This is a genomic window from Alteromonas sp. IB21 (assembly GCF_016405965.1).
Taxonomy (GTDB): domain Bacteria; phylum Pseudomonadota; class Gammaproteobacteria; order Enterobacterales; family Alteromonadaceae; genus Alteromonas.
In genome coordinates this window covers 1-57,671 of the sequence record NZ_JAEFCD010000029.1, presented here as the reverse complement: position 1 = coordinate 57,671, position 57,671 = coordinate 1, and the positions used below count along the sequence as shown (strand labels likewise).

Here is a 57,671-nt window from a genome sequence, read left to right as displayed (position 1 = left end):
TTGGTCAGCAAGCCATTGATGCGTTTAATGAAGCACCACTAGAACAAAATCATACCTTATCTAAAATCTATAATGTTGCAGAGCTGGGAGATATGGCTGCTGAGGCTGAAACGCGTGTGCAGGTTGCAACCGTACAAGCCATGGTAAAGCGCATATTTATGAGCGACAACCCGCCACCGTTAGACCAGTTTGATTGTATTATTATTGATGAAGCCCACAGAGGGTATACGCTCGACCAGGAAATGACCGAAGGCGAAATCGCTACGCGGGGTGCGAGTCAGTATCTTTCCAGTTACCGCCGGGTGCTCGACTATTTTGATGCCGTCAAAATTGGCTTAACTGCGACGCCAGCGAAACACACCAGTGAAATCTTTGGCAAACCTGTTTATACCTATTCATACCGGGAAGCGGTAGCGGATGACTGGCTAATAGATCACGAACCGCCAATTCGATACGAAACCTTACTCACGCAAAACGGGATTAAATTTGCCAAAGGCGATGAAGTTAGTGCCATTAATACCCAAACTGGTGAAGTACAAAGCGCAGAGCTAGACGATGAACTTAATTTTGAAGTGGAAGCTTTTAATCGCAAAGTAATTAATGAAAACTTCAACAAAGTGATTTGTCAGCAACTGGTTCAAGAACTCGATCCGTTCGGGGATGAAAAAACTCTGATTTTCTGCGCAACCGATTTGCATGCCGATATGGTAAAGCGACTTTTAGACGAAGCGTTTAAAGACCTTTATAACGGTGAATATAACCAAGCGGCAGTCGTTAAAATCACCGGGCAAAGCGACAAAGTGGAACAGCTCATTCGACAGTATAAAAACGAACGCTATCCAAATATTGCCATTACTGTAGACCTACTGACCACCGGTATCGATGTTCCCAAAATTTGTAACCTCGTTTTTATGCGGCGGGTTAAATCACGGATTTTGTATGAGCAAATGATTGGCCGTGCTACCCGCCGCTGTGATGACATTGGTAAAACGGTATTTCGAATTTATGACCCGGTGGATATTTATGCCGCACTGGCCGATGTTAATACCATGAAGCCACTGGTTAAAGATCCCAAGATTACGTTGGAGCAATTGGTACACGAAATCACTAATCCGGAACAATTGGAACGCGCATTGAATGCGCCTGGTGATGCGCCAGAGCAGAGCCATGCCGATGTAGTGCTAAGTCAACTTAGCCAAAAAGTGATGCGCGTAATGCGAAAAGCCGGTAAAAAAGCTGAAAGCAAACCCGCACTTAAGCAAAAACTGGATGAATTACAAGGTTTATGGGGCGTTGAGCCCAAAAGCTTGCATAAACATTTACATGAGCTTGGCCCTAAGCAGGCCTCGGCCTTCATAACAAAACATAGCGGTCTGATAAACCAGTTAGCAGAAGTGAATGAGCTACTGGGCAGTGAACGCCAGCCTATAATTTCTGAGCATCATGATGAAATAAGAGAACGCACCCAAAGCTACGGTGTACATCAAAAGCCAGAAGATTACTTGGACAGCTTTAACCAGTTTATAAAAGAGCAGCTTAACCAAAGTGCAGCCCTTGCTGTAGTGGTGAATAAACCCCGAGATCTGACTCGCGATCAACTAAAAGAAATTAAGCTATTGCTTGATGGTGCTGGATACTCAGAAGCTAAACTACAAAGTGCGGTGCGTAACCAAACTAACCAAGATATTGCAGCAAGCATCATTGGCCATATTCGCCGCGCAGCATTCGGCGAGCCATTGTTACCCTTTGAGCAACGTGTTGCACAGGCTATGTTGCGAATATATGAAAGTCATAACTGGTTACCCGCACAGCGCAAATGGCTTGAGCGCCTGGCAAAACAACTGGTTCACGAAGTAATCATAGATAGAGAATTCGTAAACAGCCGATTTGCAGAGCAGGGCGGAGCAAAGCAGCTGGATAAGGTACTGGGTAATCAACTGGATGTGGTACTGGATGAACTGGGTGATGCAATGTGGCCTCCCCAAAGTGCATAAACCTTATATGTATAAATAAGCAGAAAAACTATACATGTTATACAGTACATGTATAATTTTTTGCGAAATCTATACATATGCAGAGCTACATGTATAAAGAAGGACATAATATTAATCATGCCAGCATCTATCCCATTGTTACCACTTGATAATATAGAGCAGTGGGAAACCCGCGCAGTACTCAAAAAGGTGGCTGAAGCTCACCGCTATCTGGCCGAATTAAAGGGTGTTGCCGCCAGCATTCCCAATGAAGCAATTCTAATCAATACGCTTGCCTTACAGGAAGCAAAAGACAGCTCGGAAGTGGAAAACATCGTAACCACGCATGATGAGCTTTACAAAGCCAACCTATTTGAAGAAGCCATTACCAGCCCTGCAACCAAAGAAGTGCAGGATTACGCGGTAGCATTAAAGCAGGGCTTTCAAACAGCACGGCAAAGCAAGCTCATTCGCTTAAGTGACATTCTCGCCATCCAGCAAAACCTGGAACACAACAACGCAGGTTTACGCAAATTACCTGGCACGGATTTGAAAAATGCCCGTACGGGCGAGGTGGTGTATACACCACCACAACATGCAGACGATATAACAGCGCTAATGGATAACCTGGTGCAGTTCATTAATAACGATGAGTTATGTGATGCAGATCCGCTGGTAAAAATGGCCATCATCCATCATCAGTTTGAAAGCATTCACCCATTCTACGACGGCAATGGCCGCACAGGGCGGATCCTGAATATTTTGTACCTGGTGATTAAAGACTTGCTTAACCTGCCGGTACTGTATTTAAGCCGTTTTATTATTCAGCACAAAGCAGATTACTATAATAATTTGCAGGCTGTGCGTGATACTGGTAACTGGGAACCTTGGATAGCCTTTATGCTTGATGGGGTTATCGACACAGCACAAAACACTATCTCACTCATTACCGAGATGAAAAGCCTGATGACCGATGTAAAACACGGTATTCGTGAACAACTACCCAAAATTTATAGCCAGGATTTACTCAATAACCTGTTTCATCACCCCTATACCAAAATCGATTTTATTATTGATGAGCTAGGGGTAACGCGAATAACCGCCACTAAATATTTAGAGCAGCTAGTAGAACACGGCTTTTTAACCAAACAAAAAATTGGCCGCGCCAACTACTACATTAATGAGCCATTGTGCAAAGTACTAATAGCACACAGCTAAGAACCAAATAATTTATAAAGAGACAAATATGACCAATAACGACATCGTTCAAAAACTCTGGAACCTCTGCGACGTACTTCGCGACGACGGCATTAATTATTCAGATTACGTAACCGAGTTGGTACTTCTGTTATTCATAAAAATGGTGCATGAGAACACTGAAGCGGGCGTATTAAAACGCCATCCACTACCAGAGGGGTGCCGCTGGACAGACATCAACGAAAAGTCGGGTATTAACCTGCTAAACGACTACAAACGCATTCTATTAAGCCTATCAACAGGTAAAGATTCAGACGGTAATATTGTGCATGAAGACCCACTTATCAGTGCAATCTACGCCGATGCACAAACTCGACTGCGTGAACCACGCCATCTAGAACAAATGATCAAAACCCTCGACCATATTGATTGGTTTAGCGCCCAAAAAGACGGGTTAGGTGATTTGTATGAAGGGCTTTTAGAAAAGAACGCATCGGAAACGAAATCCGGGGCAGGGCAGTACTTCACACCTCGCGCGCTAATCAACTGTATGGTGCGCTGCATTAAGCCGCAAGTTGGCGAGGTGATACAAGACCCAGCGGTAGGCACAGCAGGATTCTTAGTTGCTGCCGACCAGTATATGCGTGAACAAACCGATGATTACTTAGAACTTTCTGCTAAAGAAGCTGATTTCCAGAAAAACAAAGCGTTTGTTGGCGTGGAATTAGTACCCAATACAAGGCGCCTAGCGTTAATGAATTGCTTGCTGCACGGTATGGAAGGCGATGAAGAGGGCGTAGTGCATCTTGGAAATGCATTGGGCGATGCTGGGAAGGATTTAAAGCAAGCTGATATTATTCTGGCTAATCCGCCTTTCGGTACCAGTAAAGGTGGCGAAGCATCGAATACCAGAGACGATCTCACATACAAAACCACTAACAAACAACTAGCGTTTTTACAGCATATTTATCGCAATTTAAAACCTGGTGGCCGGGCGGCCGTAGTGCTGCCGGATAACGTACTGTTCGAAGCCGGTGTAGGCACCGATGTTCGCCGTGACTTAATGAATAAATGCAACCTGCACACGATTTTACGTCTACCTACCGGCATTTTTTATGCCCAGGGCGTAAAAACAAATGTCCTGTTTTTTACTAAAGGTTCTGCAAAAGACAAACTCCAGGAAGAAAACTGTACGGAAAATGTGTGGGTGTATGACCTGCGAACCAATATGCCTGGCTTTGGTAAACGCACCCCGTTTGGTAAGTCGGATCTTGGATTTGCGAAAGAAGAATTTGGTACAGATCCACATTTGGGCGCTTTCGAAAAAGTATATGGCGACTTATCTGATGGCACAAGCCAACGCAAAGAAGGTGAGTACAGCTTTGGTGCACAAGAGATTGACGTCGACAAAGAAGTGGTGAAAGAAAACCGGGGGGTTGATGACCGCCTGGCGCACTCCCGCTGGCGCTGCTTTAGCCGTGAGTGGATACGCGAAACAAAAGGCGATTCTTTAGATATTTCTTGGCTGAAAGATAAAGACAGTGTGGATGCTGCAGACTTGCCTGAACCAGATTTATTGGCTCTAGAGGCTAAAAATGAGTTGGAATCTGCATTACGTGAGCTCGATACGTTACTTGAATCGCTCAAGGGGTAACTGGATATGAGCGACAAACAATTACCCTACGGATGGGTTGAGGCTACAATCTCAGAAATCGCTGATATCAACCCCAAGAAAATTGATGCTGCACCTGAAACAGTTGCAGGGTTTGTTCCAATGTCACATGCTCCAACCAACTATTCAGACAATTTAAAATTTGAAGAGAAGTATTGGAGCGAGATTAAAAAGTCTTATACAAATTTTAGAGAACACGACGTTTTAGTGGCTAAAGTCACACCATGTTTTGAAAATGGTAAAGCTGCGATTGTAAAGGGGTTGCCAAATAAAATTGGCGCAGGCAGTTCAGAGTTTTATGTAATACGTCCTGCTATACAAGAAATATCTTCTCGATTTCTTTTTTCTATTGTTAAGTCATATAAGTTTCTTAGCGAAGGAGCTGCAAATATGACGGGAGCTGTTGGCTTGCGACGTGTTCCTCGTTCTTTTGTGGAGACCTTTCCGGTTCTAGTGCCACCACTAGCAGAACAAAAAGCCATTGCTGATAAAATCGATACACTGCTGGCTCAGGTGGAAACCACCAAAGCCCGTCTCGAACGCATCCCCGAAATTCTAAAAAGCTACCGCCAATCAGTCCTAACCGCCGCTATGAGTGGGAAATTAACAGACAAATGGCGAAAAGGAAAAAGGTTAGATGCTAGAGCAGATTTGGCGAGTGAATTGCGATTCACAGATTGTAAGAAGAGAAAAACCGAACCTACGTCATTTCATGATCTAGTAGAAGATATGATTTCTAGTTCTTGGGCTTTATCTAAATTTGACGATCTATACCGCTTCATAGATTACCGAGGAAAGACACCTAGAAAATCTCAATCGGGCAAAAGGTTGTACACAGCTAAAAATATCAAGATGGGATATCTGTCAGACGAGCCAGTAGAGTACATTAGTGAGCAAGATTATGATTCTTGGATGACTCGTGGAAAGTCTAAATTAAACGATATTTTTTTCGTTACAGAAGGCCACACAATGGGTTGTGTGGCTTTGAACGGTATTGGTTCTGATATTGCGTTGGCACAAAGAACTTTGACTTTGCAGCCTTACGGACAATTGATTTCTAAATTCCACTATTATTTTATGTTGACCGAACAATTTCAAAAGGTTGTTGACTTAAACGCAACAGGAACTGCTGCCAAAGGAATAAAGGCAGCAAAGTTCAGAGGCTTACCAGTTCCTTTTCCTGCATATGACGAACAAATAGAAATTGTAAGTAGAGTAGACGTTCTTTTCGGCTTTGCTGATAGCATTGAGCAAAAAGCTAATGCGGCCTTAGAACGTGTTGACAAACTTACCCAATCAATTTTGGCTCAGGCTTTCAAAGGCGAACTCACTGCCACTTGGCGTGAAGCTAACCCTGATTTGCTCTGTGGAGAAAATAGTGCCGAGGCTTTGCTAGAAAAAATTAAAGCAGAACGTGAAGCGTTGAAGCCGGTTAGAAAAAGTAGTGTAAGGAAAAAATCCTGATGCGTTTGCTGTCGCTAACTTTGGAAGGGCAGTACAAAGGATTGAAAGATCAGACCTTTAATTTTGAGGATGCCGATGACAATGTCATCGCATTTATTGGTTTAAATGGCTCTGGCAAATCCCAACTATTGGAGTTAATTGCAGAGTGTTTTGCCTATCTAGAACGTTTGCAGCGAACTGATTTTAAAAACAAAGGGCATTTAGGGTTCGACTTTTCGCTGGTTTATAGCATGAGCGGTTATGTAAATGCAGCACCTTCTGCTCATGCGGAAGTATTCGGTGAAAAACTCCGAGTTGCTGATGGTTTTACCGATCCCAAATTTTCGGTATCAGTCAATGGTGGTGACGTACAGCCAATCGATGTTGAGCAAGCCGACCAATCAATAAAAATAGGCTTAGAACAATTACCCTTACCGCATATTGTGGGATATTCCTCCGGCCTGAATGAAAACTTACAACGTCCGTTTTTAAAAAATGCAAACCAGCTGTTTAAGGCACTGAAAGCTAGAGCACGTTACCATAAAGAAAAACGTGCATTAGACCTGGCATATGAGAATGATCTAAATAATTCGGAATCTGCTTTTAATCAGTTTAGAAAGAACAAAATAGATCTTCTAAAAAGGTATCAACGAAATCATTCATATTTGTTTGATTTTGACTCGGCAAGTTATGTTGAAGATGAGATTGAATTACCAGAAACGGTTACTCAGCCCTCTAACTTGATATACCTCGACTACGATAGTGCACAGCTCGTTGTAGCTTTTATTGATTTTGAATACCAGTCTTTTTATGCCCAAGATTTAGCGAAAAAAAATAAGTTGTACAAGCTTTCTTACTCAAAACCAACGTTGCTGTTACTCGAATTTGATTTTACTCAGCCATATATAGCCGACGAAGTAGTAGAAAATGTTAGGTCCTTTATTAGATTAGCAGGAGCTGGAAATGTTGAGTATCAGGGCAGAAAAACAACCTCAGAAGAATTTGAGTACTACGAATTAGATGCATTGAAGGGTACCATTAGCTTAGATCTCAGCCGGCTAGCTCACGATAGCAGACTATCAACCAATGGCGTACTTAACCCATTTAGGCTTTTCGAGCGCTTGTATAAGACTCAGCAGTTGAGCCTAAAAAATATTAGCGCGCATGACCGATATCAACTGGATAGAAATTATTTTTTTGGGACAGTTAAAAAGCCCCTTAGAGTAAAGTTAGCATTAGCAGCTAAGCGTTTGATGCTAGAAGGGGATAATTTAACTTCAGTTGCTTTTGAAGAGTTATCAGATGGTGAGTCGCAGTTACTGCAGATATTAGCGATATTAAAATTGTATTCGCAGGAAAATACTCTATTTTTACTCGACGAACCAGAGACGCATTTAAATCCAGCCTGGCGAACTTCTTTTCATAAATACGTTTCTGATGCGTTGAATGCCGGTAACAAAGCAACAAAATCACAGGTTTTTCTCTCGACACATTCTCCATTTATGGTCTCTTCTCTCAAGCGCCAAAATGTTTATCAATTCCGGCGAGACGACAACGGACTTATACAGATGAACATGGCGCAAAACGAGACTTACGGTGCATCATTTGATGTGCTAATAAAAGAACTATTTGGACTACGCTCGTTGATCTCTCAAAGCGTGATTGAAGAAATTCGTAAGCAACTAGAGCAAGGTGAACAACAAGCGAAAGTTTGGATCGAAAATAATCTCGGATTGTCTGCGGAAAGAGCATATATGATAAGGAAGCTAACAAAGTAATGTTATTTCGTTTAGTAGATGGAACTCCTTGTTTCGAAGTATTTCGCTTACTCAACTTAGAACTATTGCATTTTCTCGAAGCGGCAGTAAATAAAGACGATTTTGACCGCCAATTATTCACTGTGGGTGCTATCGGCGATGCTTGCTGGGCGAACGGAAACACCCTGGATAAGTTTCAAAAACTATTCGAAGATCTTGGTAATGCTGATGGCGATACCAAACAGCAGCTTTTTCTGGCAATGCAGAATAATCAGGACTTAGAGGTATTCTTTGGCAATCCACAGAGAGGACTTTTAGATTTCTTGAATGGTGACTGTCGAAATTCACTTAAAGAGTTGAGCTCACACCTATACAGCGCGACAAAAGATTTAGTTCCTATTGTTGCTGCCGCTGGAGGGGTTAACATAAATTCTCATTTTTCTGAGTATAGATCTTCAGCCATTAACGGAAACGTTTGCAAAGCTTGTGGTATGGAAAAACTGGCAGTGATTAGAGCTGGTATTCCAGAACAAAGACAATGGCGTTCAGACTACGATCATCAACTTTGTAAATCTAAGTATCCGATTTTTGCGGTTAATCCTTACAATCTTATTCCCTTATGTAGTGTTTGTAATCAGTACGCAAAAAAAGCAAAGGATCTCTTCAAAAGTAGCGATGGGAATTCCCGCTTAGCTTTTTATCCATACACCGAAGAAGCGAGGGGCTTTGTTAATATTGAAATTAGTAATTTATCCGACCCTGAGCCAGCTACCAAAGTTATCTGGTCCACTCAAGATGCAATAGCACTGGAAAAGTTAGAGACATGGGATGAGGTCTACGAGATCAGAAGTCGCGTAGAGGCGGAATTGTGTTCGATTGAGAATATTATTATAGATGAAATTGACCCGATTGATGAAGCTCACCTTCTTAGCAGAATACAAGATGAAGCAAGACCTATTGCTGAAAAGACTTTTAAACGGAAGGAGTGGGTGTTTTGGTATCAGAAATTATTTGCAGCGCTAGAGCTGGTTGAACTCGCACCTTTCGCCGCTAAATTAGGTTTTATGCAAGAGCAGGGCGCTGATGGTGGTGATTTTATTTTAAGCGGCGGTTGATTGACTTCTTTTTTCATTATTTTTTAAACAAGGATGAAGATAGCTTGAGAGTTTATATAGCCAACTTTGGCGAAGAAAATTACGAGTGGCCAGTCTGTAAAGCAAAAGGCACTGTCGCAACTATGAACGATATCAAAGCACAGCCACTATGGGAGCAAGGTAAAAAGGAAGAGTACATCGTTTCCCGAATGAAAAATGATAAGTCAGCCAGGGGACAAGCGCCAACCAGACAAACTGCATCACGTTGGTATAACCTCATGACGATCATCTCTGAGACAGCTGATGATCTCTGGATTCATAGAGATGGCGAGAAGCTATACTGGACTATTTCAAAAAATGCCCCTCATTTCTTTGAAAACAAGAAAGAGCCTGTTGGCCGAAAAAGAGACGTTGTTGTCTGTCATAAACCATGTAAGCAATGGTCAGACCGCAGTAGGTCAGGGCAACAGCTTCTATGGCGTGGTCTTCATCCAAAAGCGAAAGATTTCTTATCAACCGAAGCTACACTCCAGCAATTAAAGCCTGAAAATGCTGAATATGCTATCGCTTTAATAAATGGCGAAGATCTATCGCCTTGGCATGAGCAGGAACTGTGGAAAAAGAAAAATGCCAATGCTTCAAAAGAATATAATCCTGTAACCTATGCGAACAGCGCCAGAAAAGCAGCTATGCGAATGGCAAGAATGGCATTTACTACAGCGAAACAATCTAATGGGCAAACAGTAGAAAGGGTGGTTAAAAATAAAGATGTGAAGTTCCGCAATGAAATTGAGCTTGAGGACTACATAACCGCTTTGATTGAAGCCCAGGAAGGCATGTGCGCATTAACAGAACTGCCACTGGAAATGGACGAGAAGGATGGCGATAAAGAGCTTATTTGCTCCTTGGACAGAATCGATAGCAACGGTCACTACGAGAGAGATAATCTTCAAGTTGTTTGCCGATTTATCAACCGCTGGAAAAGTGATTCGGATAATGAAGAGTTTAGGAGATTGCTAAAAATTTTGGGAATTAGCTGTATGACTCAAGATAATTAAGTAGTTTTTTATTCATAGCGTCGAATTGATAACACCAACTACAAAATGCGGGTAAAAGTTGCAGGGGAAAAATGCTTGCTTAGAGTCAAACACTAAAAATGTTCCCAGCTGTCGAAATACATGGAGGTAATAGAAAATGACCAAAAAGTGCAGTTACAACCATGGAAATGGCGAAACCTGTAAGCATCCAGCAGAAGAAAAAGCGCTTAATGAGGCAGAGCTGTGCCTATTCCATCAAACTATAAGGCAGGGTGATGCTCAAAAGCGTTTTTGGTGGAGATTGAAACGACTGGATTTAAAGGGAGACGGTGATTGGAGAGGCTTTAACTTCCCAATAACTAAAGAGCTAGAAAATGTGGTGTGTAAAACATCATTGAGATTACGAAATGCGAGCCTTTATGGAGTCAAAATAAAACAGGGCGTGTTTGAAGGCAATGTAGATATGACTGGTTGTGAAATTAGCAGCTTGGAACTACAAACCTGCAAATTCAAAGGCTCAGTTGATCTTAGCGGACTAGAGTTTAGCTTTTTTAAAGCTGCGTCTATTGAAGTAGAAGAAAGTTTTATCGCAAAAGAAGTAAAGTTTGATGGTGAATTCTTTATTTCGGGAGCTTTAAAACAGTTAGCTAACTTCAACCGTTGTCACTTCTCTAGTAAGGCAACATTTATACAAACCAAAACCGTTTCACTATCCGCGAGCTCCGCAGTTAGTTTTACTGTAGCCGGCCCATCTGTAGTAGTAACTCAGAAACCTGGACCTGAAGTTAATACTTGGACAAAGATTAAATACCAGTATAGAAACTATAAGTCATTTCTCAAAAGCCGCATTCGCCACTATATTCGAACTTTCGTGGGATTTGTGAAAAAGTTTCTACGAAAGATAAGAACAAGTCTTCTAAGAGCGTTTAACCGTTATCGCGTTAGATTTCCGCACAGACGAGAACACGTAGTTCTGTATGTTCTTTTCAATAGCAGAGCCATGCTTGAAGAAATAAACTTTGCGGATCCTAAAAGGGTTACTTTCAATGGAGTAAGACTTTCTGAAGCGAGTTTTCGAAATACTGACCTTCGCGGCGTTAATTTTATAGGGAATGATTGGCGGCAGAAAAAGATTAGGCGCAATGGATTGTTTGATGAACTAAGTTTTCACCAACAATATGATTATTACAGCAGGCGCGAGATGCTGCCAGGGATCGAGAATACCTATCGAAATATAAGGTACTCACTTGAAGAGAATAAGGACTTTGGATTAGCGAATGATTTTTTCGTAGGGGAGATGGAAGCTAAGCGAAGGCAGCTAAAATGGTGGCGGCGTTGGTTACTGAGTGTGCCTGCTGCATATAAAATTTTTAGCAACTATGGGACCAGCCCTTTAAGAGTGTTTTTATGGTTGTCACTACTCACTTTTCTAAATGCTTATCACCTATGGGATTATTCAATTTACGCTAATGAGTCACTAATTGAGGTGAATACTTCAGAAGTGGATATAAGCTCATCGTTGAACGGTTTTGAAACACTAATGAATTCTATCAAGATTAACCTTGAAGGAATTAGAGGTGTACTAACATACTCGATACAGACTTTAACACTTCAAAAAGATAAGCTTGAAATTTTTGATAATCTACCGAAAAACTCCCCCGTTTATTTAATAAATACGCTATACGCAGTTATAGGCCCCATTATTATTGCCCTGTTTGCCGTATCAATCCGTACGCGGATAAAACGCAACTAATAGCAATATTTACAGCATGTAGATTGCGTGAAATATGGAAGTTTTTAACTAGGGATAGTGCACCCATTTGTACACTAGCAGCACATTTCGGCACCCGAAACGTAATGCTACGTATCACTATATAGTGTCGCTCTGACGGGAGTACCACTATATATTGCTATGTAACGTGATCAGACTATTTTCAAATCCTCTCACACCGACCAACTTCTCTCTTCGAAGCGACACCCAAGCATTCAATTTCCAATAAATTCAAAAACCGATTCCAACACCATCTCAGCACTTTCGATCTGCGGATAATGCCCAATATCAGCAAGCTCAACTACGTCAGCATTCGGAATAAGCGCTCTGTATCGTGCCACCATGTGTGCACCCGAAATTGGATCTGCCATGCCGGCGGTGAGTCGCACAGGAACGTTGGCATTTTGTAAGGCACCTACCCAACGATCTCGGTACTGCTTCCTCTGTTTCATATAGTCTAAGAGCAAATGCATATATTTGTGCCCATTGTTTTCAGTAATAAGCGCCCAAAAGTCATCGATGCCTCTATCTGAAGGTGGTGTGTTTTGGCCAAAAATATTGTGCATGCTTTTTCTAATTGCGTTTTTGTTTAAAAAGCGAATGAGTAGGCCACCAATAGGGGATAGCAGTAGTTTTTGGATAGGTAAGGCGCGATGTGTTTCAGGAAATAGGCCGCCGTTAAGTAGGTGCAGTGAATCAATGCTAAACGAAAGGCTTTTTCCCAGGTGTTGCGCCAAAAGCTCTTGCGCTACGGTATCACCGTAATCGTGGGATAGAACGTGGGCATGGGGAATTTTTAAATGCTCCATTAAAGCACTTATGACAGCGGCTTGTTCTTTTATGAGGTATTTTTTAGGTCCTTTAGAGCTAAAACCAAACCCCAGCATATCGAGTGTTACACAACGAAACGTCTTTGTGAGTGTTGGCCATAACTTTATATAGTCGAAGCTGGCGGTGGGGTAGCCGTGAATGAGCAAAAGCACTGGGCCCTTACCCTCAGTTTGATAGAAAACGCGCTGATGATTAATATCTAAAAACTGACCGCTTTCACGCCACTGATTAAGCTGCATCTTTACTCACTCATATTCCTTAAATATGCCCAGCTTGGCCTGCTGGTGGATAAAAAACTGTCGCAAAGACGACAGTTCTAGAATCAACCGAAATATTTGAGAGTGTCGGTGAAAGCTCAGTCCTCAGCGGGGATACATACGGTTACTGTAGTACCGTCTCCAGGCGTTGATAAAAGGCCAATATCACCATTAAACTTTTGCCTAACTAGATTATATAAAATATGGAGGCCCAGTCCCGTGCCGCCCTTATCTCTGGCGGTAGTATAGAAAGGTTCAAATACTTTTCGGTGAAACTCTTCGGCAATACCTTTGCCGTTGTCCCTTACGCTTATAACAATATGGTTGTCTTGTTTACTGCAAGACACGGCGATTTTGTTGCCACTGTTATTTACTGACGGTCCAAAGGCGTGACGTTGTGCATTTGAAATCAGGTTCGTTAATATTTGTGCGTTAACCCCAGGACAGGTGGTAATCACAAAATTGGGTGTTGTATCAATTGAAAGTTCCACTTGCTCTTTGCGAAGCATAGGCTTAAGCGGGCTGCATACGCGCGGAATGTACTCGTCCAGCGCTATCTTTTCAATTTCTAACGAGGTTTGGTCGGCAGAGGTTCGTTTGAAATCCTGCACCAAATTTGCTGCGCGCATAATGCTGTTTTCGGTGTCAGAGAGTGACTGTCTAAGCTTCACACTAAGGAATAGACGGCAATGTCAGAGAGTGACTGTCTAACCTTCATTATTCAGGAACAGTTAGGGCATGCTGATATCTCAACCACGCAAGTCTACACTCATGTCACTAATAAACAGCTGGTAGAGACCTATCAGCGCACCCACCCCGCCGCGCTTAACGGGAAATAGCGCCGCCGGGTGCTATTGTGTTATCGAGTAAGGGTTTAAAAACTGCCGCTGCCAAAACAACCGCTTATCGATTTCAGTCAGTTCAGCTTCGGCACAGACGGCATCAAAGTTCGCTTTAATTATCTGAATTTGATGTTCAAAAATAGCCTTGGCTTCTTCCTGCGATAGCAGAAAGTTGTGCGCGGCTTGAAGGCAAGTCGCGAGTTGGCTCATTTTATTGCTACCTGCAATCAGCATGGCCTGAGACGCTTCGTTTCCGGTACGCCCCTGAGGGCATATATCATAGGCCGGTGTTAACGCTAGTGTATGGCCATTCCAAAACGCTGCATGGTTGCGAGCATGATCGTCTGTATTGCCGCAAAGAACATTAAAGGTCAGGCGGCTAAATAGTTCCCGAAGTGTCTCTTTCGGTTTAGTAAATCTGTGTCGAATAATTTCTGCTAGTGTCTCATAGCTGGCATACCGCGCCATCATGTCATCCAGTGCAAACAGGGTAAGTGCTGACACAATAGATTTTCTTTCCCAGCCTTGCTCTGAAGCTACACGATCAAACCTTTCTACCAGCAGTACATTTTTATTCGCGGCCTTGGTTAGTTTGACCGGCGCCACATCAAGTCCAGCCAGTTTGGCTAATCGCATGGCGATGTATTCAGCCTTAACGACACTGTAGATATCATTACTGGCAGAAAATTTTGCGATGTATTTTGTTCCGTCCTCTTCAATCAGGGCTTTAGGGCGTGCGCCACCAATCGAACTTCCATGAAATAGGGCTTGATCTAGCTCGGGTGTTAGCGGTATGCCTTTTTCAACGCGTTCTGCCGATTCTAATAATTCCTCTATGGTGACATTCTTCGCAGAGCGCGGCACGTATTCGGTAGGAGAGAGCTGAAAATCTAATGCACCAATGCGGTCAGACCCCGACTCCATAAGATAGGTCAGTTCATCTAGCTGGGCCGTATCGATATCATCACCGTTATACCCGAGGCGTCGGTTGATAATAACGCGTCTGCCCCATGCATCTGGCGCACTGTCACGGATACAGCCGGGCACACTGAGCCCGTCTAATAACGGAAGTGCACCGGGACGCAGGGGGAGTTCAGGTTCATAGATAGGCACTGCATCCTTCACTCTCTCTAAGTAACTTTTACCGTAGTTGAAGATCAAGTTATCACCATCAGGAGCGAGACGACCTGCCACGACAGGCTGGGTTTCTTCGGGCAACCAAATCCAGACGAATGCTTCTTTATAATCCTGTTTAGAAGTCATCTATCACTTCCTTCTTCGTTTTTCGGGCACTTTTAGGCAGCAGTGACAGCTTTTCTTCAATTTGCCTGACCTGCATGGTAAGTCGGCTAGGCTCTGCCTCAAACAATGTTACACCGACGATTCTGGCTACCTCAAAAGTTGCTCCTATTTCGCATTTAGGATCTGCCTTTTCTATGCGGGAAAGCATCCCTCTGGAAATACCTGCGCGGTCTGCAACCTCTTGCGCACTCATCTTTTTCTCGAGTCTTGAGGCACGAATGAGCTTTGCCAATAATGTTAGCGCTTCTTCGGTGTAACTGGAGTAACTTCTGACTGTGGATTTTGGCATTTGCGTCACATATGAAACATTTAACCGATTAATGTTCTATGTAGTGCATTTAAATATATTAGTCAAACTCCATGATGTTTTCTTTGTGCTATATATAAAGCATATGTGTTCTTTATGCTCTATATGTAACTCAATAGGCGGTTTTCTTAAGAGAGCAAATTATTCAACGAATACAGGCAGAAGCTACCAATACGTTACCAGTAATCACAAGCTAGCAATCGTTAACGTATTGACTGGGGGAGGTGAGCTATTTGGTTATGACAACAAGGGAAATCTAAGGAAGATGCGAATAAGTCCCAGATGTGAGATCACAGCAGTATAGTAAATCGCAACGACCCATACCGATGAACCAAAAGCATACCTTTCGCGCCACTGATGAAGCTGGATTTCTACTTGCCCATATTATTAATTGCGCTTAGATTGACGTGCTAACAGCCAGAAGTCTGTCGTAAAGGCGACACTCGTCAATCAACACCGACTATCAGTAAAACCGAAATCTAACCAAAAAAAGGTGAATATACAGGCAGTAGTATCAACAAAAGCTTAGCTGTCAGAAGGTATACGCACGGTTACTGTAGTACCGTCTCCAGGCGTTGATAAAAGGCTAATATCACCATTAAACTTTTGCCGAACTAGATTATATAAAATATGGAGGCCCAGTCCTGTGCCGCCCTTATCTCTGGCGGTAGTATAGAAAGGTTCAAATACTTTTCGGTGAAACTCTTCGGCAATACCTTTGCCGTTGTCCCTTACGCTTATAACAATATGGTTGTCTTTTTTACTGCAAGATACGGCGACTTTGTTGCCACCGTTATTTACTGACGGTCCAAAGGCGTGACGTTGTGCATTTGAAATCAGGTTCGTTAGTATTTGTGCGATAACCCCAGGGCAGGTGGTAATAACCAAATTGGGCGTAACATCAATTGAAAGTTCCACTTGCTCTTTGCGAAGCATAGGTTTCAGCGGGTTGCATACGCGCGGAATGTACTCGTCTAGCGCTATTTCTTCAATTTCTAACGAGGTTTGGTCGGCTGAGGTTCGTTTGAAATCTTGCACCAAATTTGCTGCGCGCATAAGGCTATTTTCGGCAAGTGTAAGGCCTTCAGAACAGACTTCCTCAAAGTCTTTAAAGCCCTGTTCTGTCAGTTCACCCTGTTCAAAATCGCGAAATATCGCTTTAAGCTCTTCTTTACAGTTGCTAACAGACGTTAATGCTATTCCCAGCGGCGTATTAACCTCATGAGCAATACCTGCCACTAAATTGCCCAATGCCGCCATTTTTTCGGATTCAATCAGTTTTTCTTGCGCAGCTTCTAATGCTGCCGTGCGGTCTTTGACGTTTTGTTCTAGCGTCTGGTTAGCTTGTATAAGCTTCGCTTCATATAGAGCGCGCTCATTCGCACTTACTGCCCGTCCGTAAAGGTCAGCGAGCGTCGCAGCAAATACGATTTCGTCATCTTCCCATGTGCGCGGCTCACCTTGATGCTCACAACAAATTATGCCAATCATTTTGCCGCGATGGCGAATTGGCACATCTAACATCGAGGAAATGCCCAGCGGCTTCAAATACACATCGGCAAATTCAAAAGTTGCAACGTCTGTAATTGCGTCGTGCGCTGCAATAGTTCTTTCGCTGTCTAGCGCCTCGAAATAGTGGGGAAAGTCTTTTCGCGTCAAGACCAAGCTTTCGTGCTCAAGATTATTGCTTTTATCAATCAGCAACGCACACTCAACGAGGGTTTGTTCAGCATCGTAGAGCCAGATGCCAGCGCGGGTGATGTGCAGGCCTTCACAGACAGAATTGATGATGAGCCTTAAGGCAGGCCCTAGGTCTCCCTTATCAATATCAGCGCTTCGACTAACACGCAGCAATATAAGCTCTAACGACTCTTTCATTACTCTTCATCCGGTTCTAATGCACGAATTTCTTGGATTTTGTCAAAATGTTCTAACATGATGTGCGTGATAAGCGGGTCGAATTGCTTACCTGCATTTTCACGCAAATAAGCTTTTACCTCTTCTTCACTCCAAGCTGGCTTGTAACAACGCTTAGATAAAAGGGCATCAACCACATCTACAATCGCCATTATGCGACCTTCAAGAGGAATGTTGTCTTTTGACAGACCATCAGGATAACCCTTCCCATCCCAGCGTTCGTGGTGTGTTTTGGCTATGATTGCTCCCATTTTTGCGACGATACGGTCAGAGCCCGCCAGAAGGTCGTAGCCTCGTTGCGCATGGGTTTTCATTATTTCCCACTCATCTGGGTCAAGCTTACCTGGCTTATGTAAAATGGTCTCTGGAATACTTATTTTACCCACGTCATGAAGAGCTGCAGCATAGCGAATGGTTTCAATAAATTCTTTACTTAAGTGCAGTTTTTCTGACAAGAACTCTGTCATGAGAATAACGCGCTTTACGTGGCCACCGGTTTCTTTGCTACGCATTTCAATTGCATCGCTCAGCACCATAATCAGCTCTTTTTGCGTTTGTTGAATGTCCTCTTTTTGCGTGAGGTTTTGAAAAATTATCGCAACGTTAGAAGCAAACATTTCGAGGGTTTTACGCTGTAGGGCATCGAGTGGACTGTTGAGTTTAACGTATAAAATATTGTGTGTGCTCTCTCCGGTAGGGTAATAGCCGATGAAGAGGTCTTCAGATTGATAATGGGTTTTGTTTGCAAGTACCTCTTTGACTTTTTCCTCGATAGACTCTGGAATTTTCTTAGAAATACCGGGTTCGCATAACCCAACCAGATCGCCACTTGCGCCTAAAACCGTCATCGTGGTGTCGCCATAAAGATCGGTGTGTTGTGTCGACAAATAAAGCACTGAGTTATCTAGATTTAAAAGCGTGAGCGTTTGCTTTAATACAGCGCTGCCAAACTGAGACAACGACTGACTTGCCAGCACGGATGAGGACGATCGAAGCACATCCTCCATACCGCGCTTACCCTTTTCAATGGTTTGAATGTCGCGATAAGACCGTATTGCGGTATACACGCAAGACTTTAGCTTTAATGAAGACAGTTCCGTCTTAGCTTTGTAGTCGTTAATGTCGTATCTTCGTATAACTTCTTCTTCAGGTGCTTGGCCGGGTTGCCCTGTTCGTAATATAAGGCGTGATGTGTGGTTATCTAAATCGTTTCTTATGGCGTCAACAAGCTTTAAGCCTGCGTCGTCGGTTTCCATCACTACATCTACAAACGCCAGCGCAATATCCGGGTGAGCTTCAAATAATGCAAGGCCTTGTTCACCACTGTATGCAGACAAAAACTCAACGCCACGATCTTCGAAATTAAATTTTCGCAGCGTAAGTTTTGTGACGTCGTGAACGCCTTCTTCATCGTCTATAATGGCAATCTTCCAGGGCGCTTTACGAACAGGAGCAGACTCAGTTATTGATTTTTTAAATAGCGACATAGGTTTTAAAACAAGACTAGATATGGTTTAAAAGTACTTCACAATTTCTATTGTCGCAATTAAAGCAAAATTAAATTGTTCTAAAGTTCAATGCGTTTGAGTGTTTACAGTAAATAGGTTTGCCACAATTTATAGCAAGTAATAAGGGAAACAGGATAATAGAGTAAAGGGGTTATAGGGTTTATGCCCTTGTCGCTTAAATGCAAAGCGACAAGGGAGTATTAACTTAATCAGTAGTTTAACTAATTAACTGTCTTCAATAGGCGTATTTTCGGTAATAGGCACGGTGTTGACATCCGTATCCAAACTTTCTACCGCATTCCTCACGCCCGCAGCATAATCGGGATGAACCTTCTCCAATACCGTATACCAACGCTCTTTTACACTATCAGAGCATGGGCCCATTGCGGCAGCGTAGTTCTTATACAGACGTTCTTTTTGGTCGTCTGAGAACATTTCATAGAGCTTACGAGGCTGCACGTAATCAACGTCACATTCATCCTGATGATATCGGTCGGCATCTCCGTCTATGCGAAGCGGAGGCTCTTTTACCGAAAAGTCTGCAACTGGCCCATCATATTGATTGGGTTCATAGTATGCATCAGGATTGCCAAAGTCGTTGGTAAAAAAGCGCATAGCACCATCTTTATGATAGTGATTCACTTTACTATTTTTGGGCGCATTAGCCGGAAGCGCTTCGTAGTGCGTGCCTAGGCGATATCTGTGTGCATCGGCATAGGCAAAAACACGAGCTTGAAGCATTTTGTCTGGGCTGAAGCCTATACCCGGCACTACGTTCGATGGGCTGAACGCGGCATTTTCAACCATTTGAAAATAGTTGTCCGGGTTCTTGTTCATTTCCAACTCGCCCACCTCTATCAGAGGATATTCGTCGTGAGGCCATACTTTAGTTAAATCAAAAGGATTATAGCTTTGCTTACCGGCTTCCTCTTCAGGCATAGCCTGAATATACATCTTCCATTTTGGGAATTTACCTTCCTCAATGGCGTTGTATAACTCTTCCTGATATTTCTCGCGGGTACTACCTATGATCTTTTCAGAAGTTTCATTGGTGTAGTTTTTAATACCTTGCTGCGTTTTGAAGTGAAATTTCACCCAGTGACGTTTGCCGTCTTTGTTCCACATGCTAAACGTATGACTTCCGTAGCCATTCATATGCATAGGGGAAACGGGAATACCGCGATCTGACATTAAAATAGTCACCTGGTGAACACTTTCTGGTTGTCCGGCCCAAAAGTCGAACATAGCTTCCGGAGATCGAAGATTGGTTTTCGGATGGCGCTTTTGCGTACGAATGAAGTCTGGGAACTTATAGCCGTCCCGAATAAAGAAAACGGGGGTGTTGTTGCCCACCATGTCCCAGTTTCCTTGCTGAGTATAGAATTTAAGGCTAAATCCTCGCACATCCCGTTCGGTATCGGCAGCACCTGATTCTCCCGCTACCGTAGACCAACGGCTGAGTACTTCGGTTTGTTTACCTATTTCAGAAAACATGTCCGCACAGGTATAACCGGTAATGTCGTGCGTAACGGTAAATGTGCCTTGCGCTCCCCAGCCTTTAGCATGAACAACTCGCTCAGGAATCCGTTCACGATTTTGGTGGGCTAACTTTTCAATGAGCTGGTAATCTTGCAAGAGTGCAGGGCCGCGCTCTCCCGCGGTTTTTGTGGTTTCATTACTTACTACAGGGGCACCAGCAGAGGTGGTTAACTGCGGTTTTTTAGTCATTGGTAAACTCCTTTGATTGCTTTTTTGCAAAGCCAAACTTCCATAAACACCATGCGTGTCTGACTCATGACTTGTAGTAGCTACGGGTTGCTGACTGAAAGAGTTTACATACTTCTATATATATCTATAAAAACAAACAATCCTAATTTGTTAATAAGTCGATTGAAGCTAGCACTACTCCTGTTTACTATATTTTTACATTTCGACAGCTATTCAATACGTTAGGGAAGTTCATGAATTTTGCAGAGTTTGCAGCATCAAGAAAAAGCGTCCGCGGGTTTACAAAGCAACCGGTTACCAAAGAAACGGTAGATAAAATAATTAATGCGGCCAAGTGGGCGCCTTCTTCATACAATACGCAAACATGGAAAATACACGCAGTAACAGGAAGTGTGTTAGACAAGATTCGCGAGGGCAATACTAAAAACACATTAGAAGGTAAGCCCCACGTTCGAGACTTTCCCTACAAAGAAGATTATGAGGGGAGCCACCGTCAACGCCAGATTGATGTTGCCATACAATTGTTCGACGTAATGGGTATATCCCGTGAAGACAAAGAAAAGCGGATGGATTGGATGATGCGCGGTTTTCGTCAGTTTGATGCGCCCGTATCTCTGGTTTTAACCTATGATAAATCTCTAGAGCCAGCCGGGATAACCCAGTTTGGTTTAGGTTCTTTGGCCTACGGTATTGTTCTAGCTGCATGGGATTTAGGGCTCGGCTGCGTCATAAATGGGCAGGGCATTATGCAGTCAGACGTAGTACATAAATACGCTAACATCCCTGATGATGAAGCCATCATGATTTGTATCGCTTTAGGCTATCCAGATCCTAATTTTCCCGCTAACGAGGTACGCTCAACCAGAGCTGATAACGAAGAGTTTGTTACATATCACGGTTTTTAGTTCGTGAGGTTGCCCAATTAGGTGGTTTTTATTAGGGGTAACATGTAATTTTAAGCACTAAGAGCGCAGTGATTAAAAATCAGTGTCTAACGAGGTGCGATAAATAGCCTACGAAGCGGCAGATTGCGTTGCGAGAAGCGTTTCAATCTGTTTTTCGGGAACAGGTTTACTCCAATAGAAACCTTGTCCAATGTCACATCCCATCTCCGTTAACTTTCGAAGCGCGGCCTCATGTTCAATGCCCTCTGCGACAGTGACCATTCCTAAACTTTCAGCGATGTTAATGATTGCTGAGACCAGGGGAACATCGTTTTCTTCGAGGCCCAATGTGTTTATAAAAATACGGTCAATCTTAAGTTTGTGCGCATTGAAACTTCGAAGGTAATTTAAATTGGAGTAACCTGTGCCAAAATCATCAATGGCGAATTGGACACCTAGCGCTTTTATTTTTTCAAGCTGCTCGGGAATATTTCCGTTTTCATCAGCAAGAATTGACTCAGTGAGTTCAAGTTCTAAAAACTTTGGGTTGAGCTGCTTTAATTCTAGTGCCCGCTTTACAATGTTGGGAAGGGTGCCATCTTTAAATTGTGCAAATGATAAATTCACGGCAACTGACAATTCACTGTGGCCATTTCGATGCAGTTTGGTGCAGAAAAAGCACGCTTGATTTAATACCCATTCACCTAATGGGTTAATTAGCCCGCTACTTTCCGCCAATGGAATAAATTTATCAGGGAACACCAATGAGCCATCCTCTTGTGGCCAGCGCACTAATGCCTCAAGCGAACATATCCTGCCAGTCTTCAAATCAATAAGAGGTTGATAATACACCTCAAATTGGTTAGCTAGCACAGCAGGTCGTAGCCGCTGAATCAACGAAAACTTCTCGTCGCTTTCTTCGTCAAACTTTATATTGTAAAACTCAAAGCGGTTTCTACCATTTCGCTTTGCTTCGTACATAGCGACGTCTGCTTTTCTACACAGCTGTTTGAACGTTGTTCCGTCTTGAGGAGCCATTGCTACGCCAATCGACGCTGAAACCACGATGTTGGTTTGAAATATTTCAAACTCAGAAGAGCACCACTCAATTAAACGCTCACACAAGGTCTCTATGTGCTTGCGGTCAGTAATATTCGCGGCGAGCACAATAAACTCGTCACCACCGAATCGAATAAGACATTCATCCGCAGAAAGCTTCTCATTTATTAATTGCGAAATATGCTGTAAGAAACGGTCTCCAGCGGAGTGACCTAGCGCATCATTTACAGGTTTGAAATTATCTAAGTCAATAAAAGCTAGCGCCAATTGCAATCCATTAGCTTCGCTTTGCGCTAGTTTTTCGTTAAATAAGCGTTCTCCCAAGAGCCTATTGGGTAAGTTTGTAAGTGGGTCATGATGGGCTAAATACTGGATATGCTCTCTATTTTTCTTAACCTTTGTGTATTCAAGTTGCAGTGATGTCATAAGCCGACGAATATCCTGCACGAGTATAAATACACAGAATCCAGTGATCACAAAAATGATCATAATAAAAGTTAAATGAGACCACGTTAATCTAGGCGTGTTGGGCGTAATGACGCCTTTCATAACGAGCCATGTAAGGATAATACATTGAACTAATACGAGAGATAACACCGTGCCAAAGAGCCCAATGCCACCGAGTAGAGCCGCAAAAATAATAATGGCTGGATAGCCAAGCATAGCGATATCGAAAGTGCCTGCACCTGTGGCTGATAGGGCAAACAGCATAGATGACAGTGCGACTAAAAGCAGGTAACTGCTGGCGACAACAAAATGTTTGTACGCAAGTATTGCGGCAGTGAACATTGCTGCTAACGCTACGAGCATTATATCGAAGGTGGTATCTCTAGCGGCGAATAATGAGATAAACAGACCAAAGCATGTCACTGTACTTATTTGAGCAACGCGATGCCTTCTAATTGTTATCAGGTCATCAGTGTCTGCAGATGGGGAAAATATTTTGCCAGCCTTCATTCGCTAAATTTTTGAAGTAAGTGAATGTCAACTTTAAACTTACCCTTATAAAAAGCAAGTGTATATAAGTCTATGTATTACGCAGTGGGTATCATTGAAGAATGCATGGAGTTAAAGAAAGACAGTAAAACGTTCTGTTTTACTGCCTGAATTAAGTGCTATCTCTCGTCAGACGGCGCGTAGCGCTCTAACCAGTGTGCGTAAGGCGCAGGCATTACCCAAGACGGTTTCTCAACGCCAAGCTGTTTTGCTGCAAAGTAGGTCCAATGTGGGTTTGTAAGGTGCATTCTGCCTATCATTACTACATCGAGCTGTTCATTTTTAACCGTGTCGTTTGCAAGTTCCGGTGTATCTACACCCCAAGCGGTAGCTACGGGAATTCCTGCTTCATCACGAACGCGTTTAGCAATAGGTGCTAAGAAAGCTGGCCCCCATGGGATGTTCGCATAGGGTGTGTTGAAACCTACGCTAACGCTCACAAAATCAGCGCCAATTTCTTTGAACTGCTTTATAAGCTCAATAGACTCATTAAGCGTCTCTTCGTCGTTACCATCATACTCAATAACGCCAAAGCGAATGGTAAGCGGGAGGTTTTCAGGCCACACTGCTCGCACTGCACTGAGTGTTTCTAACAAGAAGCGGCCGCGGCCTTGGGCGTCACCACCGTATTCGTCGGTGCGCTTGTTGGCGTGTTTCGAGAAAAAACTTTGAGCTAGATAACCGTGAGCAAAGTGAAGTTCAAGCCATTCATAGCCAGCTTCAAGGGCTCGCTCTGCGCCTTTTACAAAGTCATTCTTTACACGTTCGATATCGGCTTTAGACATTTCCGTTGGGGTAACAGGTAAATGTGCACCAAATGCTTCGGCAGACGGGCCAATAGGTTGCCAACCTTTTTCTTCGGTAGGCTGGATATGATCATCGCCTTCCCAGGGGCGGTTAGCACTGGCTTTGCGACCGGCATGAGCTATTTGAATACCTGCTACAGCGCCCTGGCTTTTTATACGTTCGGCAATGTTTTTCAAGCCGTTAACGTGTTCGTCTTTCCAAATACCCAGGCAGTTTGGCGTAATTCGACCTTCTGGTGAAACGGCAGTGGCTTCAACAATGACAAGTCCTGCACCGCCTCGTGCAAATGATTGGTAGTTAGCTTCATGCCACTGATTAGTAAAGCCGTCTTCTGCGGAGTACTGACACATAGGGGGCACTGCAACACGATTGCGAAGGGTCACGTCTTTCAATGAAAATTGTTCAAATAAAGCGGTCATATTTTTCTCTTTCAGTAATGAGAATAGCTAGCACCCAACCTAAGATTGGGTGCTATTATTTTTAGGTATGTGCGCTTGTAGTCACATGTGGGATAGGGTTTACGCCGCTAACGTCAGAATCTCGCGCGCTTTAGCAAGGTCGATGTCGCCATGCTCACCCAATGCGGTAAGGCCATTTCTCTCTAGGTTGGCGATAAGACCGTCAATCTCAGACTTTTCAATACCATGATCAGATAGGCGAGTTTTCACCTGCATTGTTTCAAAAAAGTCCTGCACGGCTTTAATGGTCAAGTCGATAGCCTTTTCTTTGTCATCTTCGTTAATACCGAAAACGCGCTCGCCTAGTTGAAGGATTTTTTCCTGCTTCTTGTCGCGCTGCACAAACATGAGTGATGGCAATACAATTGCCAGAGTTACGGCGTGATCTAAACCGTGCAACGCAGTAAGTTCATGACCAATCATGTGTGTACCCCAATCCTGTGGTACACCTTTACCGATTAGCCCGTTGAGCGCCATAGTTGCCGACCACATTACGTTTGCTCGTACGTCATAATCTTCAGGGGTTGCTAATGCTTTTGGGCCTTCTTCTACGAGGGTTCGTAAAATACCCTCAGCAAAACGGTCTTGAAGCGGCGCATTTACCGGGTAGGTAAGATACTGTTCAATTACGTGAACAAAGGCATCAACTACACCGTTCGACACCTGACGCGGTGGCAGTGAATAGGTGAACTCAGGGTCAAGCACAGCAAAAACAGGCTGTACGGTTTCAGAGGAAAACGCTCGTTTCTGTGAGGTTTCTTTTCTGTTTACCACCGAGTTGCCGTTACTTTCAGAACCGGTCGCAGGTAATGTAAGTACTGCGCCAACGGGTAAAGGATTATCAAACGCAGCGCCTTTAACTAAGATATCCCACGGGTCGCCTTCAAAGTTGACTGCAGCAGCAACAAATTTCGCCCCGTCGATGACACTTCCGCCGCCCACAGCAAGGATAAAATTTACGTCATTTTCACGGGCCACATCCACTGCTTTCATGAGTGTTTGAAACTCTGGATTTGGTTCCACGCCCTGAAATTCAATAACGTTAGCGCCCTCAAGCGCGGTGGTTACCTTGTCGTAAATACCGTTTTTCTTAATTGAGCCACCACCGTATAAAAATAGGACTTTAGCTTCTTCCGGCAAACGTGAAGACACTTCACTTAGTTGACCTTTGCCGAATAGGATTTCGGTTTGATTTTTAAATGTAAAATTAAGCATTATGTTGGCTGTCCTTAATTAGATTGTGAATTTAGCTGCTGTAAAAGCTTTTCAGCCAGCAGTTCATTAGAAAATGGGAGACTTGTTATAACTTCACTGAGTGAAAGTACATTCATCTTAAAGCGCTGGGTTTGAATGCAGAAGTCAGATAAATTATTATGAGCCATCAAAAATCTGATGGGTAGCAAGTCGTGTCTTATTTAACTCAGCTCAAAACGTTCGTCGAGGTTTATCGCAGCGGCAATATAACGCGGGCAGCTTCCCGTTTGCACATGTCTCAACCTGCGGTAACAAGCCATATTCAAGCGATGGAAAATATTGTGGGTAAGGAGCTTTTTATTAGAAAAGCCCGCGGCGTTGAGCCAACACCAATAGCGGATGATTTAGCACTTCAAGTGGCTAGTCATATTGATATATTGGAGCAGAAGGTTGCTTCAATTCGAAGCCGAGCGTCTACCGATCATGGAACGCTGCACCTTGCCGGCCCCGCTGAATACTTGAGTTCAGTGGCAGGACCTGCCCTTGCAAATTTACTTCAGGCAGATAAGGTCAACTTAGTCATTCATACTGGAAATAAAAATAATACCTACGAGTTGCTGGAGAAGGACATTGCAGAGCTTGCTATCACAGCTTCAGAACCCGGTGATGCCATGTACGAATACCAAAAGTTAGATAAAGAGCGTTTGATTTTGGTAATGAACCGAGTACAGGGAAGGCTGCTTAAAGATAAAGAAATCACAGCATCGCTGTTAAATCAGCACAAAATTGTTACCTATGATGAGCAATTACCCCTCATTCGCCGTTATTTTTCAGAAGTGTTTAACGCCCCGTGTGAATCGCCAGTGGCAGCCGTATGTCCGGATATTCGAGCAATCAGTAATATTGTCAAAGCCGGGATCGGCTATTCCGTCCTGCCCGATTATTTATGTAAAGAAAGTATCGCGAAAGGCGAATTGATACCGCTAGGCAGAAAGGGGCCTGAAAATGAGATTTATCTTGTATGGAAGAAGGGGGCGCTTCGAAATCCTAGGGTCGACTTTGCTAAAGATGTGATCATGGCGTTTGCCAATATCAATCACCTTGCGAGCTAACCTGATCAACGGGAAAAGCACTAAGCGACGCGGTATTTAGCGTCGCTTTTTAATCAGCATTTTTTAACCGGAAACGCTTAAAACGTACCAATTACTTTTACGTCACCACTTACCTTGCTTTCGTCAACAAATCCGATGGTATTCGGGTTAGTGGCAACAAGTTGAAGCATTTCCTCTTCTGTCGCTATCATTTCAGGAGGGGTGCCCCTTCCTGTAAATACAAGCTTTGACCAAAACGCAGAGTATTGAGACTCTGATTTTCCCAATACGCCATTATTGAATGCGTTTCGTGTGTCGTTGCCTTGTTCAAATGTGAGCGGAATAGCTCGACTGCCATCTGGAAATGCCTTCATCTTTCCAAGATATATTTTTTTCACCGTATCGAAATCTACTCCAGAGTTGTTGTTCGCGTTAACGATAACGGCGGTGCCAGCATAAAGAGGCGCTGACAATAAAAAGCAAAGGGCTACAACTACTTTCATTGATGTTACCTTAATTCGCTACTCGACAACGGGTGTTGTGCGAAGGCGTCGTTGATAGACTAGGGCAGTATGCCAGTGGTAATTATAACCAAAATTCTCCACTTGTCGCATTCAGACAAAAGATTAAATCAAATAAGGTCTATTTAACAAACTATGGCAAAACCCAGCGCAAAAGGTCCGGTGAAAACCGTTCAAATTTATTGTGAAAAGTGCAAGTTTCAGTTGTTGAAGTATCGAAAAGGCGGGAAAGGAGCGTTGGTAAAGTGTTTTAAAACCCGCATTGTTGAAAATTTCACTATTGATGAAGGGGTCTGCCCTTCTTGCGAAAGTCAGTTTGCCAGAAGCACACTCATCCGAGGTACGCCGGCACTAAAAATAGTGGGCGGAAAAGTAAACGTGAAGTAACCGTGAGTTTTCAGCGTTTTGTAATTACTGGTCTCATTTTAACTTTATACATTTTAATAATTTGCGCTAGTGTCAAAATGTTCTAGATTAAGAGTATGTGCAATAGCGATATTTGCTATCACGCGTGTAAAGTAAGTCTAAAGATAACGGGAACGTGAGTTTTCAATGGAGTGAGGGGCTGAATTAGTAAATTAGATGAGAAATTAGATGTCTATTCAAAGAAAGTTTCTGTTCTCCATTGCAGCGGTTATCGGTTTGTTTGCCGTTATCGTGTCTATTGTGACGGTGTTAACAACATCCGCGTCCATTTCCAACCAAGTTCAAGATCAAAAAGACAGCACCGCTGATAGGCTTGTAAACATACTTACCGTCACTGACGCCATCATGCTTGAACGTGTCAAAAGCAGTATGGCGCTTCTCAAACAGCGAGGAGAGTTGTTAGGTGTGCCAAACCAAACAGATTATGTCACGGTGAAAGATACTCAGGCGCGTCAAATTAGGCTAGGTACAACGGCACAGGCTAATTCTTTTGATTTGGTCGATGGGTTGACCAACGTTATGGGCGGAACCGCCACCATATTTAGTAAAACTGGCGATGACTATATACGGGTGAGCACCAATGTAATAAAAAATGGTGAACGTGCAATCGGAACTAAGTTGGCGCCCCAAGGCAAAGCCATAAAGAAAATCAATCGGCAGGAAGCATACTATGGCGCTGTTGATATACTGGGAAGCCCCTACTTAACCGGTTATGAGCCTATGTTCAATGGGGCCGGGGACGTCATTGGTATCTGGTATGTAGGCTATTCCGCTGACTTAAACGTGCTTGAGCAAGCGATCAAAAAAAGCCATGTTCTGGAAGATGGTTTCGTAGCACTCCGTGATGCTAAAGGAAACATCCGAATGCAATCATCTCATGTGAATGACTCGCAGGTGGCGAGTGCGTTATCTAACAATAGTGACTGGATTGTTACAGAAGTTCCGTTCTCGCCATGGGGATACGACATTATACTCGCCGCATCCGCCGCTGAGAAAAGTGCAATGGTAAGAAGCGCGGTGATGGGTGTTGTTTTGAAAATAGCCGTCGCTAGTGCATTTATTCTTATTACAATCTGGCTGTTGGTGAAATATATCGTCGGTAAGCCATTGGATGAGTTCATTGGGGTGGTAAATAATTTATCTTCGGGAGACGGTGATCTCACCTTCCGTTTCCAAGCGTCTAGTAGCGATGAATTTGGCACAATGGCAAGGGCATTTAATGCGCTTTTGAGTCAGCTTCAGGACACCTTGCAAAATGTTGATGAAGCAACCGATCAAATGTTGGCTAAATCACAAACACTTAATGAAACTGCCATGCAATCTCAAAAAACAGTTTCACAGCTAGGAAGAGAAACAGAGTCAATTGATAACGCAATATCGCAAATGCAACAGAATACAGTGAAGGTATCTTCTACCATTCAAAGTTCAAGCGAAGCTGCACACGCGGCAGATCAAGACACTAGAAACAGTGTGAACGTTTTAGCGCAAACCATCAGTGACATTCAGTCTCAAGCGAATGATGTAGATGCATCCGTACAAGTTATTACCGAACTCGCCCAAGCTAGTGAGGAAATCAGTGGTGTAATGGAAGTCATAAGAAATATTGCGGAACAAACCAACTTACTTGCATTAAACGCAGCGATCGAAGCAGCAAGAGCCGGTGAACAGGGCAGGGGCTTTGCAGTAGTGGCCGACGAGGTACGCTCACTAGCCAGCCGGACCCAGTCATCCACTGAAGAAATTCGCATCATGATTGAAAGGTTACAGCAAGGGAGTCGCGTGGCTTCTGAGAAAATGCAGCAAAACAAAGAAACGGCATTTAAAACCGTAGAGTCAACAAAACATGCTGGTGACTCTTTAAAGCAGGCGTTAGATGCGGTGGCACGAATCACTACCCTTAACCACGAAGCAGCGAGTATGGCTGAAGGTCAAACTACTGTGGCCGATGAGGTCAACAAAGGTGTTATCAGTATTCAACAGGTCGGACATGCGAATAGTGATTACGCTCAACAGGTGGTTGAGAATTGCGAAGCGTTAGTCGAAAGGATTAAGCAAATGCAAACGCAGTTGCGTCGCTATCAATTCTAAACGTTAACCTACGCCTGGAATTGTACGACGAGTGCCACAATTTATGCGGCTGACACTAATGGTAACAATTTCACGTTGCGCCAAAAGGCCTTTCGATTGATAAGGCCTTTTATCATCATTATCCTTATCTGTGTACAAATATAGGGACTTTCCCTTAACACGGATAAAACATAATGAAACGATTTACAAAACTGGCTGTGGCTGTAGCCTGTGCGTTTGCTTCTCTATCTGCGCCAACGGTCACAGCGCAAGAAACTTCGGTTTCTTCCGCTGTAGCGCCATTGAAAAAGACGCTAGCGGATGTTGAATATCGCTTACCTTCGCAAGTGGCGCCGACGTTCCAACGAATCCATCTTAACATCGACCCTGACAACCCTGCCTATACAGGGACCACAACAATTGATGTCACCGTAAAAAAAACAACGAATAAAATTGGTTTCTATCAGCAGGATCTCACTGTAAATTCGGCGCGCTTAGTGTCAGGTGAAACCATTATCCCGCTCTCTGTGTCTATTGGCGATTACGATATAAATTGGGGAGAAGCGCAGAGCGAGGTTGCGCCGGGTAACTATCAGTTAGAGATAAGCTTTGAGGGTAAGGTAAACACGTCTTCTGACGGAATGTATTTGTCACGCTTTGAAGATACCAACTATATTTTCACGCAGTTTGAAGACATGCACGCTCGTAAAGCTTTTCCAAGCTTTGACGAACCGAACTTCAAAATTCCCTATCAGATGACGATTAGTTCGCCCGCCCATCAGGAGATAGTAGGGAACACACCTGTTGAAGAAATCACGGTTGAAAACGGCATAAAAACTGTAGTGTTCGAAAGAACAAAGCCTATGCCCACCTACCTGATAGCTTATACAGTAGGCCCGTTTGATAGCTCGGAGATGACAGGGCTATCGGTACCTGGAAAAATTTATGTGCCTAAAGGCTATGCTGACAAGACAAAATTTGTTGTTAAGCATACGCCTGAAATCCTAGCCTCGCTGGAAGACTTCTTTGGCATAAAGTATCCGTACAAAAAAATGGACTTTGTGGCTGTTCCTAACTTTACCCATGGCGCAATGGAAAATGTGGGGCTAATCACGTACAGAGACAGCTTACTGCTGCTTGAGGATAACCCAAGTGTGACGGAGCGTTCACGGCCATTAAATGTGATCGCCCATGAGCTTGCTCACCAATGGTTTGGCAACTTGGTTACCATGGCATGGTGGGATGATTTATGGTTGAACGAAGCATTCGCTTCGTGGGCGGCGAGCCATACGATGAAAACCCTTTATCCAGAACTGAACTACGCCGATCGCATCGTTCAAGAGGGGGCATTTACAGCGGATGCTAGCCCTACGGTTAAACCTGTAAAAAAGGTCGTGAAAAGTCAGCCTGATGTAATGGATGGGCTTGGCCTTAACTACTCTAAGGGCGAGTCAATTTTGCAGATGATAGAATCGCTGATTGGTACAGAGAAATTCCGTGAAGGGGTTCAGAATTACATGAACACTCATGCCTGGGGCAACACGGTGGCCGATGACTTGTGGAAAGCGCTTGATAGCGTATCAGACTTTAACTTAAGTGCCATGATGAAAGCGTACTTAGAGCAGCCTGGTTACCCACTCATTCACATATCAAAAGAGGGTAAAATAACCCAATCTCGTTTTCATTTAGCTGGCGCAACGGTGGAAGACCAAACGTGGGCTATTCCACTTAAACTCACTTATCAGTTGAAGGGGAAAATGCTTAACGAAGTTGTCTTTATTGATAAAGAGACCACCATGTTGCCTAAGATAGCTGAAGCTGACTGGGTATTTCCTAATGATAATGCCACCGGGTATTTCCGTTGGTCGATAGAGCCCAGTCAACTTAGCGCCTTGCTTGATAACACTGATGTCCTCAATAAGCGTGAGAAGAAAAACCTGCTTTATAACTATCAAGCGCTATTAAATGCTAATGAAATCGGCGTGGATAGCGTCATGAAAGTGCTGAATACTTTGGCCAAAGACGACGACCCAGCGGTAATTCGCGCGGCGGTTGGCGTATTGAAAGATTTTGATTACTTAGTCAATGACCGCAATCAAGAGGCTTACACTGCGCTTTTAAACAAAAGTTATATGCCGCTATTAAATGCGCTTACGCTTACGCAAAGTGAGCAAGACAGCGCTGATATAATTCGCCTGCGCAATGAACTCTATGACTTGCTCGGTACACATGCTAATAGCCAAGCACTGGTAGAGCAGAGCGTTGATTTAGCCAACCAGTATCTTAACGACACCACAAGCGTACCCTCAGGTATTGCAGGTACTGCAATCGAAATAGCGACAAAAAACACTAAAGACGGTGAGCAGAGTAAATGGTTTAACGCGATTGTTGACGCGTTTAAAAAAGCTCAGCTGCCTAACGTGAAGAGCACCTTGATCTATTCCATGCACTTTAAAGATAAAACCAGTGTTTTTAAAATGTTAGATTTAGCGCTAACCGAAGATATTACGCCTGCGAATACCATGTACATGGTCGTTAGTGTAGCCCGTAACCTAGACGACCATTCATTATTGTACGAATGGCTGGATAGGAATCATGAAGCGCTTATTAAGAAAATGCCTGACTATCACGTAAGCCGCATGCCAGAGTTTGTTTCAACAACTTGTTCTAGTGAGAACCTAGAATTGGCGAACAACTTCTACGGTAAAATAAGCAATAAATATCAAGGAATGTCGCGAGGTGTTGAGATCATGCAAGATGAATCTAAGCAATGCATGAGACTGAAAACGGCGTTTCAAGATGATTTTGACCGCTTCCTAAATAGTCAGTAAAGCGAGTAACGAGCGCGATATGTCTTCGCGTTATTCACTTCTACGTGACGGTGAAGGGCGCTATTAAGCGCTCTTTTTTTGTGCATAAAACTAAAGCCTGCACCGTTAAGCGTCATCAAAGTGTGTCATAACGGTAACAATTCAGGTTTGTGACAAATCAGCTTTCCCTGTCCTGAAGTTCAGTAGAGTTAACCAATAAATAAACTTATTTTAAGCCTGTAAGTTGCTGATTCTATTGGTGTGTGACGTTTCTATTATTATTTTCATTAAGTGCTTGCTGCGTATACCCATGTATAAGAATTTATACCTTCCTTATACAAAAAAGCGGAAAGCAAAAATGATTAATGAGGGTAACACACAAAAGTATAAGCTGAGGACATCGGCGAAGTTAGTTAACGCACTACTATCAGGTGCGCTGTCATTAGGAGCGGTTTCATTTAATGCAACAGCAGACACATTATGGCTAGAAGACTTCGAAGCCAGTGAACTGCAGGGCAAGGGCGCGACGGGCCCCATCGAAATTGGAACTAACGTCACTATTGAAGGGGTAAGTCGCTGGTCAATCGATGTTTCCACTGGTGAATTAACTGCAACGTCAGATTGGTTTCGCGTCGCAAATGGCGCGATGCAAGCCCGTGATGTAGATGGCGACGTGGTTTGGTTGAGTGAGTCTATAGACATAACCGGTCAGAGTGATATTACTATCGACGCTTTGTTATCTAAAAGCGGTACCATGGAGGAGGCTGACTATATTGACGTTTTCTATTCCATCGACGGTGGGGCGTTTGAACTTATTGCGCCTATCGCTGGTAGTGACCACACAGTAGAAGACGATTTTGAGAACGGCAACGTTTCGGCTGCTATTGGCAGCGGGAACAGCCTTGTTCTTAAAGTTGCTATGGCAAACAACGCAGGAACCGAGTATCTCAACCTTGAAAGCATTTCAGTTAGCTCGTCTGGGGCGACAGACGGCGGCGATACACCTGACGAGGGCGGAGAACCTTCTGGTGAACTTCTTTTCTTAAGCGGAACCTGTTTTAACTGTCCAGATCTTGAAGCCATCAACTTAGCGAGCGACTTTGTTGCTTCAGACTATTACGCCACGCTCGATACGAACATTGCCAATGGTGAAAGCGCGCAAACATTAAAAGAAACAACGCACGCAATCATTGAGAACGGACATCGTACGTTGTCATACTCTGAAGTATGGACAGCGTTAACTTATACCGATGAAGACCCTGCCAATACCGATAACGTCATCCTGTTTTACAAGGGCGTATCACAAGATAAATTTACCAACGGTAGCGGTAGTCAAAGTACGAACCAAGACAACTGGAACCGCGAGCACGTATGGGCGAAAAGTCATGGCTTCTCAAGCACAAGTTTAACGGCTTATAGCGACATCCTGCACTTACGTCCTACTGACATTTCAGTTAACAGCTCACGCGGGAATCTAGATTTTGACTTCAGCGATAACGAACTTAATGAAGCGCCAGCAAACCGCGTAGACAGTGACTCGTTTGAACCACGTGACGCGGTAAAAGGTGACGTTGCGCGCTCTATGCTTTACATGGATGTGCGTTATGACGGCAATACCGCTGGCGACACTGAAGAAGATCTAGTCTTGCTGAATCGCTTAACCACTACTGACGAAGCTGCCTTCGGCAAACTTTGTGTGTTGCTTCAGTGGCATGAAAGCGACCCAGTAGATGAATTCGAACGTCGCCGTAATGAACGTGTTTATGAATTCCAAGGTAATCGAAATCCGTTTATTGACAAGCCTGAACTGGCCTCGCTTATCTTCAACGAAAGCTGCGATGGCACAGGCGGAGACTCGGGTGGTGACACTGGTGGCGATACTGGCGGTGATACCGGAGGAGATGCTGGCGGAGATACCGGAGGAGACACTGGTGGTGATGCTGGGTCGTCAACCAATAGCGTTTACATATCAGAGTATATTGAGGGTGGCGGCTTTAACAAAGCGATAGAACTTTTCAATAGCTCGACTCAACCTGTGAGCTTGTCTGGTTATGAGTTAGTTTTACTTTCAAACGGTGATACTGCCGATGCCGACCGCAAAGTGCTAGCACTTGAAGGTGAAATTCCTGCCGGCGGCGTAGCAACGTTCGCACACGCACAAGCTGATGCATTGCTTACAGCTGGTTCTACAATCAGCAGTTTCGTAATGAACTTTAACGGCGACGATTACGTTGAGCTGGTATACAACGGGCAAGTTGTAGATGCATTGGGTACTTATGGGGTTGATACTGACTGGGGTAAAGACGTTACGCTAGTGCGTAAGAGTTCAGTGACAGGCGGAAATCCTAATCGTAACCCTGCTTTCACCACTGATGAATGGGATAGCTTTCCAAAAGATACACTTAGTAACTTTGGTGGCCATAACGGTTCAGTAAGCGGACCAACGGATCCGACTGACCCGACAGAACCCACCGACCCGACCGACCCTATTGCTGAAGTTGTGCTTATCAGTGCGATCCAAGGCGACGGTGAGGAATCAGCGCTGGCCGGCACGGATGTGATTGTTGAAGCAGTAGTAACTAAAGTTGTGCCTGCCATGAGCGGTTTCTTCGTTCAGGAAGAAGCGAGTGATTCAGACGGTAATACGGCAACATCTGAAGGTGTGTTTGTTTACGCAGGTTCATTTAGCCTACCAGTAGCGGGCGATGCGGTGCGTTTACAAGTTACTGTAGGTGAGCGCTTTGGTGTAACTCAACTAGCTTTGTCTGCGGATGTAGAGGTGACTGGCGCAGCTGAGAGTGTGCTCTACACGTCGATTACTATGCCATTCTCTTCAGATACCAATTTAGAAGCGTTTGAGGGCATGCAAATAAGCTTTGAGCAAACCCTTAAAGTGTCTGATATCTATAATCTTGGGCGCTATGGTCAGTTCAACGTGTCTTCAGAACGCTTAATGATCCCTACAAACCAATTTGTAGCGGGTTCAGAAGAAGCGTTGGCGTTAGCGGAAACTAACGCGCGAAACACTTTATTGGTTGAGGACGGAGCAACATCACAGAATTTGGATGGTATCCCTTTCCCTGTTGGTGGCCTATCGCATAACAACCCGCTGCGTTTGGGTGACAGTGTAGAAGCTCTTGAAGGTGTATTACATTACGCATTTGGTGCTTACAACCTTATCCCTGTTGGTGATATCCAAACTGTGCGCACTAACCCTCGGATTGCTGCACCACAGCTAAACGCTATTGGTGATGTAAAAGTGGCTAGCTTCAACGTGCTTAACTACTTCAATGGTCCAGACTTCCCGACCTCGCGCGGCGCAGATTCAGTTGCTGAGTTCGAACGTCAGAAAGCAAAAACCATTGCTGCTATCGTAGCAATGAACGCGGATGTACTTGGCCTTGTTGAAATTGAAAACGATGGCTATAGCAGCGATTCTGCAATTGCGACATTAGTTGACAGCGTTAACGCTGAACTAGGCAGCGATGAGTACAGCTATGTTGCTTTAGAGTCGCAACTAGGTGGTGATGAAATTGCCGTGGGTATTATCTACAAGCCAGCGGTAGTTTCACTTCAGGGTAACCCTGTTACTTCGTCTGAAGCACCCTTTGACTATGGTAACCGTCAGCCGCTGTTACAAAGCTTTAGTGTAAACAGCAATGGTGAAGCCTTTACGTTAGCGATAAACCACTTTAAGTCAAAAAGCTGTGGTGATGCTACAGGCAATGATGCCGATTTAGGTGACGGCCAGGGCTGCTGGAATGAACTGCGTACTCAAGCAGCACAAGGTCTAATTTCACTTGTTGAGCAAAACGGCGACGTCTTGTCTGACCGCGTTATCGTTATGGGTGACTTGAATGCTTATGCAAAAGAAGAACCTATCCTTGCGCTTGAAGAGGCTGGCTACAGCAACTTGGTTAACTTCTTTGATGGCGATAATGCTTATTCGTATAGCTTCGGTGGCGAAATGGGTTATCTCGACCACGCTTTATCAAGCCCATCGTTAACTGAATATGTGGTCGATGCAACGGTATGGCACATCAATGCCGACGAACCTCGTGTATTCGACTATAACGTTGAATTTAAATCAGAAACTCAGCTTTCTAGCTATTATGGCGCTGATGCATATCGTTCATCAGATCATGACCCAGTTGTGGTAGTACTCAACTTCCCAGAAGAAGTCACAGTTGGAGATTTTGATGGTGATAACGATGTAGATTACAACGATATCATGGCCTTTTATCAACTGTTTTTGCAAGGGCAAGCGACGGGTGAAACCTACGATTTTAACGGCGACGGCCAAATTAATTTCTTTGATATTCAAGCATTAATGGCGATGTGTACACGCGCTAATTGTGCAATTTAATTTTAGGAAAATAACAATGAAAAAATTCTTTTTACTATTAATAGCTGCCGCTACTTTCAATGCAAATGCAGCACTAATTTCGATTACCACAGATAAAGACACTTATAACGTTGGTGAAACGATTACTGCAACGGTGAGTGCTTCAAGGTTGTCATTAAATGGCGTGCAGACTTACTTCAATGGCTATAGTGCACTTTTCAACTTCGATAGCTTACTTTTAAGCCTTGATGTTTCGTCTATTTTGGATTTAGGAGCATTAGGTGTGCAGTCGGCGGTAAGCACTAATGGAAGTAACGAAAGTACTTTAAATATTGTTTCGATTGAGTCATTTTTTGCCGCGTTTGATCCTTCTTTTGAAGGTGCAGTTTTTACGCAAAATGGTAAAAGTTCTGTCGAACTGTTTTCGTTTAATTTACTGGCGCTCAATGCTGGCTCGGTTAACTTATCACCCGTTAATGCGGAGTTGGCGCAAGGTGGAAGCCCGCTAGATGGCATTATTGTTGAGAGCACAAACTTCACCATCGCTCAAGTACCTGCACCAGGTACTTTTGCGCTATCGCTTCTGGCTTTAGGCGGTATGTTTTTCGCTCGTAAACGTGCGAAATAATAAACCTTAAATGCTAAACGTTTAAGCCCAGCCAAGTGCTGGGCTTTTTTATCTCTTTTGCTATTTACATGCGGCTTTAAATGAACCACACTGAATAAAAATACAATAAGTGCGCACCATGTTAGAAACCATTTCTTTTTCTCAACGCCAACGGCTGGCGTATATCGACTTCTGCCTATTGTTTAAAGGGGCTATACATCGACAGGACTTAATAAATCGTTTCGAAGTAGGGCTATCGGCAGGCTCACGCGACTTTACGCTATACAAAGAGCTTGCGCCTAATAACTTAATTTACGATCCAAGAGAAAAACGTTACTTTCAAACAGATAGCTTTGTTCCGGTTTTCGAGCACGATGCAAAGCGCACCTTGGTAAAGCTTGCCAATGACATCTCAGACGGGTTTGATGCTATTGGCGATGTGAATTTCCCTGTAGAAAGTGCGTCTTCGCTAAACGTGCCTGATATCTTTGTGGTGGCTAAAGTAGTGCAGGCTATTGTTAACAACAAAGCGATTAGCGTTATTTATACGTCATTATCTAGCGGTAGCGGCGCGCGAGAACTGGTACCGCATAGTATTGTCGATAATGGTCAGCGGTGGCATGTTAGAGCGTTCGACAGAAAATCACAGAGCTTTAGAGACTTTGTCTTAACCCGCTTCAGCAAGGTGACAGTGAAAGCTGAACCAGAAGCACATGAATGTATCGAAAACGACAAAGAGTGGGGAAGACTTATCTCGCTCGAAATTGTGCCCCATCCTAAAAATATAAAATACCCTACCGCAATAGAGCTTGATTACGCGATGGAGGAAGGAGTGCTTACCTTAGAGGTACGTGCGGCCATGGCAGGGTACTTGTTAAGGCGTTGGAATGTTGACTGTACTAAGCACGCGAGTTTACGTACTGGTGAATATCAACTTTGGCTTAGAAACCAGCAAAGCCTTGCCAATACTGACAATCTGGCTATCGCACCGGGTTACGTTGTAGAAGAAGAGCTTTACACAGTCTAATAAAAAATTTACGTTCGCTATGAAACCTGTGAATTAGCTATATGAGCCATAAATACCAGCCTCGCAGGTTGTAGCGATATAGTTAATTCGTTAGTTATTTGGCGTTTGATAACGCTTATCACGAACCAAGGTATTTTCTGATACATAGCAGCAGCGTATCTTTGTCTAACGGCTTGGCTAAAAAGTCATCCATACCTGCAGCCAAACATTCATCCTTGTCTTCAGCAAAGGCATTAGCGGTTAGCGCAACAATCGGAGTTTTTACATCGAAGGTTTTGCGTAGAAAAATCGATGCTTCTATGCCGCCCATGATGGGCATATTACAGTCCATCAGTATGAGGTCAAAGTTATGTTTTTTGCAGACATCAACCGCGTCTGAGCCGTTTTTTACGTGGAGAAATTTGTACCCCTCGTTTTGTAATATTGCTTTCACTATCTCGGCGTTTATTTCGTTATCTTCAGCCAATAATATTCGTTTCGACTTGTTGATGGTTTGAATGTTCTGTTGGTTATTGGGCTGCTTTTCTATTAACTTGGCTAAGTCGTTCTCCAACTCTCGCCTGTTGATAGGCTTTGCGTGGCTCTTCCAAATAAGTGCTTGTATGTCTCCCTCGTCTTCTAAGCGCTCCAGTTCAGCAGATATTAGAATAATTTTTGGAAGCGATGCTGGACTCATGGTTTTTAATTGCTCAATCAGATCAGCGCCGCTCATTTCTGGCATGGAAAGATCTAAAATAATTACTTCATAGTTAAGTGGATTATCGTTCAGATAGGCCTTTGCGCTCTCGTAGCAAGTGGGTTTAATCGACATCGAAGTAACAATATGCTCAACGTACTCGCGGCTGGTTTGTAAATCATCAATGATTGCACAGCGCAAATTCATATTCGTTTCTACGGTGATTAAGGGGAGGTGAGTCTCTTCTACCTTCAAGTGGAACTTAAACGAACTGCCTTCACCGGGCACGGAGTATACTTTAATGTCGCCTCCCATCAGATTAGCGAGCTGTTTAGCAATGCTTAAACCTAGCCCTGTGCCCCCAAATTCGCGGGTCGTAGATTGGTCTGCTTGTTCAAACTTGCGAAAAATAGTTTTAAGTTTCGGTGAGGCTATACCTATACCCGTGTCAATTATATCGAACGTAAGAAGGTTGCCATCCACTTGGCTTGCGTAGTCAACCTTTAGTGTGACGGAGCCTTGCTCTGTAAACTTTATCGCGTTGCTGAGTAAGTTGTGAAGGATTTGCGAAATGCGGGTAATATCGCCTTTGATTATGTGAGGGAGAGAGGGATCTTTGATATATTTAAATGCCAAGCCTTTGCGCTGACAATATACCCGCTGAAGTGAGACCACATCATCCAGCACTTGGAGCAGATCAACTGGCGCTTGTTCAATTTTAATCTTTCCCGCCTCTATTTTGGATATATCCAAAATGTCATTGATAAGTACAAGTAGCTGCCGCCCAGCAGTTTTGGCCTTTTTAAGATAGATACCGCTCTTCTCTGGGTTATCGATTGCCAGCTCTATCATGCCAAATAGACCATTCATCGGGGTTCGCAGTTCGTGGCTCATGCTAGAAAGGAACTCTGATTTTGCTTTATTGGCTTTTTGCGCCAGCTCAGCATTATTTTCTGCTTGCTCTTTTAACGTGTTGAGTTTTTTAAATGAACGTTTTATTTCAAGTTCCATTGGAAAAAATATACAGGCAGCTTCAACTGTCAGAAGAAAAAGTGCGGCTAGCCACAGGTACATCTCTATTGATAACACCGTTTCTACACGACTGGTTGCATCAAATTCGAACTGATTTACTACGTTATCCAGCTGCTCAAGAAGTGCTGTAAGTTGGTTAATGTCTAATAATTGGGTTGGTTTACATTCGTCGTTTTCTAAAACTTTTTCGGCCTTTGCAACATAGTCATTGATCATCCTGTCAAGCTGGCCACTTTTAAAATAAGTATTAAAGGTGACAATAGGAAGCTGCTCTAACGAAATTAAATACTGGTGGTTTTGCTTAAAACGCGTTAGTGACTTATTGAGATAGCGGCGCTCGTCACTGTCATCGCATATGTTTGCCGTACCGACAAGCAGCGCAATGCGCTGTGACAGCATACGCTGCTGACCTGCAATATTAATAATTTCTGCATCCTGCTTTTGATTTTTAATAAGATCTGACAACACCAAAAAAGAAAGAGTGATAAGAGACGCCGTCAGTGCAAGAGCGATGATGTATCGAAATCGTATAGACATAGGAGCATGCGAAGCACAGTGATACTTAAAAGATAATAGATACCAAGTGGTTACGCAATGTATCTAACTATTTACTTCATCTCCTCTATGTGAGACATCTCGCTGGGTTGCCAGCCACGACTCGCTCTCGGTAAACGCCTTTGTCGATGAAGATTGTCCGTACTTTGTCTTTTTGTGGCTTTTGAGACTCAACATCCGCCGTTAACGCCCGGACATCGTTTAAACGGTATATGCGTTTCGATTGTCAACATGAAAAAATGAGCGCTATCGCAGAACCGCGATAGCATATAAGGAACATGATTGAGGGTAAGTAAATGTCGGGAACTATTGCAGGTTCGCGGGCAATATTTCGAACTGAATTGGTTTATATCGAAAATTATTTGATTCACCCGCTGAACATGCGGTTAGGCCTACAATCATATCCATTTTAGCTTTAAACACAGTATAATCGCCGGCTTTTGACTTGGGCGGCAAAACAGCAATCTTACCGGTGCTATCTATCTCAACATTCATAAAAGTATTGAAAGTAGTGCATACGTGATGCTCTGGAATACCGAACTCAGCAAAGGCGGCAACCAAGTTACCGTGACAGCCCGGAACAGGCGCTTCATTAGGATAAAAATGCTTAAATGTATCAACGCTACAAGGTGTCAGTAGGAAATCATGATCTTCGACTTTGTCTTCAATAATTTCAAACATCACATTGCTTTGATTAGAGTACAGTAAGCTACCTTGTTTAAACTGTAGGCTTTCATTGTAGTCTAAGCTTCGTCCTGAAGAGATAAACTCTTCTTTATCATGCTCATTAAATGCATAAAGATCGGCCACTTGCTGGCCCTCTGGGTCGATAACTTTCAGCAGTTCGCCTTTTTTGATTGTGAACGCTGTGCCGCTTCTTGGCTGAATTGTCTGTTTCATGTTTGGCCCTTATTGTAGCTGTGGTGTTTTGTTTTTTACGTGTTTGAAGGGGCATTCCCATTCTTCAGTATGCGTTTTACCACTGTATTGATACACTTCCGAACTGTCACCATGATTTGCAAGCAATGGGTTCTTACTGCCGCAGTAGGCCGTATCACGCTTTCTGATATGTTCTCTAAACGCGTCAAACTTATGCTGCTCTCTAAGTAATTCAAACTGTTCGTGTAAATTAAACACAATGGTGGGATGAGAGAATCGTCGACTCTTTCTAGAGGCATTCGGGTGTAAACCTATAACGAAGAAGCCTTTTCCGCCTAAGCTAAGACTAAACTGTGCACTTTGCGGATCGCTAGACACTTTGCTATCCCAAGGCTTCAAACACGCGTCCACTTCATGCAGACGCTGCAGTTTTTCCCACAGCAGCTTATCAAACGCGTATTCGCTTATGGTATCTGGTTGCTCGAATGTGACGACTAGCGAGGAGTACATATCTTGCTCAATATCAAAAGACTCTACGAACGTATGAATCGAAGCCAATATATCGGTTTCATTGGTTTTACATTCTATGTTGTCGTAGTGTTTTACGTATACCTGCCCTCTGGTCAGTGCTGTTTTAGCCCCAACACAGGGAAAGCTATCTTCCCCTATAAACGAAAAGAAACGCTGTACTATATCTGGCTTAACGAAAGACATTCCCTATCTCCTTGTAGAACAGTTATGCAGTTGTTCTTAAAAAACCTTGGCTTTTTTTAGGGGAGTGAAAAGAAGTAAAAGCGACCCTATCTGACGAGGAATGTATTTCCATAACAACGTCTTGGCTATCGAAGTCACGTTTTTCATTTTCACGCTCAGGAAGTTGGATAATCTTGATGCCATGCTCGATGAAGTCAGCATTAATGTAGCCTTTTTCCGCATAGGCGTTTAATACCGATTCGCATGGAAAGAATGCCCATTTTGCTCGAAATCGCTGCGCGTTGTGCACGAAATCGAGTAAGTGATTGACGGGGCATTGATAATTGGGACGCTGAGGAGCAAAGGTACGGGTAGGTAATTGCTCAAGTGAAAAACCCAACGCTCTGCAGTGAGTGAAAAAATCTTCGTCATTTAGTCCGAAACCTGCGTAGCCTTCATCGAAGCCGCCGGTTTTCTGAAAGTCTGCCTTACGAATAAAAAACACTGTAGAACAAATACTATCGTCACTAAACTTTCCATGATTAATTTCCTGATCTCTTGAGGGTATTTCGTTGTTATCTTCTTTGGGTAGCGTGTCGTCGTTACTCGCTAAATAGCCAATTTGTCGTTCGTTTTTAGCAATGTCTGAGTACGGTTTCTCACATCGTTCACTGGGCAGAAAAACAACGGAGGTAAAAATTACCGCGTTATCTTTCAGTGCAAGTAAGCCGTCTTTAAACAACGATGGAGATACCACAGCATCAACATTTAAATAGGCAAGGTTTGCGTGTTTTGCGGCTAGCATTCCTTTATTTCTCGCTTTCGCAATTGGAAGTTCGCCTTGGGTTGTAAATTTGTGAACGATGTCTAATTTGTCACTTTGTATTAGAGAAAGATCTGATGGCGGTGCCATCCAAACAATAACAAGTTCATCGGGCGTTGGTGAGCATTGCTCAAGTTGAGTTATCAGATTGGTCAGTTTTTCAGTTCTATTCTTCACAATAGTGACTGCACTAATTGGTGAACGCATACTCTTCCTCCTTTGCTTATCTGTTGAATGCTTACTGCCTTCGACGGTGCACCTTGCAGACTATACTTTCGTATGAAGCAAAGAATGTTCCTTAACTTTAGGTTGTTGATATATTTCGTTTATATGGTTTTTTTGGCCGTTTTCACATACTACAAATCACGCTGGATAACGAAAGAGGTGCTCAAAGAAAGAAAATTTTACATACCCCCCTTAGTTATTGATCCTTATTCCTTGTACGTTTCTAACTCTTTAAGACTTTTTGTAAAACTGTTGCCGAGATGAGGGAAACCTTTCGGTATATTATGTCGAGAGCTTACACACGGTAACAGTACGTAAAATAATCATTATCTTTAGAACTTATTAACCTGTGTTTTGAACGTGTAATTGCTTTGCCACTGCAACTAATTTTGCTATGCTTTCCCCCTGTTTTTAAACATTACAATTCAATACTTTAAATATTGATACCGTTATTAATGAGCACGCTTTTTTGCGTAAAGTTTGCGTCTTTATCGCAATACGTTGCTGTTCTGAGTGAAGGTAAATCTTCAGCCTTACTTATAACGTACTAATTTTTGTTTCTCTTACTCTTCTCATGGAAAGGCTGTGGAATCACAATCGTCTGTATTTATTAAACAATATGATAAGCAATCACTAAAATCAGTGGATGTGATATCTGGGATTTCTCCAAACGCCATGCGACGAGTGTTTGGTGGCTGGATATTTTTCGCTGCGGTCGTTGCGGTGATTATAAGCGTTGCCCCGGATCTAAGCGCACAATTTATTGGCCTTACGCTTTTTGTTCTGTTTGCCTTTACGTTGATCATGTTTGGTCAAAGTCGAATCTCGGAAGGCTGGCCTGCTATAATTTGTGATAATGATTTTATAGGAGTAGTACGCGACCCAGTAAAACGTGAGTACATATGTGTTAAATCTTCGTTAGTCGAGGCTGCCAACCCCACGCTAATCAAACCGAACAAAAAAGCGGTAGAGATTGTATTAAATAGACAGGAACTATCTCAAGAGGATCAAAGCGTGCTTGACCAAGCAGTTTGGCCAAGGGAAGGTATTCTTATTGGCCTGGCACACTTTAAAAAGCGAGAAGAGGCTTGTGAAAGCCTAATGTGGTGTGTAAAGCATAGAAGCGCTAACTAAATAGTCCTTTTCCCAGATAAGATGGTTTATTAGGCTTTAATAAACGCTAACTCAGTATAAAGAGGGTAGTGGTCGGAGCCTATACTCTCTAATTTCTCAATGTGAACTAATGCAAAATGCTCAGAATGAAATACATGGTCTAGCGGCCATTTAACTAACGGGTATTTTGCGTGAAACGTATTGTAAAAACCGCGACCTTCCCTTGGATCGAGCAGTCCACTAATCTTTTTAAACTTTCGTGTTGTTGGTGACCAAGCTACATCGTTAAGGTCGCCCGCCACTATAATCGGTCCGCTTGTTTTTGATATTTCTTCTCCAACAACGGCTAATTCGATATCACGTGGCTTTGCATACGTGTTTTCTGTTGGGCTAGGAGGCTTAGGGTGAAGAAAATAAAGTAGGGTGTCTTGCCCGTGGAAATTTACCTTTACCTTCATTGAAGGAACATCATCTTCGATAAGGAAGTTTAGCGTAGCCTCTTCAAACGGTATTTTGCTATATAAATGCATGCCATAAAGGTTTTCAAGTGCGCAAAACTTTCGATAAGGATACTCTGATTCGATTTCACTCATCCCCTTTTGCCACTTTTCATTTGACTCTAATGTCACTAGAAAATCTGGTTGTTTGTTTCTTACATGTTCAATAAGTTTTCTGAAGTCATTGTTTGGCATATATACGTTGCTTGAAAGCACGCTTATCGTGCTATTTGTCTCAGGTTTTTCTATTCTTTTGACATCTTTTTTGTAGAAGGGTGTGTAAGGGATTATCCAAATTAGTTGGTAGAGCAGACTTACACCTAATCCTATTATTACAAGAGCATTAATAAGCAACCAGTCATGATTTGGCGTCCAGTTTAGTGCGTGGCACATAAGTAGAATGGCAATGAGTACAGATAGTTGTAAGCGGGGGAACTCCCACACCCTAACCAACCAATGCGAGGAGGGTAAAAGGGGAATAAAGCTGACTGTTATGAAGAATATCGAAGCAGCAATAAGCGCAATATCCATGGGGTTAGCGTCCTTGATATTAAAAAAATGTTTGAATGCCGTTTCCTCTCGCGTTGTTGACAGGCACCAAACGACAAGAAGATATTCTCACTTATCTACGTTTCAATTATTAAATCAGTTTAATCTTTTCTGCTCTACTATTGCAGAATTTCAATGAGTGTTCTTATTGTGTTTTTCCGAATTGACGATATGAGCGGCTCACTTTTTGAACATCAGGTAAAAAGTTCTCGTTTCACAGCAAAGATTTCAAATCCCGGGGATTTACATCATAGCTATTTTTAATAATTTATATTTAAAACAGTGTGTTGTGTTGTTGGCAAGGTTTTGGCTTATATCCTCATGAGTTTCGACAAAGGAGAAATGTTATGAAACGTTCACTAATTTCTATGATTGTTGCTACAACTTTGACAACTGCAGCTTATGCAGGTGATATGGACACTGACAATAAGTGGGAAAAGGGCGCCAAAGACGCATGGATTGATGGTAAAGCTGAAGCTACGCTATTGTTCAATGGTAACCTGGATTCGTTCGATATCAATACCGACGTCAAAGACGGCAATGTTGTGCTTACAGGTAAAGTCGAAAATTCTGTAGATAAGAAGCTAGCAGAAGAGTTGGTCGCTAATATTGACGGTGTTACGTCTGTAGACAACAAACTGACTGTTGTTGCTGACAAGGACATGGAAGGCGAAATGTCGGATGACATGGAAGATTCTGTAGATGACGGTACAAGCGAACTTACTGACGCCAAAATTGCAACGGTAATTAAAACACGTCTTCTAATGGACACCGATATCTCAGGTTTTGATATAGATGTTGACGTGGAAAACGGTATCGTGATGCTTACAGGTGAGGTTGATTCTGACGCAGAGCGTGACCTAGCGATTGAAATTGCGAAGAATGCGTCTGACGTCAAAGACGTGAAAAGCGACCTTCGCGTGGTTACCGAGACTGCAATGAACTAAAGGCTTTTTCAAGAAAAGCAATATAAAAGGGGCATTCGCCCCTTTTTCGCATAAAAAGAAGACGACTCAGAGGGGTTTAAGTAACCAAGGAGGCGTCAAATAACTCTGAGGTACGCTACTTTCCCCTATTTCCACTCACTTAAATCGAATTTGCCTGCGGTTTTTAAACGCTGCACGAATTGCACGTACCAGAAAAATAAGCAGAAGTTCTGAACCCGAGGTAGCGGTATATTTCCAAAAGGAAGGGAACTTAGGTTTTGCTCTAGAGCTACGCATTTTTATAACTTATGTCTAATGTTGTTAGGTTGTCTTGCCTAAAAAGTGACCTTTTTGGTAATACCAAACATGCGCAAAACACTATATCTTTCTCAATATGTTTTGGTCGGGACTTGTTACCTAAACGGTGTACAGAATAGACAGGGTAAATTTTCTTTTAAAGCGTGTAGAAAGTTCCTTCTACAGGTTTCGGTGTAGTGGTTAATTTTCATATCCTTTTGATTCTAATAGTAAATTTATATGGTATGAAAGCTGCTTTCCTTTGAGTATTAGTCGCAGCTAGTCAATGAATTTCAACCTGCGATAAGCGATGTACATAAACGCATAGCTAGTGAGAGCGCCCTAACATGCATGGGCACTCGGTAAAAAGCAACGCAGTTCAAAATTGGTTCAAGGAGTGAGACATGAACTTTTTAAAGTGGATATATTCAGGTATTGTAGTTTCAGCGCTTATTGTTGTGGTTGGGGTTCTAGGGCAGGGGAAACTGTCTGTAGGCCAAGCAACAGCAGATGACGTAGAGCGTCCCGTTCACGCTGATATTCGGAAAGTTGAGAGAAGATTTTCGCTCGTTCACTTCGACTTGAAGAAAAAAGCGCACCTGTTAAGAAAAACCCGTTTAGACTTTTATATTTCCCAAGCAAAACAAGCTGACTTGCGTGGATGGAAGTTTAAGCGAGATGAATTTGTCGAGCGCGCTGACAACATCTTAAGTCATCATTTATCGCAGTACGCGAGCGATGTTTCGAAAGAGGCGGAAATTTATACCGCCCAAGCGATTTAACGAGAGGCCCCTAGTAAGGGGCCTTTTTCATTGCGAAATTAGGCATTCAGTCTATTTGATTTAATGACTTGATGTACGCTTTTACCACGTCAGCGACAAACGCTTGGCAATCTTTCGCTGTGGTGGGGTCGTATTCACCGTGATTGGTGATATTGTTTGATAACACGCGGATACCTAAGAACGGTGTGTGGTATGCGTGGGCAATTTGTGCGGCTGCAGAGGTTTCCATCTCTTCAACACTAGTGCCCATATTTTTGTGTAACCAAGCTATTCTGTCTAGCTCGTTATTCCAAAAGTTGCCGCTGCCAATGGTACCTGTCACAACTTTACCCCGTTTATATGACGAAGAAAGTGATGAAGCCAGCGCAATCAGCGTCTTATCACCAAGGTAAAACCGTAGCTTTTCAGCGTCTTTCGCGTTACTGCCTTCACCAGCACTTTTTTCTGAGGCCATAAGATCCATAGGTAGCCATTGAAATGGTTTTGATCCTTCACCCTTAGCAAGTTTTTGGGTTTTAAAGTTTGATGCGTTCACGCTGCGTTCGCCAAGGACTATATCGCCTACGTTTAGACCTGGGTCATGGCCACCTGATGTACCTTGGTTAATGATAAGACGTGGACGGTATCTTTCTATACCTATTGCTGTAGCGGCTGCCGTATTTTCAAGTCCTTTGCCGGTTTTCGCAACGACGATAGGGTAGCCGTCTAATGTACCTCGGTAGAATACGGCATTGCCCGAATACTCAATGTTTACATTGTCTAAAAGCGCGGCGAAATATTCCGCTTCTATGGGCATAGGGCCTTGTATCATAATAGGTTGTGAAGGTACCGCTTGGGAGCTTACCTCTGTACTCTTCATTGCAGCCTGTACAGTCGTGTTTCCCCACACTACGCCTATAAGCATTAAGGCTAGTGTGATTACCTTTATCGAGTAACGGAAAATGTTTTTAATACTGTTCATGCTTATCCTTGTCATTATTGCCCTGACTAGTTATTGGTTAGGTATATATGTAGCGGTTTTGGCGTTTTAGATTAAAGAATAAAAACGCCCGATTGCTTATTTTTGGCGTGTGCTGAAGTATCAGCAGATTTTAGGCAAAAAAAAGCGAAGCATTTGCTTCGCTTTAATACCCGAGTGGCTCTATTCCACTTCAACAATTTTCAATGTGTTAGTCGCGCCCACTTTTTCCATTTCATCGCCGTAAGTCAGGATAATGCTGTCGCCACTTTTCACTAAACCTTTTTCTTTTAGTGAAGCAATAACATCATACTTTAATCTACCTGGCTCGCTGTTAGATGAGTCAAAATAAACTGGCTTAACACCGCGGCAAAGTGCCATAGTATTAAGTGTTGACTCGTGACGAGACATCGCAATTATGGGAAGTGACGTTGTAATGCGTGACATTAACGTTGGCGTAGTACCGCTTTCAGTTAAGCCCACAATTGCTTTAACGCTTGGAAGGTGATTAGCTGCGTATACAGCAGACAAAGCAATTGACTCGCTCGTTGATGAGAACTGCTGGTCCATACGGTGTTTAGAAATTTTTACGCTGGGGTGTGTTTCCGCGCCTTCACATACACGTGCCATTGCTGCTACGGTTTCGATAGGGAAGTTACCTGCCGCCGTTTCAGCTGATAGCATGACGGCATCAGTACCATCAAGAACAGCGTTCGCAACGTCCATCACCTCTGCGCGTGTTGGCATAGGGCTGTCGATCATCGACTCCATCATTTGGGTTGCGGTGATAACCACTTTGTTGAGCTGGCGCGAACGTGCAATGAGTTTCTTTTGAACGCCAACAAGCTCAGCATCACCAATTTCAACACCCAAATCACCACGAGCTACCATAACGGCATCTGATGCAGAGATGATGTCGTCCATGGCTTCGTCAGAAGCGACGGTTTCAGCGCGCTCTACCTTTGCACAAATTTTTGCGTAGCACCCTGCGGCTTCGGCAAGTTCCCGCGCATAGTTCAAATCGGCGCCGCTTCGGGGGAAAGAAACAGCCAAATAATCAACGCCAATTTTTGCAGCAGTTTTAATATCTTCTTTGTCTTTATCGGTAAGCGCATCGGCTGAAAGACCACCGCCTTGACGGTTAATGCCTTTGTTGTTTGAAAGTTTACCACCAACCGTAACTTCAGTGATGACTTTACGCCCTTCAACACCAGTAACTCTCAGCTGAATTCGGCCATCATCAAGCAGAAGAATGTCACCAGCTGAAACGTCATCAGGTAGCGCTTTATAGTCTATTCCTACTTGATTAACATCACCTTCGTCACGACCAAGTTCGGCATCAAGGATAAACTTTGCTCCTACTTCTAAGCGAACTGCACCTTCGGCGAAGCGTGCTACGCGTATTTTAGGGCCTTGTAAGTCACCCAATATCGCTACGTATTTACCAAGATTTTTAGCTGCCTCACGAACGCGCTTCGCACGTTCTATATGATCTTCAGCTTGCCCATGAGAGAAATTCATGCGCACTGTGTTTGCGCCCGCGGCAATTAATGCCTGAATTTGTTCAAGAGAGTCGGTTGAAGGTCCAAGGGTGGCAAGAATTTTCGTTCTTCTGGTCATGTGATTCCGTCGCTGTTTCTAAGTTAGAAAAGACAAAGATGATTGGCAGCACATATGAACAGTGTGCCTGTAATCGCTTTACGTAATTTTATTACAGAATAATAGTTTAATTTGACAATAATGTGAATGAAATAAAGAAAAACGCCTAACTGGCTCGACCAGTTAGGCGTTTTCATAAAAGCTAAAGGTCGTATGTTATACGACGATAATTCGGGCAATGATCAATGATAGGGGACTAATCACCGCGCTTTTCGTAACGGGAGCCGCGGAGCGTATCCTTAACGCGCTTTAGATTCTCTCTAAATTTATTGCCTCGGCGCAAAGTAAACCCTGTAGCTAGAACGTCTATAAGCGTCAGTTGGGCGATGCGAGACGCCATAGGCATATACATGTCGGTGTCTTCAGGTACTTCTAATGATAAAACATAGCTACACTCTTGCGCGAGTGGACTATCTGCGGATGTAATACCAACCACTGTCGCATCATTCATGCGGGCGATTTGTGCAATTTCCACAAGGCTTTTCGTGCGCCCTGTGTGGCTTATTAGAACAACCACGTCACCGGCAGAGCAATTCATACAGCTCATGCGCTGCATTAAGATGTCTTCAAAATATACAACAGGTACATTGAAGCGGAAAAACTTGTTGAGAGCGTCATGAGCGACGGACGCTGAAGCGCCTAAACCAAAAAACGAAATCTTCTGCGCTTGCGTAAGCAAATCAACCACGCGATTGACAACGTTCACGTCAACGGACTGACGAGCCACTTCAAGCGACGCCATGGTCGATTCAAAAATTTTATTGGTATATTCGTCTGGGCTATCGTTTTCGTCAACATGCCGATTTACATAGGGCGTGCCGTTAGCCAAGCTCTGTGCTAAGTGAAGTTTAAAGTCGGGAAAGCCCTTAGTGTCAAGCCTACGGCAAAAACGATTAACGGTAGGCTCGCTAACATCGGACATTTTAGCGAGGGTTGCTATACTCGAATGTATGGCCGTTTGAGGGTTAGCCAGAATGACTTCAGCAACCTTTTTCTCAGATTTACTGAATGCCGCTTGATTTTGTGTGATTTTTTCTAAAATGTTCATACAGATATAGCAACTACTTAGCACTGTTTATAATAAGGTACATCACTAATAGTACCTATTGTGACGTCGGTGACAAGAAAAATGTAATTTTTTGACAAAATATGTTGTTTCAAATGGGGGAAATGAGGGTAAACTGAGGGAAACGGTAAATATTCATATCCTATAGTTGGTTCAAGTTGTAATTTTACTACATTTGGTGTTAACTATACGGTAAAAATAGTCGTTAGTGTTGTAAATAACTGTACAATACGCTGCGGACACATACATTTAAAAGGTCAACGAATATGGTATTGGATAATTCCTACGAACCCTGTGATTTTGTACTTTTTGGTACGCTGGGAGATCTTTCAAGACGCAAGTTATTGCCTTCTTTATATCAGCTTGAGAAAGCAAATCTGATGCATCCAGACACTACTATTGTTGGTGTAGCGCGTCAGGAAATGGAGCTTGAAGCCTATATTGAGGAAGTTCACACCAACCTTATTAAGTTTGGTGAAAAGAACTTGTGTGACGAAACTTGGGAACGCATGAAGGCGCGTTTGCATTACGCCTGCGTCGACATGAAAGATGTTGATAGCTACTGTGTTCTTGATGACCACGTTGATCCCACTCGCACAATGGTATGCTATTTAGCGACACCTCCAGCTATCTACGGCGATATTTGCCGCGGTTTGCACAGCTGCAAAATTATCGATTCAAGCGTTCGTGTAGTGCTTGAAAAACCAATCGGTCACGATTTGGAATCCTCCAAGGTCATTAATGAGCAAGTGGCAGAGTACTTCGACGAGAAGCAAATTTACCGTATCGACCATTACTTAGGTAAAGAGACCGTTCTTAACCTAGTGTCACTGCGTTTCGCAAACTCTATTTTCGCGACAAACTGGGATCACAACTGTATTGACCACGTTCAAATATCAGTTGCTGAATCAGTAGGTATTGAAGGTCGCTGGGGTTATTTTGACGATGCAGGTCAAATGCGTGACATGGTTCAAAACCACTTACTACAAATTCTGAGTCTTGTGGCCATGGAGCCGCCAACAACGCTTGACGCTGACAGCATTCGTGACGAGAAGCTGAAAGTGCTTAAAGCACTGCGTCCTATCAATTCGTTCAACATTAACGAAAGCACGGTTCGCGGTCAGTATACATCCGGCTTTGTAAAGGGCGAGGAAGTACCTGGATACCTTGAAGAAGAAGGTGCCAATACGCAAAGTAAAACAGAAACCTTTATTGCCATTAAAGCCGAGATCGACAACTGGCGTTGGGCGGGTGTGCCGTTTTACCTACGCACAGGTAAACGAATGCCGACCAAGGTGAGTGAAGTCGTTATTTACTTCAAGCGTCAGCCGCACAACTTATTTGGCGATAGCTTTAAAAATCTTCCGCCTAATAAACTGGTTATTCGCTTGCAGCCAGATGAAGGCGTTGAAATCACAGTAATGAACAAAGTACCTGGCTTAACTAGTTCAGGCTCTATGGACTTACAAAAATCTAAGCTTAACTTAAGCTTCTCTGAAGCCTTTGCTAACGAGCGTATTCCAGATGCCTATGAGAAACTGCTTCTTGAAGTGATGCTGGGGAATCAGGCGCTATTCGTTCGTCGTGACGAAATTGAACAAGCATGGACGTGGGTTGACTCAATTCTTGAGGCGTGGAAGCAATCAAGTGAGTCGCCAGAACCATACCAGGCTGGAACGTGGGGACCAGTTGATTCAATTGGACTTTTGGCGCGTGAAAATCGCAGCTGGTATGAAAGTAAAACAGGGAAGAAGAAGTAATATGGCTTTAACAACGCTATCATTTGAAACACCTGACGCACTTACCGACGCCTTTGCGCAAGACTTGGTAAGTATTTTAAAGACAGGTATTAAAACACGTGGTCGTGCCTCGCTTATCGTTAGTGGCGGTCGCACGCCGCTCGCGCTGTTTAAACAGTTAAGCGAAACCGATTTAGAGTGGGATAAGGTTGATATTACCCTTGCCGACGAGCGTTGGGTTGAAGAGGGCCATGAGGCCAGTAACACCAGCTTAGTCAGAAATAACCTAATTCAAAATAAAGCCGCAGCAGCTCGTTTTATCGAATTGAAAAGCGATGCTGATGATGCAAACGAAGGCGTAAATGCAGCTGAATCAAATTTGGCCAGCATGTCACAGCCTTTCGATGCATTAATTCTTGGAATGGGGGAAGACGGACATACTGCATCGCTTTTCCCTTGTTCTGAGCAAGTCCTTGACGGCTTAGATATGAGCAGCGGCAGAACCTGCATTGCTGTTCAACCTACAACAGCACCTCATCAACGTATTTCACTAACGCTACCAGCGTTACTTAATAGCCGTAATATCTTTTTGCACTTAACGGGTGAAAAGAAAAAGCAAGTATTGCTAGACGCTATTGAAAATGCCACCGAAGCGCAAAAGCCCATCACCGCCGTAGTTAACCGTGCGCCGGTTACTTTGATGTGGGCGCCATAGGAGACAAACATGAATCCAAAAATTGCTGAAGTTACGCAACGAATTATCGAGCGTAGTAAAGAAACGCGTAAAGCGTATTTAGAAAAAATTGAAGCAGCTCGTCGTCAGGGTCCACACCGCGGTGTGCTTTCATGCGGCAACTTGGCTCACGGCTTTGCAGCATGTGGTACAAGCGAGAAAGCTGACCTTCGTTCAATGACCAAAGCCAATGTGGCCATCGTGTCTGCATACAATGATATGCTTTCTGCGCATCAGCCTTATGAGACCTATCCAGCGCTTATTCGCGAAGCGGTAAAAGAGGTTGGCAGTGTTGCGCAGTTCGCGGGTGGTGTACCTGCAATGTGTGACGGCGTTACCCAAGGCCAATCTGGTATGGATTTAAGCTTAATGAGCCGTGACAACATTGCTCAGGGTGCAGCTATCGCGCTTTCGCACAATATGTTCGATAGTACATTGATGCTTGGTATCTGCGACAAAATCGTACCTGGACTACTGATGGGGGCACTAACTTTTGGTCACTTGCCAACCGTTTTTGTTCCAGCTGGTCCAATGCCGTCGGGTCTGCCAAACAAAGAAAAAGCACGGGTTCGCCAAGAATTTGCTGAAGGCAAAGTAGGCCGTGACGCACTATTAGAAGCAGAGTCTCAGTCTTACCACTCTGCGGGAACGTGTACGTTTTATGGTACCGCGAACTCAAACCAGTTAGTGGTTGAAATGATGGGCTTGCACTTACCAGGCTCTTCTTTTGTTAATCCGGGCACGCCATTACGTGACGCGCTTACAAAAGCGGCAGCGGTTCAAGCAACGCGCTTGACTGATCTTGGTGATAACTACACGCCAATTGGCCACATTGTCGATGCTAAGGCCATTGTGAACGGTCTTGTCGGTTTGCTTGCAACGGGTGGCTCAACTAACCACACCATGCACCTTATCGCAGTGGCGCGTGCTGCGGGCTATATCGTAAATTGGGATGACTTCTCGGATATCTCTAATGCAGTGCCGCTACTTACTCGTATTTACCCTAACGGCTCAGCTGACATTAATCACTTCGTTGCTGCTGGTGGTATGTCTTTACTTATCAAGCAACTGCTTGATGCCGGTTTACTTCACAACGATGTGAAAACAATTGTTGGTGAAGGACTAGACTTATACACCAAAGAGCCAGTCCTCAAAGATGGCGAGCTAGAATGGCGAGATGGTCCTACTGAGTCGCTCGACAAAGAAGTACTCGCAACCGTTGAAGCGCCGTTTAAGCCCGATGGCGGTCTAAGTGTACTAGACGGCAATCTAGGACGCGGTGTTATTAAAACCTCTGCGCTTCGCACGCCGCACTGCAATATCAAAGCACCAGCGGTTGTGTTTGAAGATCAGTTTGAACTGGATGACGCGTTTAAGTCTGGCAAGCTAGATAAAGATTGTATCGTCGTTGTGCGTTTCCAAGGACCTTCAGCTATCGGTATGCCTGAGCTACACCGTCTTACACCACCACTAGGTGTGCTACAAGATCGCGGCTTTAAAGTGGCGCTTGTAACTGACGGGCGTATGTCAGGTGCATCGGGTAAAGTACCTGCTGCTATTCACGTCACTCCAGAAGCCTATAAAGGCGGTTTACTGGCTAAAGTGCAAGACGGCGATGTTATAGAGCTAAACACAGAAACGGGCGCATTAACCTTACATGTGGATGATGAAACACTAGCGGCACGCGAAGCGAAGCCTGCTAATCTTGCACATCATCACACTGGCATGGGGCGTGAAATGTTTGCTGGGATCCGCGCTATCTTAACGGGCGCAGAAGAAGGTGCTTGTTCATTGTTTTACACTCAGGAGCAAGCGTAATGAGTCATAAGTTTGTTGCTGATGTTGGCGGTACTAATATCCGTTTAGCGCGTGTAACAGAGACAGGCGTTGCCGATATTATCAAATATATGTGCAATGACTTCGCCAGTATTGACCTTGCCATTGCTCAATATTTTGCTGATTTACCGCAATATGCGTTCACAGAAGGCTGTATAGCCATTGCTTGCCCAGTGTTAGGCGACCAAGTGGAAATGACTAACCACAGTTGGGCGTTTTCACAAAATGCGTTGCGTTCACAATTAAAGCTGGACGCCTTGTATGTGATTAATGACTTCACTGCAGTTGCGCATTCATTACCGGTTTTAAGTGATGAACAAGTTGTTCAAATAGGCGAGGGAACCGCTAAAGCTAATGGAAACATTGCGGTATTTGGCCCTGGTACTGGCCTTGGTGTTGAACATATCACCATGACATCTTCTGGTTGGCAAACCCTTGATGGCGAAGGCGGTCACGTTGACTTTGCCCCTGTAGATGAAACCGATGTGATTGTGTGGCGCCATCTTCAGGCTACTTTTGGACGCGCATCAGCTGAAGAAGTGATGTCAGGGCGTGGTATACACAATATTTATACTGCGCTGGCAAACAACGCCGGTGAGCCGGTTACATTTGCTGATCCTGCTCAGATTACTGAAGCGGCTATCGCGGGAACCTGCAAAATTGCCGAAGCTACACTGACGCAGTTTTGTCGCATAATGGGTAGCTTTGCCGGAAACTTGGCCCTGAATATGGCCACGACCGGCGGCATTTTTATTGGCGGTGGTATCGCTAATCGTTTTCCTGAGTTTATAAAAAATAGTGACTTCAGAGCCCGTTTCGAAGCTAAAGGCCAAATGAAGCACTACGTAAAAGACATTCCCACCTATTTGATAGCAGAACCTGACCATGGCCTTCTTGGCGCAGCTGCTTATCTAAATCAAAATACAGCGAGCTAAATTATGACAACGAAATGGAAATACTCACCAGAGGAAATTTTTGCGGCCGGTCCAGTGGTCCCAGTATTGGTGATCAATGATGTGGAAAAGGCTGTGCCTCTGGCTAAAGCGCTCATGGAAGGTGGAATTAAAGTATTAGAAGTGACTCTGCGCACCCCTGCAGCTATTGACGTTATTAAACGTATTGCTGAAGAAGTTCCCGATTCGCTTATTGGCGCAGGTACGGTAACGAACGCACAACAACTTAAGGCGGTTGTGGAAGCGGGCGCAAAATTTGCCATCAGCCCTGGTATGACCGCAGATTTGCTTAAAGCCGGTATGGACGCAGAAATTCCACTTATTCCTGGTATCTCGTCTACCTCCGACCTAATGAAAGGGAAAGATGCAGGTTACACCCATATGAAATTCTTCCCAGCGGAAGCTTCAGGTGGTGTTAAAGCAATTAAGTCAATTAGTGGCCCATTCCCTGATGTAACATTCTGCCCAACGGGTGGCATTGGCCCTAACAATTACAATGACTATCTTGCACTAAACAACGTGAAGTGTGTGGGTGGTTCTTGGTTAGCACCAGATGATGCCATTGAAGCGGGTGATTGGGCACGTATTACGCAATTGGCTAAAGAAGCGGTTGCTGGTGCAAATCAATAAGCACGCTTTAGTCATTAGCTTAAAGAGAAAAAACCTGCTTTATGCAGGTTTTTTTATGTTCATAATTAGTATGTGTTGTTTAACAAAAAAACACATACTGTGCGGCTCAAATGTACGTAAAG

The 57,671-nt window shown here is 43.6% G+C and carries 44 protein-coding genes (1 of these 44 running past the window's edge); 25 read left to right on the top strand and 19 right to left on the bottom strand.

Going from position 1 to position 57,671, the window contains the following annotated elements; all coding sequences use genetic code 11:
* From hsdR to JC525_RS16830, 8 genes are all read left to right on the top strand, one after another.
* A protein-coding gene (gene hsdR / locus JC525_RS16865; protein ID WP_198816868.1) for a type I restriction-modification system endonuclease crosses the window boundary here: on the top strand, window positions 1-1,994 show its 3' portion. Its footprint begins 1,528 nt before the window's first position; the window shows 1,994 of its 3,522 coding nt (coding positions 1,529-3,522); its start codon lies off the left edge, out of view; its stop codon occupies window positions 1,992-1,994.
* A 117-nt stretch (window positions 1,995-2,111) separates the two neighbouring features.
* Window positions 2,112-3,191, top strand: coding sequence for a Fic family protein (locus tag JC525_RS16860; RefSeq protein ID WP_198816867.1), 1,080 nt, complete (start codon window positions 2,112-2,114; stop codon window positions 3,189-3,191).
* 28 nt (window positions 3,192-3,219) lie between these two features.
* Window positions 3,220-4,824 carry a class I SAM-dependent DNA methyltransferase gene (locus JC525_RS16855; RefSeq protein WP_198816866.1) on the top strand — a complete coding sequence of 535 codons (1,605 nt, stop codon included), beginning with the start codon at window positions 3,220-3,222 and terminating at the stop codon, window positions 4,822-4,824.
* Between the two features lie 6 nt (window positions 4,825-4,830).
* The gene (locus tag JC525_RS16850; RefSeq protein WP_198816865.1) at window positions 4,831-6,306 is read left to right on the top strand and encodes a restriction endonuclease subunit S; all 1,476 of its coding nucleotides are present in this window, start codon (window positions 4,831-4,833) and stop codon (window positions 6,304-6,306) included.
* Window positions 6,306-8,063, top strand: coding sequence for an AAA family ATPase (locus JC525_RS16845; RefSeq protein ID WP_198816864.1), 1,758 nt, complete (start codon window positions 6,306-6,308; stop codon window positions 8,061-8,063). The genes JC525_RS16850 and JC525_RS16845 overlap by 1 nt, the downstream gene beginning before the upstream one ends.
* Entirely contained in the window at window positions 8,063-9,157 is a 1,095-nt protein-coding gene (locus JC525_RS16840; protein WP_198816863.1) for a hypothetical protein, read from the top strand. Before JC525_RS16845 ends, JC525_RS16840 begins: the two co-directional genes overlap by 1 nt.
* Window positions 9,154-10,194: a hypothetical protein gene (locus JC525_RS16835; RefSeq protein WP_233095266.1), complete on the top strand. Its 1,041-nt coding sequence runs from the start codon at window positions 9,154-9,156 to the stop codon at window positions 10,192-10,194. The genes JC525_RS16840 and JC525_RS16835 overlap by 4 nt, the downstream gene beginning before the upstream one ends.
* Before the next feature lie 136 nt (window positions 10,195-10,330).
* Window positions 10,331-11,926, top strand: coding sequence for a pentapeptide repeat-containing protein (locus JC525_RS16830; protein ID WP_198816862.1), 1,596 nt, complete (start codon window positions 10,331-10,333; stop codon window positions 11,924-11,926).
* Window positions 11,927-12,159: 233 nt separating this feature from the next.
* Here JC525_RS16830 and JC525_RS16825 read toward each other — a convergent pair whose 3' ends face one another.
* Entirely contained in the window at window positions 12,160-13,014 is an 855-nt protein-coding gene (locus JC525_RS16825) for an alpha/beta fold hydrolase (protein ID WP_198816861.1), read from the bottom strand.
* Between the two features lie 116 nt (window positions 13,015-13,130).
* Entirely contained in the window at window positions 13,131-13,661 is a 531-nt protein-coding gene (locus JC525_RS16820) for a sensor histidine kinase (protein WP_233095265.1), read from the bottom strand.
* Between the two features lie 60 nt (window positions 13,662-13,721).
* Here JC525_RS16820 and JC525_RS16815 point away from each other — a divergent pair, with 60 nt between their 5' ends.
* Window positions 13,722-13,871, top strand: coding sequence for a hypothetical protein (locus JC525_RS16815; protein ID WP_198816860.1), 150 nt, complete (start codon window positions 13,722-13,724; stop codon window positions 13,869-13,871).
* Window positions 13,872-13,883: 12 nt separating this feature from the next.
* Here the strand turns inward: JC525_RS16815 and JC525_RS16810 are convergent, their stop codons facing one another.
* The 5 genes from JC525_RS16810 to JC525_RS16790 form a co-directional block, all read right to left on the bottom strand.
* Window positions 13,884-15,137 (bottom strand): type II toxin-antitoxin system HipA family toxin, encoded by a 1,254-nt coding sequence (locus JC525_RS16810; RefSeq protein WP_198816859.1) that lies wholly within the window; start codon window positions 15,135-15,137, stop codon window positions 13,884-13,886.
* Window positions 15,127-15,465, bottom strand: a complete 339-nt coding sequence (locus JC525_RS16805; RefSeq protein WP_198816858.1) for a helix-turn-helix transcriptional regulator — start codon at window positions 15,463-15,465, stop codon at window positions 15,127-15,129. The genes JC525_RS16810 and JC525_RS16805 overlap by 11 nt, the downstream gene beginning before the upstream one ends.
* A gap of 543 nt (window positions 15,466-16,008) precedes the next feature.
* Window positions 16,009-17,361: a sensor histidine kinase gene (locus tag JC525_RS16800; protein ID WP_198816857.1), complete on the bottom strand. Its 1,353-nt coding sequence runs from the start codon at window positions 17,359-17,361 to the stop codon at window positions 16,009-16,011.
* Complete coding sequence (locus JC525_RS16795; protein ID WP_198816856.1) at window positions 17,361-18,887, bottom strand: response regulator; 1,527 nt, start codon at window positions 18,885-18,887, stop codon at window positions 17,361-17,363. Before JC525_RS16795 ends, JC525_RS16800 begins: the two co-directional genes overlap by 1 nt.
* A 246-nt stretch (window positions 18,888-19,133) precedes the next feature.
* A complete protein-coding gene (locus JC525_RS16790) occupies window positions 19,134-20,636 on the bottom strand; it encodes a catalase (protein WP_198816855.1) in 1,503 nt (500 codons plus the stop codon).
* A 233-nt stretch (window positions 20,637-20,869) separates the two neighbouring features.
* Between JC525_RS16790 and JC525_RS16785 the strand changes: the two genes are divergently transcribed.
* Window positions 20,870-21,541, top strand: a complete 672-nt coding sequence (locus JC525_RS16785) for a nitroreductase (RefSeq protein ID WP_198816854.1) — start codon at window positions 20,870-20,872, stop codon at window positions 21,539-21,541.
* 108 nt (window positions 21,542-21,649) lie between these two features.
* On the opposite strand, the gene JC525_RS16780 is transcribed toward JC525_RS16785, so the two are convergent.
* From JC525_RS16780 to JC525_RS16770, 3 genes are all read right to left on the bottom strand, one after another.
* Window positions 21,650-23,536 carry a putative bifunctional diguanylate cyclase/phosphodiesterase gene (locus JC525_RS16780; RefSeq protein WP_198816853.1) on the bottom strand — a complete coding sequence of 629 codons (1,887 nt, stop codon included), beginning with the start codon at window positions 23,534-23,536 and terminating at the stop codon, window positions 21,650-21,652.
* Between the two features lie 158 nt (window positions 23,537-23,694).
* A complete protein-coding gene (locus JC525_RS16775; RefSeq protein ID WP_198816852.1) occupies window positions 23,695-24,801 on the bottom strand; it encodes an NADH:flavin oxidoreductase/NADH oxidase in 1,107 nt (368 codons plus the stop codon).
* 99 nt (window positions 24,802-24,900) lie between these two features.
* Entirely contained in the window at window positions 24,901-26,055 is a 1,155-nt protein-coding gene (locus JC525_RS16770) for an iron-containing alcohol dehydrogenase (RefSeq protein WP_198816851.1), read from the bottom strand.
* A 191-nt stretch (window positions 26,056-26,246) separates the two neighbouring features.
* On the opposite strand from JC525_RS16770, the gene JC525_RS16765 reads away from it, so the two are divergent.
* Window positions 26,247-27,146: a LysR family transcriptional regulator gene (locus tag JC525_RS16765; protein ID WP_198816850.1), complete on the top strand. Its 900-nt coding sequence runs from the start codon at window positions 26,247-26,249 to the stop codon at window positions 27,144-27,146.
* 77 nt (window positions 27,147-27,223) lie between these two features.
* Here the strand turns inward: JC525_RS16765 and JC525_RS16760 are convergent, their stop codons facing one another.
* On the bottom strand, window positions 27,224-27,628 hold the full coding sequence (locus tag JC525_RS16760) for a phosphate ABC transporter substrate-binding protein (RefSeq protein WP_198816849.1): 405 nt from the start codon (window positions 27,626-27,628) through the stop codon (window positions 27,224-27,226).
* 153 nt (window positions 27,629-27,781) lie between these two features.
* Here JC525_RS16760 and JC525_RS16755 point away from each other — a divergent pair, with 153 nt between their 5' ends.
* The 6 genes from JC525_RS16755 to JC525_RS16730 all read left to right on the top strand — a co-directional run bounded on the left by JC525_RS16755 (window position 27,782) and on the right by JC525_RS16730 (window position 38,928).
* On the top strand, window positions 27,782-28,033 hold the full coding sequence (locus JC525_RS16755) for a hypothetical protein (protein ID WP_198816848.1): 252 nt from the start codon (window positions 27,782-27,784) through the stop codon (window positions 28,031-28,033).
* A gap of 207 nt (window positions 28,034-28,240) precedes the next feature.
* Entirely contained in the window at window positions 28,241-30,160 is a 1,920-nt protein-coding gene (locus JC525_RS16750) for a methyl-accepting chemotaxis protein (protein WP_198816847.1), read from the top strand.
* A 173-nt stretch (window positions 30,161-30,333) separates the two neighbouring features.
* Window positions 30,334-32,970: a M1 family metallopeptidase gene (locus JC525_RS16745; protein ID WP_198816846.1), complete on the top strand. Its 2,637-nt coding sequence runs from the start codon at window positions 30,334-30,336 to the stop codon at window positions 32,968-32,970.
* Window positions 32,971-33,307: 337 nt separating this feature from the next.
* Entirely contained in the window at window positions 33,308-37,315 is a 4,008-nt protein-coding gene (locus JC525_RS16740; protein WP_198816845.1) for an ExeM/NucH family extracellular endonuclease, read from the top strand.
* A gap of 16 nt (window positions 37,316-37,331) precedes the next feature.
* Window positions 37,332-37,922 (top strand): PEP-CTERM sorting domain-containing protein, encoded by a 591-nt coding sequence (locus JC525_RS16735; RefSeq protein WP_198816844.1) that lies wholly within the window; start codon window positions 37,332-37,334, stop codon window positions 37,920-37,922.
* A gap of 118 nt (window positions 37,923-38,040) precedes the next feature.
* Window positions 38,041-38,928 carry a WYL domain-containing protein gene (locus JC525_RS16730; RefSeq protein ID WP_198816843.1) on the top strand — a complete coding sequence of 296 codons (888 nt, stop codon included), beginning with the start codon at window positions 38,041-38,043 and terminating at the stop codon, window positions 38,926-38,928.
* A 118-nt stretch (window positions 38,929-39,046) separates the two neighbouring features.
* Here the strand turns inward: JC525_RS16730 and JC525_RS16725 are convergent, their stop codons facing one another.
* The 4 genes from JC525_RS16725 to JC525_RS16710 all read right to left on the bottom strand — a co-directional run bounded on the left by JC525_RS16725 (window position 39,047) and on the right by JC525_RS16710 (window position 43,793).
* On the bottom strand, window positions 39,047-41,173 hold the full coding sequence (locus JC525_RS16725; RefSeq protein ID WP_198816842.1) for a response regulator: 2,127 nt from the start codon (window positions 41,171-41,173) through the stop codon (window positions 39,047-39,049).
* A gap of 324 nt (window positions 41,174-41,497) precedes the next feature.
* Entirely contained in the window at window positions 41,498-42,091 is a 594-nt protein-coding gene (locus tag JC525_RS16720) for a DUF1989 domain-containing protein (RefSeq protein WP_198816841.1), read from the bottom strand.
* Window positions 42,092-42,100: 9 nt separating this feature from the next.
* Window positions 42,101-42,784 (bottom strand): guanitoxin biosynthesis heme-dependent pre-guanitoxin N-hydroxylase GntA, encoded by a 684-nt coding sequence (gntA, locus tag JC525_RS16715; protein WP_198816840.1) that lies wholly within the window; start codon window positions 42,782-42,784, stop codon window positions 42,101-42,103.
* Window positions 42,785-42,806: 22 nt separating this feature from the next.
* Window positions 42,807-43,793, bottom strand: a complete 987-nt coding sequence (locus JC525_RS16710; protein ID WP_198816839.1) for a glycosyltransferase family 2 protein — start codon at window positions 43,791-43,793, stop codon at window positions 42,807-42,809.
* Window positions 43,794-44,396: 603 nt separating this feature from the next.
* On the opposite strand from JC525_RS16710, the gene JC525_RS16705 reads away from it, so the two are divergent.
* Window positions 44,397-44,945, top strand: a complete 549-nt coding sequence (locus JC525_RS16705) for a hypothetical protein (RefSeq protein WP_198816838.1) — start codon at window positions 44,397-44,399, stop codon at window positions 44,943-44,945.
* Between the two features lie 29 nt (window positions 44,946-44,974).
* Here the strand turns inward: JC525_RS16705 and JC525_RS16700 are convergent, their stop codons facing one another.
* Window positions 44,975-45,952, bottom strand: a complete 978-nt coding sequence (locus JC525_RS16700) for an endonuclease/exonuclease/phosphatase family protein (RefSeq protein WP_198816837.1) — start codon at window positions 45,950-45,952, stop codon at window positions 44,975-44,977.
* Window positions 45,953-46,317: 365 nt separating this feature from the next.
* On the opposite strand from JC525_RS16700, the gene JC525_RS16695 reads away from it, so the two are divergent.
* Together JC525_RS16695 and JC525_RS16690 are read left to right on the top strand one after the other, a co-directional pair.
* Window positions 46,318-46,917, top strand: a complete 600-nt coding sequence (locus JC525_RS16695; RefSeq protein ID WP_198816836.1) for a BON domain-containing protein — start codon at window positions 46,318-46,320, stop codon at window positions 46,915-46,917.
* A 680-nt stretch (window positions 46,918-47,597) separates the two neighbouring features.
* Window positions 47,598-47,975 (top strand): hypothetical protein, encoded by a 378-nt coding sequence (locus JC525_RS16690; protein ID WP_198816835.1) that lies wholly within the window; start codon window positions 47,598-47,600, stop codon window positions 47,973-47,975.
* Between the two features lie 46 nt (window positions 47,976-48,021).
* Here the strand turns inward: JC525_RS16690 and JC525_RS16685 are convergent, their stop codons facing one another.
* The 3 genes from JC525_RS16685 to JC525_RS16675 all read right to left on the bottom strand — a co-directional run bounded on the left by JC525_RS16685 (window position 48,022) and on the right by JC525_RS16675 (window position 51,640).
* Complete coding sequence (locus tag JC525_RS16685; RefSeq protein ID WP_332874128.1) at window positions 48,022-48,879, bottom strand: 5'-methylthioadenosine/S-adenosylhomocysteine nucleosidase; 858 nt, start codon at window positions 48,877-48,879, stop codon at window positions 48,022-48,024.
* Between the two features lie 237 nt (window positions 48,880-49,116).
* Entirely contained in the window at window positions 49,117-50,553 is a 1,437-nt protein-coding gene (gene pyk, locus JC525_RS16680) for a pyruvate kinase (RefSeq protein ID WP_198816833.1), read from the bottom strand.
* A gap of 235 nt (window positions 50,554-50,788) precedes the next feature.
* Window positions 50,789-51,640: a MurR/RpiR family transcriptional regulator gene (locus JC525_RS16675; RefSeq protein ID WP_105929740.1), complete on the bottom strand. Its 852-nt coding sequence runs from the start codon at window positions 51,638-51,640 to the stop codon at window positions 50,789-50,791.
* Window positions 51,641-51,924: 284 nt separating this feature from the next.
* Here JC525_RS16675 and zwf point away from each other — a divergent pair, with 284 nt between their 5' ends.
* Genes zwf through JC525_RS16650 form a run of 5 tightly spaced genes read left to right on the top strand, consistent with a single transcriptional unit; the run spans window position 51,925 to window position 57,549 of the window.
* Window positions 51,925-53,418 carry a glucose-6-phosphate dehydrogenase gene (gene zwf / locus JC525_RS16670; protein ID WP_198816832.1) on the top strand — a complete coding sequence of 498 codons (1,494 nt, stop codon included), beginning with the start codon at window positions 51,925-51,927 and terminating at the stop codon, window positions 53,416-53,418.
* 1 nt (window position 53,419) lies between these two features.
* On the top strand, window positions 53,420-54,112 hold the full coding sequence (pgl, locus tag JC525_RS16665) for a 6-phosphogluconolactonase (RefSeq protein WP_198816831.1): 693 nt from the start codon (window positions 53,420-53,422) through the stop codon (window positions 54,110-54,112).
* A 9-nt stretch (window positions 54,113-54,121) separates the two neighbouring features.
* On the top strand, window positions 54,122-55,948 hold the full coding sequence (gene edd, locus JC525_RS16660; protein WP_198816830.1) for a phosphogluconate dehydratase: 1,827 nt from the start codon (window positions 54,122-54,124) through the stop codon (window positions 55,946-55,948).
* The gene (locus tag JC525_RS16655; RefSeq protein WP_015067463.1) at window positions 55,948-56,901 is read left to right on the top strand and encodes a glucokinase; all 954 of its coding nucleotides are present in this window, start codon (window positions 55,948-55,950) and stop codon (window positions 56,899-56,901) included. The genes edd and JC525_RS16655 overlap by 1 nt, the downstream gene beginning before the upstream one ends.
* Before the next feature lie 3 nt (window positions 56,902-56,904).
* Window positions 56,905-57,549, top strand: a complete 645-nt coding sequence (locus tag JC525_RS16650; protein ID WP_015067462.1) for a bifunctional 4-hydroxy-2-oxoglutarate aldolase/2-dehydro-3-deoxy-phosphogluconate aldolase — start codon at window positions 56,905-56,907, stop codon at window positions 57,547-57,549.
* Window positions 57,550-57,671: the final 122 nt, after the last annotated feature.

Bases quoted from the DNA above. Each gene is read 5' to 3' on its own strand.
- JC525_RS16860 (WP_198816867.1), top strand. From the start codon at position 2,112: ATGCCAGCATCTATCCCATTGTTACCACTTGATAATATAGAGCAGTGG.
- JC525_RS16855 (WP_198816866.1), top strand. From the start codon at position 3,220: ATGACCAATAACGACATCGTTCAAAAACTCTGGAACCTCTGCGACGTA.
- JC525_RS16850 (WP_198816865.1), top strand. From the start codon at position 4,831: ATGAGCGACAAACAATTACCCTACGGATGGGTTGAGGCTACAATCTCA.
- JC525_RS16845 (WP_198816864.1), top strand. From the start codon at position 6,306: ATGCGTTTGCTGTCGCTAACTTTGGAAGGGCAGTACAAAGGATTGAAA.
- JC525_RS16840 (WP_198816863.1), top strand. From the start codon at position 8,063: ATGTTATTTCGTTTAGTAGATGGAACTCCTTGTTTCGAAGTATTTCGC.
- JC525_RS16830 (WP_198816862.1), top strand. From the start codon at position 10,331: ATGACCAAAAAGTGCAGTTACAACCATGGAAATGGCGAAACCTGTAAG.
- JC525_RS16825 (WP_198816861.1), bottom strand. From the start codon at position 13,014: ATGCAGCTTAATCAGTGGCGTGAAAGCGGTCAGTTTTTAGATATTAAT.
- JC525_RS16820 (WP_233095265.1), bottom strand. From the start codon at position 13,661: ATGCGCGCAGCAAATTTGGTGCAGGATTTCAAACGAACCTCTGCCGAC.
- JC525_RS16815 (WP_198816860.1), top strand. From the start codon at position 13,722: ATGTCAGAGAGTGACTGTCTAACCTTCATTATTCAGGAACAGTTAGGG.
- JC525_RS16810 (WP_198816859.1), bottom strand. From the start codon at position 15,137: ATGACTTCTAAACAGGATTATAAAGAAGCATTCGTCTGGATTTGGTTG.
- JC525_RS16805 (WP_198816858.1), bottom strand. From the start codon at position 15,465: ATGCCAAAATCCACAGTCAGAAGTTACTCCAGTTACACCGAAGAAGCG.
- JC525_RS16800 (WP_198816857.1), bottom strand. From the start codon at position 17,361: ATGAAAGAGTCGTTAGAGCTTATATTGCTGCGTGTTAGTCGAAGCGCT.
- JC525_RS16795 (WP_198816856.1), bottom strand. From the start codon at position 18,887: ATGTCGCTATTTAAAAAATCAATAACTGAGTCTGCTCCTGTTCGTAAA.
- JC525_RS16790 (WP_198816855.1), bottom strand. From the start codon at position 20,636: ATGACTAAAAAACCGCAGTTAACCACCTCTGCTGGTGCCCCTGTAGTA.
- JC525_RS16785 (WP_198816854.1), top strand. From the start codon at position 20,870: ATGAATTTTGCAGAGTTTGCAGCATCAAGAAAAAGCGTCCGCGGGTTT.
- JC525_RS16780 (WP_198816853.1), bottom strand. From the start codon at position 23,536: ATGAAGGCTGGCAAAATATTTTCCCCATCTGCAGACACTGATGACCTG.
- JC525_RS16775 (WP_198816852.1), bottom strand. From the start codon at position 24,801: ATGACCGCTTTATTTGAACAATTTTCATTGAAAGACGTGACCCTTCGC.
- JC525_RS16770 (WP_198816851.1), bottom strand. From the start codon at position 26,055: ATGCTTAATTTTACATTTAAAAATCAAACCGAAATCCTATTCGGCAAA.
- JC525_RS16760 (WP_198816849.1), bottom strand. From the start codon at position 27,628: ATGAAAGTAGTTGTAGCCCTTTGCTTTTTATTGTCAGCGCCTCTTTAT.
- JC525_RS16755 (WP_198816848.1), top strand. From the start codon at position 27,782: ATGGCAAAACCCAGCGCAAAAGGTCCGGTGAAAACCGTTCAAATTTAT.
- JC525_RS16750 (WP_198816847.1), top strand. From the start codon at position 28,241: ATGTCTATTCAAAGAAAGTTTCTGTTCTCCATTGCAGCGGTTATCGGT.
- JC525_RS16745 (WP_198816846.1), top strand. From the start codon at position 30,334: ATGAAACGATTTACAAAACTGGCTGTGGCTGTAGCCTGTGCGTTTGCT.
- JC525_RS16740 (WP_198816845.1), top strand. From the start codon at position 33,308: ATGATTAATGAGGGTAACACACAAAAGTATAAGCTGAGGACATCGGCG.
- JC525_RS16735 (WP_198816844.1), top strand. From the start codon at position 37,332: ATGAAAAAATTCTTTTTACTATTAATAGCTGCCGCTACTTTCAATGCA.
- JC525_RS16730 (WP_198816843.1), top strand. From the start codon at position 38,041: ATGTTAGAAACCATTTCTTTTTCTCAACGCCAACGGCTGGCGTATATC.
- JC525_RS16725 (WP_198816842.1), bottom strand. From the start codon at position 41,173: ATGTCTATACGATTTCGATACATCATCGCTCTTGCACTGACGGCGTCT.
- JC525_RS16720 (WP_198816841.1), bottom strand. From the start codon at position 42,091: ATGAAACAGACAATTCAGCCAAGAAGCGGCACAGCGTTCACAATCAAA.
- gntA (WP_198816840.1), bottom strand. From the start codon at position 42,784: ATGTCTTTCGTTAAGCCAGATATAGTACAGCGTTTCTTTTCGTTTATA.
- JC525_RS16710 (WP_198816839.1), bottom strand. From the start codon at position 43,793: ATGCGTTCACCAATTAGTGCAGTCACTATTGTGAAGAATAGAACTGAA.
- JC525_RS16700 (WP_198816837.1), bottom strand. From the start codon at position 45,952: ATGGATATTGCGCTTATTGCTGCTTCGATATTCTTCATAACAGTCAGC.
- JC525_RS16695 (WP_198816836.1), top strand. From the start codon at position 46,318: ATGAAACGTTCACTAATTTCTATGATTGTTGCTACAACTTTGACAACT.
- JC525_RS16690 (WP_198816835.1), top strand. From the start codon at position 47,598: ATGAACTTTTTAAAGTGGATATATTCAGGTATTGTAGTTTCAGCGCTT.
- JC525_RS16685 (WP_332874128.1), bottom strand. From the start codon at position 48,879: ATGCTTATAGGCGTAGTGTGGGGAAACACGACTGTACAGGCTGCAATG.
- pyk (WP_198816833.1), bottom strand. From the start codon at position 50,553: ATGACCAGAAGAACGAAAATTCTTGCCACCCTTGGACCTTCAACCGAC.
- JC525_RS16675 (WP_105929740.1), bottom strand. From the start codon at position 51,640: ATGAACATTTTAGAAAAAATCACACAAAATCAAGCGGCATTCAGTAAA.
- zwf (WP_198816832.1), top strand. From the start codon at position 51,925: ATGGTATTGGATAATTCCTACGAACCCTGTGATTTTGTACTTTTTGGT.
- pgl (WP_198816831.1), top strand. From the start codon at position 53,420: ATGGCTTTAACAACGCTATCATTTGAAACACCTGACGCACTTACCGAC.
- edd (WP_198816830.1), top strand. From the start codon at position 54,122: ATGAATCCAAAAATTGCTGAAGTTACGCAACGAATTATCGAGCGTAGT.
- JC525_RS16655 (WP_015067463.1), top strand. From the start codon at position 55,948: ATGAGTCATAAGTTTGTTGCTGATGTTGGCGGTACTAATATCCGTTTA.
- JC525_RS16650 (WP_015067462.1), top strand. From the start codon at position 56,905: ATGACAACGAAATGGAAATACTCACCAGAGGAAATTTTTGCGGCCGGT.